The sequence below is a fragment of the Amycolatopsis antarctica genome (assembly GCF_002262875.1).
GTDB lineage: Bacteria > Actinomycetota > Actinomycetes > Mycobacteriales > Pseudonocardiaceae > Amycolatopsis > Amycolatopsis antarctica.
The window spans coordinates 57,672-102,654 of record NZ_NKYE01000022.1; the positions used below are offsets into that span (position 1 = coordinate 57,672).

Annotated in this window: 44 protein-coding genes and 1 tRNA gene (1 of these 45 running past the window's edge); 23 read left to right on the forward strand and 22 right to left on the reverse strand. The window is 71.3% G+C overall.

The features are described 5' to 3' along the window. A protein-coding gene (locus CFN78_RS26370) for a S1 family peptidase (protein WP_094865742.1) crosses the window boundary here: on the forward strand, window positions 1-397 show its end. 434 nt of this gene lie to the left of the window's left edge; 397 of the gene's 831 nt are visible here — the last part of the coding sequence; its start codon lies beyond the left edge, outside the window; it ends in the stop codon at window positions 395-397. 155 nt (window positions 398-552) lie between these two features. Beyond that, window positions 553-1,044 (forward strand): GNAT family N-acetyltransferase, encoded by a 492-nt coding sequence (locus tag CFN78_RS26375; protein WP_094865743.1) that lies wholly within the window; start codon window positions 553-555, stop codon window positions 1,042-1,044. On the opposite strand, the gene CFN78_RS26380 is transcribed toward CFN78_RS26375, so the two are convergent. Next, the gene (locus CFN78_RS26380) at window positions 1,013-2,197 is read right to left on the reverse strand and encodes an 8-amino-7-oxononanoate synthase (RefSeq protein ID WP_094865744.1); all 1,185 of its coding nucleotides are present in this window, start codon (window positions 2,195-2,197) and stop codon (window positions 1,013-1,015) included. The genes CFN78_RS26375 and CFN78_RS26380 overlap by 32 nt on opposite strands. Before the next feature lie 138 nt (window positions 2,198-2,335). Here CFN78_RS26380 and CFN78_RS26385 point away from each other — a divergent pair, with 138 nt between their 5' ends. After that, window positions 2,336-3,064: a PIG-L deacetylase family protein gene (locus CFN78_RS26385; RefSeq protein WP_094865745.1), complete on the forward strand. Its 729-nt coding sequence runs from the start codon at window positions 2,336-2,338 to the stop codon at window positions 3,062-3,064. Window positions 3,065-3,149: 85 nt separating this feature from the next. On the opposite strand, the gene CFN78_RS26390 is transcribed toward CFN78_RS26385, so the two are convergent. Further along, the gene (locus CFN78_RS26390; RefSeq protein WP_094865746.1) at window positions 3,150-4,631 is read right to left on the reverse strand and encodes a DEAD/DEAH box helicase; all 1,482 of its coding nucleotides are present in this window, start codon (window positions 4,629-4,631) and stop codon (window positions 3,150-3,152) included. A 1,183-nt stretch (window positions 4,632-5,814) separates the two neighbouring features. Between CFN78_RS26390 and CFN78_RS26395 the strand changes: the two genes are divergently transcribed. Then, window positions 5,815-6,111: a hypothetical protein gene (locus CFN78_RS26395; RefSeq protein ID WP_094865747.1), complete on the forward strand. Its 297-nt coding sequence runs from the start codon at window positions 5,815-5,817 to the stop codon at window positions 6,109-6,111. Between the two features lie 9 nt (window positions 6,112-6,120). Here CFN78_RS26395 and CFN78_RS26400 read toward each other — a convergent pair whose 3' ends face one another. After that, window positions 6,121-7,170 (reverse strand): serine protein kinase RIO, encoded by a 1,050-nt coding sequence (locus CFN78_RS26400; protein ID WP_094865748.1) that lies wholly within the window; start codon window positions 7,168-7,170, stop codon window positions 6,121-6,123. Between the two features lie 870 nt (window positions 7,171-8,040). Between CFN78_RS26400 and CFN78_RS26405 the strand changes: the two genes are divergently transcribed. Then, the gene (locus CFN78_RS26405; RefSeq protein ID WP_205660660.1) at window positions 8,041-8,433 is read left to right on the forward strand and encodes a VOC family protein; all 393 of its coding nucleotides are present in this window, start codon (window positions 8,041-8,043) and stop codon (window positions 8,431-8,433) included. A gap of 241 nt (window positions 8,434-8,674) precedes the next feature. Here the strand turns inward: CFN78_RS26405 and yaaA are convergent, their stop codons facing one another. Next, window positions 8,675-9,418: a peroxide stress protein YaaA gene (gene yaaA / locus CFN78_RS26410; RefSeq protein ID WP_094865749.1), complete on the reverse strand. Its 744-nt coding sequence runs from the start codon at window positions 9,416-9,418 to the stop codon at window positions 8,675-8,677. 64 nt (window positions 9,419-9,482) lie between these two features. On the opposite strand from yaaA, the gene CFN78_RS26415 reads away from it, so the two are divergent. The 3 genes from CFN78_RS26415 to CFN78_RS26425 all read left to right on the forward strand — a co-directional run bounded on the left by CFN78_RS26415 (window position 9,483) and on the right by CFN78_RS26425 (window position 13,351). After that, on the forward strand, window positions 9,483-10,451 hold the full coding sequence (locus CFN78_RS26415) for a GNAT family N-acetyltransferase (protein ID WP_094865750.1): 969 nt from the start codon (window positions 9,483-9,485) through the stop codon (window positions 10,449-10,451). Between the two features lie 70 nt (window positions 10,452-10,521). Further along, the gene (locus tag CFN78_RS26420) at window positions 10,522-11,469 is read left to right on the forward strand and encodes a phosphotransferase (protein WP_094865751.1); all 948 of its coding nucleotides are present in this window, start codon (window positions 10,522-10,524) and stop codon (window positions 11,467-11,469) included. A gap of 133 nt (window positions 11,470-11,602) precedes the next feature. After that, a complete protein-coding gene (locus tag CFN78_RS26425; RefSeq protein WP_094865752.1) occupies window positions 11,603-13,351 on the forward strand; it encodes a proline--tRNA ligase in 1,749 nt (582 codons plus the stop codon). A gap of 20 nt (window positions 13,352-13,371) precedes the next feature. On the opposite strand, the gene CFN78_RS26430 is transcribed toward CFN78_RS26425, so the two are convergent. Further along, the gene (locus tag CFN78_RS26430) at window positions 13,372-14,076 is read right to left on the reverse strand and encodes an HAD family hydrolase (RefSeq protein ID WP_240519704.1); all 705 of its coding nucleotides are present in this window, start codon (window positions 14,074-14,076) and stop codon (window positions 13,372-13,374) included. Between the two features lie 115 nt (window positions 14,077-14,191). Between CFN78_RS26430 and CFN78_RS26435 the strand changes: the two genes are divergently transcribed. Further along, window positions 14,192-15,220 carry a YhgE/Pip domain-containing protein gene (locus tag CFN78_RS26435; RefSeq protein WP_094865781.1) on the forward strand — a complete coding sequence of 343 codons (1,029 nt, stop codon included), beginning with the start codon at window positions 14,192-14,194 and terminating at the stop codon, window positions 15,218-15,220. A 303-nt stretch (window positions 15,221-15,523) separates the two neighbouring features. Continuing rightward, window positions 15,524-15,988 carry a PASTA domain-containing protein gene (locus CFN78_RS26440; RefSeq protein WP_240519705.1) on the forward strand — a complete coding sequence of 155 codons (465 nt, stop codon included), beginning with the start codon at window positions 15,524-15,526 and terminating at the stop codon, window positions 15,986-15,988. A gap of 9 nt (window positions 15,989-15,997) precedes the next feature. Here CFN78_RS26440 and CFN78_RS26445 read toward each other — a convergent pair whose 3' ends face one another. Genes CFN78_RS26445 through CFN78_RS26455 form a run of 3 tightly spaced genes read right to left on the reverse strand, consistent with a single transcriptional unit; the run spans window position 15,998 to window position 18,415 of the window. Beyond that, window positions 15,998-16,408 (reverse strand): YjbQ family protein, encoded by a 411-nt coding sequence (locus CFN78_RS26445; protein WP_094865754.1) that lies wholly within the window; start codon window positions 16,406-16,408, stop codon window positions 15,998-16,000. 34 nt (window positions 16,409-16,442) lie between these two features. Beyond that, window positions 16,443-17,087, reverse strand: a complete 645-nt coding sequence (locus CFN78_RS26450) for a LuxR C-terminal-related transcriptional regulator (protein ID WP_094865755.1) — start codon at window positions 17,085-17,087, stop codon at window positions 16,443-16,445. After that, window positions 17,075-18,415, reverse strand: coding sequence for a sensor histidine kinase (locus CFN78_RS26455; protein ID WP_240519706.1), 1,341 nt, complete (start codon window positions 18,413-18,415; stop codon window positions 17,075-17,077). Before CFN78_RS26455 ends, CFN78_RS26450 begins: the two co-directional genes overlap by 13 nt. A 216-nt stretch (window positions 18,416-18,631) precedes the next feature. Here CFN78_RS26455 and CFN78_RS26460 point away from each other — a divergent pair, with 216 nt between their 5' ends. Then, complete coding sequence (locus CFN78_RS26460) at window positions 18,632-19,240, forward strand: alpha/beta hydrolase family protein (protein WP_420807932.1); 609 nt, start codon at window positions 18,632-18,634, stop codon at window positions 19,238-19,240. Here the strand turns inward: CFN78_RS26460 and CFN78_RS26465 are convergent. From CFN78_RS26465 to CFN78_RS26475, 3 genes are read right to left on the reverse strand one after another with little or no spacing between them, the layout of a single operon-like run. Next, window positions 19,237-19,455: a hypothetical protein gene (locus CFN78_RS26465; protein WP_094865756.1), complete on the reverse strand. Its 219-nt coding sequence runs from the start codon at window positions 19,453-19,455 to the stop codon at window positions 19,237-19,239. The genes CFN78_RS26460 and CFN78_RS26465 overlap by 4 nt on opposite strands. Before the next feature lie 12 nt (window positions 19,456-19,467). Next, window positions 19,468-20,592, reverse strand: coding sequence for a fatty acid desaturase family protein (locus CFN78_RS26470; protein ID WP_094865757.1), 1,125 nt, complete (start codon window positions 20,590-20,592; stop codon window positions 19,468-19,470). Window positions 20,593-20,646: 54 nt separating this feature from the next. After that, window positions 20,647-21,762: a ferredoxin reductase gene (locus CFN78_RS26475; RefSeq protein ID WP_094865758.1), complete on the reverse strand. Its 1,116-nt coding sequence runs from the start codon at window positions 21,760-21,762 to the stop codon at window positions 20,647-20,649. Between the two features lie 190 nt (window positions 21,763-21,952). Between CFN78_RS26475 and CFN78_RS26480 the strand changes: the two genes are divergently transcribed. From CFN78_RS26480 to CFN78_RS26495, 4 genes are all read left to right on the forward strand, one after another. Then, complete coding sequence (locus CFN78_RS26480) at window positions 21,953-22,630, forward strand: TetR family transcriptional regulator (protein ID WP_094865759.1); 678 nt, start codon at window positions 21,953-21,955, stop codon at window positions 22,628-22,630. Between the two features lie 153 nt (window positions 22,631-22,783). After that, the gene (locus tag CFN78_RS26485) at window positions 22,784-23,923 is read left to right on the forward strand and encodes a Re/Si-specific NAD(P)(+) transhydrogenase subunit alpha (protein ID WP_240519707.1); all 1,140 of its coding nucleotides are present in this window, start codon (window positions 22,784-22,786) and stop codon (window positions 23,921-23,923) included. Then, complete coding sequence (locus tag CFN78_RS26490) at window positions 23,923-24,252, forward strand: NAD(P) transhydrogenase subunit alpha part 2 (protein WP_165777722.1); 330 nt, start codon at window positions 23,923-23,925, stop codon at window positions 24,250-24,252. The genes CFN78_RS26485 and CFN78_RS26490 overlap by 1 nt, the downstream gene beginning before the upstream one ends. After that, a complete protein-coding gene (locus tag CFN78_RS26495) occupies window positions 24,249-25,649 on the forward strand; it encodes an NAD(P)(+) transhydrogenase (Re/Si-specific) subunit beta (protein WP_094865760.1) in 1,401 nt (466 codons plus the stop codon). Before CFN78_RS26490 ends, CFN78_RS26495 begins: the two co-directional genes overlap by 4 nt. A gap of 18 nt (window positions 25,650-25,667) precedes the next feature. On the opposite strand, the gene CFN78_RS30175 is transcribed toward CFN78_RS26495, so the two are convergent. Further along, complete coding sequence (locus CFN78_RS30175) at window positions 25,668-26,345, reverse strand: Lsr2 dimerization domain-containing protein (RefSeq protein WP_094865787.1); 678 nt, start codon at window positions 26,343-26,345, stop codon at window positions 25,668-25,670. Between the two features lie 242 nt (window positions 26,346-26,587). Between CFN78_RS30175 and CFN78_RS26505 the strand changes: the two genes are divergently transcribed. After that, window positions 26,588-27,976 (forward strand): dihydrolipoyl dehydrogenase family protein, encoded by a 1,389-nt coding sequence (locus tag CFN78_RS26505; RefSeq protein ID WP_094865788.1) that lies wholly within the window; start codon window positions 26,588-26,590, stop codon window positions 27,974-27,976. A gap of 8 nt (window positions 27,977-27,984) precedes the next feature. On the opposite strand, the gene CFN78_RS26510 is transcribed toward CFN78_RS26505, so the two are convergent. Then, window positions 27,985-29,436 carry a hypothetical protein gene (locus CFN78_RS26510; RefSeq protein ID WP_338065554.1) on the reverse strand — a complete coding sequence of 484 codons (1,452 nt, stop codon included), beginning with the start codon at window positions 29,434-29,436 and terminating at the stop codon, window positions 27,985-27,987. A gap of 433 nt (window positions 29,437-29,869) precedes the next feature. Here CFN78_RS26510 and CFN78_RS26515 point away from each other — a divergent pair, with 433 nt between their 5' ends. Further along, the gene (locus tag CFN78_RS26515; RefSeq protein ID WP_094865789.1) at window positions 29,870-30,346 is read left to right on the forward strand and encodes a DUF3145 domain-containing protein; all 477 of its coding nucleotides are present in this window, start codon (window positions 29,870-29,872) and stop codon (window positions 30,344-30,346) included. A gap of 51 nt (window positions 30,347-30,397) precedes the next feature. Beyond that, on the forward strand, window positions 30,398-31,000 hold the full coding sequence (locus tag CFN78_RS26520; RefSeq protein ID WP_094865790.1) for a hypothetical protein: 603 nt from the start codon (window positions 30,398-30,400) through the stop codon (window positions 30,998-31,000). Window positions 31,001-31,054: 54 nt separating this feature from the next. Here the strand turns inward: CFN78_RS26520 and CFN78_RS26525 are convergent, their stop codons facing one another. The 7 genes from CFN78_RS26525 to CFN78_RS26555 all read right to left on the reverse strand — a co-directional run bounded on the left by CFN78_RS26525 (window position 31,055) and on the right by CFN78_RS26555 (window position 37,182). After that, window positions 31,055-32,302 (reverse strand): beta-ketoacyl-[acyl-carrier-protein] synthase family protein, encoded by a 1,248-nt coding sequence (locus CFN78_RS26525; protein WP_094865762.1) that lies wholly within the window; start codon window positions 32,300-32,302, stop codon window positions 31,055-31,057. A 61-nt stretch (window positions 32,303-32,363) separates the two neighbouring features. Next, window positions 32,364-32,609 carry an acyl carrier protein gene (locus CFN78_RS26530; protein WP_094865763.1) on the reverse strand — a complete coding sequence of 82 codons (246 nt, stop codon included), beginning with the start codon at window positions 32,607-32,609 and terminating at the stop codon, window positions 32,364-32,366. A 61-nt stretch (window positions 32,610-32,670) separates the two neighbouring features. After that, window positions 32,671-33,654, reverse strand: coding sequence for a beta-ketoacyl-ACP synthase III (locus CFN78_RS26535; protein ID WP_094865764.1), 984 nt, complete (start codon window positions 33,652-33,654; stop codon window positions 32,671-32,673). After that, on the reverse strand, window positions 33,651-34,595 hold the full coding sequence (locus tag CFN78_RS26540) for an ACP S-malonyltransferase (protein ID WP_094865765.1): 945 nt from the start codon (window positions 34,593-34,595) through the stop codon (window positions 33,651-33,653). The genes CFN78_RS26535 and CFN78_RS26540 overlap by 4 nt, the downstream gene beginning before the upstream one ends. A 142-nt stretch (window positions 34,596-34,737) precedes the next feature. Beyond that, the gene (locus CFN78_RS26545; RefSeq protein WP_094865766.1) at window positions 34,738-35,940 is read right to left on the reverse strand and encodes a PucR family transcriptional regulator; all 1,203 of its coding nucleotides are present in this window, start codon (window positions 35,938-35,940) and stop codon (window positions 34,738-34,740) included. A 75-nt stretch (window positions 35,941-36,015) separates the two neighbouring features. Further along, window positions 36,016-36,243: a type II toxin-antitoxin system antitoxin gene (locus CFN78_RS26550; RefSeq protein ID WP_094865767.1), complete on the reverse strand. Its 228-nt coding sequence runs from the start codon at window positions 36,241-36,243 to the stop codon at window positions 36,016-36,018. A gap of 12 nt (window positions 36,244-36,255) precedes the next feature. Continuing rightward, the gene (locus CFN78_RS26555; protein WP_094865768.1) at window positions 36,256-37,182 is read right to left on the reverse strand and encodes an SPFH domain-containing protein; all 927 of its coding nucleotides are present in this window, start codon (window positions 37,180-37,182) and stop codon (window positions 36,256-36,258) included. A gap of 339 nt (window positions 37,183-37,521) precedes the next feature. On the opposite strand from CFN78_RS26555, the gene CFN78_RS26560 reads away from it, so the two are divergent. Next, window positions 37,522-38,403, forward strand: a complete 882-nt coding sequence (locus CFN78_RS26560; protein WP_094865791.1) for a mechanosensitive ion channel family protein — start codon at window positions 37,522-37,524, stop codon at window positions 38,401-38,403. Window positions 38,404-38,542: 139 nt separating this feature from the next. Beyond that, window positions 38,543-39,178 (forward strand): nicotinamide mononucleotide transporter family protein, encoded by a 636-nt coding sequence (locus CFN78_RS26565; protein WP_094865769.1) that lies wholly within the window; start codon window positions 38,543-38,545, stop codon window positions 39,176-39,178. 13 nt (window positions 39,179-39,191) lie between these two features. Here CFN78_RS26565 and CFN78_RS26570 read toward each other — a convergent pair whose 3' ends face one another. Continuing rightward, a complete protein-coding gene (locus tag CFN78_RS26570) occupies window positions 39,192-40,403 on the reverse strand; it encodes an alpha-hydroxy acid oxidase (RefSeq protein WP_094865770.1) in 1,212 nt (403 codons plus the stop codon). A gap of 119 nt (window positions 40,404-40,522) precedes the next feature. Further along, entirely contained in the window at window positions 40,523-43,330 is a 2,808-nt protein-coding gene (gene aceE / locus CFN78_RS26575; RefSeq protein WP_094865771.1) for a pyruvate dehydrogenase (acetyl-transferring), homodimeric type, read from the reverse strand. A gap of 450 nt (window positions 43,331-43,780) precedes the next feature. Between aceE and CFN78_RS26580 the strand changes: the two genes are divergently transcribed. The 3 genes from CFN78_RS26580 (at window position 43,781) to CFN78_RS26590 (ending at window position 44,855) form a co-directional block, all read left to right on the forward strand. Further along, window positions 43,781-44,206 (forward strand): DUF3052 domain-containing protein, encoded by a 426-nt coding sequence (locus CFN78_RS26580; protein ID WP_094865772.1) that lies wholly within the window; start codon window positions 43,781-43,783, stop codon window positions 44,204-44,206. A 76-nt stretch (window positions 44,207-44,282) separates the two neighbouring features. Further along, entirely contained in the window at window positions 44,283-44,747 is a 465-nt protein-coding gene (locus tag CFN78_RS26585) for a peroxiredoxin (RefSeq protein ID WP_094865773.1), read from the forward strand. Window positions 44,748-44,780: 33 nt separating this feature from the next. Beyond that, window positions 44,781-44,855, forward strand: a tRNA-Val gene (locus CFN78_RS26590). The last annotated feature ends 128 nt before the right edge of the window (window positions 44,856-44,983 follow it).

Consider the following 44,983-nt stretch of genomic DNA (forward strand, 5'->3'; position numbering starts at 1 on the left):
CACCGACTCCCTGCGATACCGGCCCGCGGCCGTGGCCACCGCGGCAGACGCGGGCGCGTACGCCGAGGGCACGTCCGCGACCGTGCTCGGCTGGGGCCGGACGAGCGAGGGCGGTGCCCGCTCCACCATCCTGCGCGGGGCGCAGGTGCCCATCGCCGGGGACGCGACCTGCGGGCAGGCCTTCGGCAACTACGACAACCGGACCATGGTCTGCGCCGGGTACCCGGAGGGCGGTGTCGACGCCTGCCAGGGCGATTCGGGCGGCCCCCTGGTGGTCAACGGAACGCTGATCGGTGTCGTGTCCTTCGGTGAGGGATGCGCCCAGCCCGGTAAGCCCGGTGTCTACACCCGCGTGGCCACCTACGCCGAGGACATCGCCCGCGAGAGCCGTCGCTGAGCCGCGTCACGAAGGGTTCTTCCCGCAGCGAGCGCCGCCGATCGCCCGGGCCGGGGTGAATTCTCCGACGCCCGGACCCGCGAACAGCGGCACCGCAGGTCGTGCGCGGACCGGTGCGCCTGCCGTCGGCGGGAACACCGTGATAAGCAGTCGGGGTGAACACGAGGAACGATTCGCCCGAGGTCGCCGAGGCCGCCGGTGACGAACTGACCGCCGCTCCGCTGTACGAGATCCTCCGGTTGCGGGTGGACGTGTTCGTCGTCGAGCAGGAATGCCCGTACCCGGAGATCGACGGCCGCGATCTGTCCCCGGACACCCGGCACTTCTGGGTGCGTGGACGGGATGGCGTCGACGGTTATCTGCGGGTGCTCGCCGGCCAGGAAGGGGTGCGCCGCGTCGGCCGGGTGTGCACCTCGGGCGGAGCCAGGGGGAGTGGCCTCGGTGCGCACCTGATGCGGGCGGCGATGGCGCACATCGGCGACCGGGAGTCGGTGCTGGACTCGCAGGTGTACGCGACCGGCTTCTACGCGCGGTTCGGTTACCGGACCGAGGGCGAGGAGTACCTGGAGGACGGCATCCCGCACGTTGTCATGCGCCGTCCGGCGGGTTCGCCGGTCAGCGAGCCCGGTCCGGCGCCGTCTCGGTGATCACCCGGACCGCGGTGTCCACATCGGACTCGGTGAGGTCGGCGCGGGCGGTGAGCCGCAGCCGGGAGATGCCGTCCGGGACAGACGGGGGGCGGAAGCAGCCCACACGGACCCCGTGCTCGGCGCAGCGCGCGGCCCAGGACATGGCCTCGTCCGGGGAAGGCGCGTGCACCGACACCACCGCGGCCTCCGGGGTGCTCGTGGTGAACCCGGCTTCGCGCAGCCGGGCACCGAGGCCGGTGGCCGCGGCCAGCACCTGAGCCGGCAGACCCGGTTCGGCGCGCAGGGCGGTCAGCGCCGCGAGCGCGGCGGCCACACTGCCCGGCGCCAGAGCGGTGTCGAAGATGAAGCTGCGGGCCGTGTCCACGAGATGCCGGATGACGCGGCGCGGCCCGAGAACGGCACCGCCCTGCGCTCCCAGCGCCTTCGACAGGGTGATGGTCGTGACCACGTCCGGCGAGCCGGACAGGCCGGCCTCGTGCACCGCGCCGCGGCCGCCGTCGCCGAGCACGCCGAACCCGTGTGCGTCGTCGACGAGGAGGGCGGCGCCCTGCGCGCGGCAGGCGTGCCACAGTTCCGGCAGCGGAGCCAGGTCACCGTCCACCGAGAACACCGAGTCGGTCACCACCAGTGCCCGCTGTTTGCGCCTGGTGGACAGTGCGTGGGTGAAGGCCGCCGGGTCGCGGTGCGCGACGGCCGCGACGTCGGCGCGGGAGAGCCGGCAGCCCTCGATCAGGGAGGCGTGGATGTACTTGTCGGTGACGATGGCGCACTCGCTGCCGGACAGGGCCGTCACGGCACCCAGATTCGCGGCGAAACCGGAGGAGAACACCAGCGCGGCCTCGGTGCCGCAGAACCGGGCGAGTTCACGCTCCAGATCCGCGTGCAGTTCGGTCGATCCGGTCACCAGCCGGGAACCGGTCGAACCGGCACCCCAGCGCAGCGAGGCGGCCGCGGCGGCTCCGGCGACGCGCTTGTCCTTGGCCAGCCCCAGATAGTCGTTGCCCGCGAGATCGAGATCGCCCGGCTCGGCGGTCCGTGCGCGGAGCCTGCGGACCAGTCCGGCGCCGGCACGCTTCTCGGCTTCCTCGTCGAGCCAGTCGAAGACCCGCTCGGGCTGGACATCGGTGGAGATCGGTCCCGGTGCGCTCACCCCTGGAGTCTCGCACCGCCCGGACAGGCTGGCATCGTGCACCCTCGCCGGTCGCCCGCGGGATTCCCGTGCGGGGCCTATTCTCCGGTGCGGACGCCGTGTTCACCCCGAACGCGGCCGGGTGCGAGGCGGGGCGCGATGGAGAGCACGGAACTGGCCGAGATGCCGTCGGACTGGCAACGGGCGCTCGCCGTCGTCGCGCATCCCGACGATCTGGAGTACGGCGCGTCCGGCGCCGTGGCCCGCTGGACCGACGAGGGCCGCGAGGTGACGTACGTGCTCGCCACCAGCGGCGAGGCCGGTATCGACGGGATGGACCCCGAGCGGGCGGGGCCGCTGCGGGAACGCGAGCAGATCGCCGGCGCGGCCGTGGTCGGGGTGCGCCGGGTGGACTTCCTCGGCCACCGTGACGGCGTGCTGGAGTACGGACTTCCGCTGCGGCGCGACATCGCCAGGGCCGTGCGAAAGTACCGCCCGGAGCTGGTGGTGATGGCCAACCATCGCGAGCACTGGCCGGGTGGCGGGCTGAACATGGCCGACCACCGGCACGCCGGGCTCGCCACCCTCGACGCCGTGCGGGACGCGGGCAACCGCTGGGTCTTCCCGGAGCTGCTCGACGACGAGGGACTGGAACCGTGGCCCGGTGTGCGCTGGGTGGCGGTGGCGGCCTCACCGGAGGCCACCCACGCCGTCGACATCACCACGACGATGGATCGGGCCGTCGACTCGCTGCGCGCGCACGCCGCGTATCTGGCGGGACTGGACGACCCGGGTGACCCGGACGAGTTCCTGCGTCAGGCCGCCCGCGCCGAGGGTGAGCGCTTCGGCGGCGTGCATGCCTGCTCGTTCGAGCTCATTTCGCTGTAGCGAAAGGGAATCGGGCCGTTGACGCGGCGAGGGCCGGGTACCGGGCGCGTGGCCCGGCACCCGGCCCTCGCCGGTGCGGTATCGCTCAGTCGTTGTACTGGCGGCGTGCCGGGGCGCGCCCGCCGGTGCGGTGCGGTCGCCCGCCGCCGCGCGAGGACGACTCGTGCCGCGAGGACTCGTGCCGGGAACCGCCCTGCCTGCGTCCGGCACCGAAGCTCGGACGTCCGCCGCGGCCGCCCGCGGGCGGGCCGCCACGACGCCCGCCGGGGGCGCGGGTCGGGCGGCTCTGCCGCTCGATGACCGGCTCGCCGCTCGGCGTACGCGCGCCGGTGACACGGGTCAGTTCCGCGTCGCCCGGGCGGACCTGGGCCTGTTCCGGCTTGATGCCTGCGCGGTCGGTCATCCGGCGGACCATGCGGCGCTGGTCGTGGGTGACCAGCGTGACGACGGTGCCCGAGGCCCCGGCCCGCGCGGTGCGCCCGGCCCGGTGCAGGTAGTCCTTGTGGTCCGCGGCCGGGTCGACGTGCAGCACGAGGCTGATCCCGTCGACGTGGATGCCGCGGGCGGCGACGTCGGTGGCCACGAGGACACTGGTGTGTCCGTCCTTGAAGTCGGCGAGGACCCGGTTGCGCTGTCCCTGCGTCTTGCCGCCGTGCAAGGCGCCCGCGTGCACGCCGCTGGCGCGCAGCTTGTCGGCCAGGCGGTCGACGTGGTGCTTGGTGCGGACGAACATGATCGTGCGTCCCTCGCGGGCACCGATCTCGGTGATCACGTTCTGCTTGTCCGGGTGCGAAACCTGCAGGACGTAGTGGTCCATGGTGTCGATGCTGGCGGTGGCCGCGTCGACGGAGTGGGTCACCGGGTCGGTCAGGTAGGCGCGGACGAGACGGTCGACGTCGCCGTCGAGCGTCGCCGAGAACAGCAGGCGCTGGCCACGCGGCGGTGTCAGGTCGAGGATCTCCCTGACCTGCGGCATGAAGCCCATGTCGGCCATCTGGTCGGCCTCGTCCAGCGCCACGAAGTTCACGTCACCGAGCACGCAGGTGCCCTGGCGGACGTGGTCGGACAGCCGTCCGGGGGTGGCGATCAGCAGGTCGACGCCGCGGTGCAGTGCCTCGGCCTGGCGGCCGAAGGCCATGCCGCCGACGGCGGTACGGCACCACAGGCCCATCGACTTGGCCAGCGGGGTCAGCGCGTCGGCCACCTGCATGGCCAGTTCGCGCGTCGGGACGAGGACCAGCGCGCGGGGACGCTTCGAGCGGGCGCGTCCACCGTCGAGGCGGGCGAGCAGGGCGAGACCGAAGGCGAGGGTCTTGCCGGAACCGGTCTGCGCGCGGCCCAGCACGTCGCGGCCGGCGAGAGCGTCCGGCAGCGTGGCGGCCTGGATGGCGAACGGCGCGTGCAGACCCTGCTCGCGCAGCGTGCGCAGCAGCGGTTCGGGAAGGTTGAGTTCGGCGAAGGTCTTGCTGGGGGCGGTGCCGGCCGCCGTGTTCTCCTGGCCGTTCTGACGGTGCCGCGGCTTGCGGGAACGGGCGGAGGTGCTCTCGGAATCGAGCGTGACTGTCACAGATGCCTCTCGGACGTGGCACGTCGCAAGGAGGCCCGCTGGCCCGCGCGCAGGCAGGGCACATTTCGAAGCGGTGGGCGTTCACAGGGACGAACCCGGCATTCTGCGTCGGCGGGATCGCCGGACACGGAACGCCTCGGATTGATGGACCACCGCGAGCCGAGGTCGGCTTGACGTAGCAGCGGCGCGACGCCCGTTGCGGTGCGTCACCACCCTACCTGAGACGCGCCGGTAGGGTCGACTCGCCCCGACCGGGGTGGCGCAGGTGACCGCAGCGGTCGATTCGGTACTTCGCACACGGTCGCGGTCGTGTCCGGTGCGGGGACACCCGCACGTCTGGTTTCCGTGGACGGTGAGCCGTGGTGCCCGTCACCACGATTGTGCGCGCCGTTCTGGAGCGGGTGCTGGCGGGAGGCCGCCGTGGGGCCGGCGCACCGGTGCTGCACCTGGTAATCACCCATCTCGCGGACTGGGGGGCCACCCGTCTCGGCGCACTGCTCACGGCCGCCGTCGCGGGCTGCGCGGGATTGCCGGACCTGGGTGGCGAGGATCTCGACGAGCGCATCGTGGCCGACCTGGTGCGCGGCCGTCCGGCGCCGGCCGAGCTTTACGCCGGGCGGACCCTGCCGCCCGGCGCTGGCCGAGCGCGCGCGGTTGCGCGAGACGTACGGGCGGCGAAGGAGGTGCTGTCCCGTTATCCGCAGACCGATCTGGCCCTGCCCGGCCATCTGGGTGAGGTCCAGCTCACCCGCGCCGAGTTCGAGCAGCTCGTGCGGGGCGATCCGAAACGCGCGGTGGCCCTGCTGGACACGACAGTGCGCGACTGCGGTCCGCGATCCGCGCGCCGTGCACCTGGTCGGTGTGCCCAGCCGGGTGCCCCTGCTGGGCACACTGCTGCGGAGCTGGACCCCGGCACCGATCCGGCCGGACGACCAGCCGGAGGCCGTGGTGGCGCTGGGGGCACACGAACTGGCGGAGCCCGTGGGGCCCGGCCGGGCGCCGGAGACGTCCACTGTGGATTCCGGTGCCCGTGCCACACCCGTTGCGACACCGCGTCCACAATGGAGGTTCGAGGTCCCGAGGCCGTGTACAGCCTGTCCTATCTCGGCCTGCGGGCGCAGCTCGTCGACGCGCCCCGCGGCGTACTTCTCCGGCGAGGTAACCCGCCGCCTGGGGCTGCTACGTGCCCGCCTGTGTCGCGGTCACCCCCGCCACCGAGGAATTCGTCCACGGCAGACAGGAGGACCTGCTCCAGCTCGTTGACGACCGGGGTGCCTGGCTGGAGACATCCCTGCGGTTCTTCGGTGACACGGCACGGATCCAGGGCTGCCCGGACGAGAGGGTGGACCTCTCGCCGGGCGAGACCGGGATCATCTGCGAGGTGCTCGCCCTCGGTGCCGACACCCCGCTCGGCGGTCTTTCGATGACCTTCGAGGGGGAACGTCCCGACCGCAGGCTCTGGTGGCGCCTGCCCCGCTGAGGCGCGGGGTCACGGCAGTCCCGCGAGCTCGCGCAGCTCGGCCACCAGTTCCCCGGCGTCGGCGTCCGCGGGGTCGAGACCGCGGGCGAGGAACCAGTCGGCGATGTTGCGCACGTCCCGGGCGAGGAACTCGGTCCCGCGCGGATTCGCGACCACGTCGACCACCTGCGGCAGGTCGATCAGCACCACACGTCCACTGTGGACGAGCACGTTGTACGCCGAGAGGTCGCCATGTGCGAGCCCTTGCGCGGCAAGGGATTCCACTGCCCGGACGGTCTGCTGCCACAGGTCGCGCAGCTCCTCGGCGTCCGGCCGGAGCTGGGCGAGCCTGGGCGCGGCCGTGCCGTCGGCGTCGCCGAGGAACTCCATCAGCAGCTCGGTGCCCGCCCGTTGCACCGGGTACGGCACCGGCGCCCCCGCCGACCACAGCCGGCTCAGCGTCGCGAACTCCGCGACCGCCCACTGCTCGGCGATCAGGTTGCGGCCGAACGAGGTCCGGTTCCGCATCGCCCGCATCTCGCGTGACCGGCGCATACGCCTGCCCTCGAGATATCCGGCGTCGCGGTGGAACATCCGGTGCTCGTCGCTGCGGTAGCGCTTGGCGGCCAGTAGACAACCGTCACCCGACGCGCCACCGCCTGCCGTACCGGAGTCGGTGACCCGGGCGTGGTCACCGGGCTCCCTGCCGGTTTCCCCGCCGTCCCGCTCTCCGGGCTGCCCGGCGGGCAGCCCGCGGCGCAACAGGTGCACGTCGGCTTCCTTGCCGCTCTTGAGCACGCCGAGTTCGGTGTCCACGGCGGCGAGTTCGGTCACCACCCAGTACGGCAGTGGGCGGGGTCCCTGTTCTCCGTCCGCCCAGGTGGACCAGCGGTCGCCTCCGCCGGGGATCTCGCGTTCGGCGTAGGCGTCGTCGCGCAGGTTCGCGAGCCGGGCCTTCTCCTGCGCGGTCAGCCTGCCGGACCGTTCCGGCTCGGGTTCGTCGTCGAAGCGGGCCTTGCGTGGTGTGCGGCGTACCGGGGCGTCGGGTATGCGGTCGCCGTCGACATCGTGCTTGCGCACTGGTGGTTCTCCTCGAATGAAGGGCCACCGGCGCGCTGCGGCTACGCCGGCGGGAAGGGCGGGCGGGCGAAGGGAAAGCCCACGACATTCCTCGTCACGGGGCACCTCCTTCGTCTCGTCCGCTCCGGCCTCCACCGGGTCGCGTATCGGGTACCTTTCCGCACCCCGCCACCACCCGCAACCGAATAACGTCGCCCGCCCACCCCGTCGTGTCGCGCGCCCTGGCACCCCGTGTCGGGCGTCTGGGCACCCCGTGTCGTGCGCTCCAGCTCAGGAGGCGATCCGGGCCGACGTCCGCGCCCGTGGGCGAATGCAGGGATCGTGCCGCGCCCGGGGCCTGCTCGGCACCGCCGTGTTGGTGGACGTGCTCGCGGCCGGCGCGCCGTGACTGCTCGGCGCCGGCCCGTTCGGCTGGCTGCTCGCCGCCGGGTGGTAAGGCCGCGACCGGCCCCCGGTGTGGGCTGGGGGCGGCCCGGGACCCCACGGTGGAGTCGTGGGTGTTCGTCGTGGGCGAGTCCCCCGACTTCGCCCCCTGCAACCCCGCCTGTCCGGCTACCGCATGGGAATGGACGAGCAGGTGACCGCCGACGCCATCACGGTTCTGGAGGACCTGTCCGCAGAGACGGAGCGGCCCGGCGGGGTCCTCGGTGCCCGACCGGTTCGTCCGGCGAAGGTGTCCCGCGCTGGCCGACAAGGCGGGTCTTGGGTTGCATCCGCTGGTGGCGGCGTTCGATGAGTGCCATGAATTGTTCCCAGATCGTCATCCGCGTTGGCCGATTCGCCGGCTAAGGCAGGAGTCGGATGTAGACGGCCGTCACCGACGCCGGGGCATCTGGACAAAACGCCCCGGCCCTCTGGCACGATCAGACGATGGCGATGGGCGCTAAACAACTGAAGGTCGGACTCCGGGTCGGCGATATGGACCGCTCGTGCACGCTGTACCGGAAGGTCGGATTCAAGGAAATTCCTGAAGAACAACAGCCCGGCATGCGTTACCTGACCTACGGTCACACGTGGCTGATGCTCTCCGGCCGGTTCGATCACGGCTACCACCACGACGAGCGTGGAAACCTGACCCGGCAAGGCCCCCTCGGCTACGGCTTCGTTCTGGTCGTACCCACCACCGATATCGACGCGATGCGCGAGTTATGGCGACGCGAGGAGTTGCCCGTCACTCTGGAACCTGAAGACACGGGGTGGGCACGCATCTTCTACGGGTTGGATCCCGACGGATATGAAGTGATGTTCGAACAGTTCCACTAAAGCCTTGCGGGAGGGCCGTTTCCTGAGTGTATGGAGTCTGCTCACGCAAACGGGCTCGTCGCTGTTGAGTCAGGCGTGGCGACTGTTCTGACTCATATACCCAAAGCTGAGTCACCAAATAAGGTCCGCCAAAGACCCGACACGGGGTGCCCAAAGGCCCGACACGGGGTGCCCAAAGACCCGACACGGGGTGCCCAAAGGCCCGACACGGGGTGCTGGAGGGCGTGACACGGCGGGTGGATCAGGTGGGGGTGACGAGCTCCAGGGCGCGGTCGCCGGTGCGTTCGAGGGCGATGCCCGAGCGCGACGCGAGCCGGACCAGGCCCTCCACAGTGGACGGTTCGCGGGGGGCGCGAGCCAGTACCCCGGCCAGTTTTCCCTTGTACGCCTTGTTGAAGTGACTGACGGTCGTGCGTACACCCGCGGCGTTCACCGTCACGACGCGGACGGTCACCGCGTCCGGGACCCGCGCCAGTGCGGCGTAGGCACCCGAGCGCAGATCGACCACCAGGCCTTCGACCCCGTCCAGTACCGGTTCCAGTGCGGGCCGCCACAACGGGCGCAGGCCGCCGGTACCCGGCAGGACGCTGTCGCCGGAGAGCCGGTACGCGGGAATCGGGTCGTTCGCGCGGACCAGGCCGAACAGCGCCGAGGCGACGGCCAGCCGGCGGCCCGCCTTCGCGAGCTGCGGCGCACGGAACCCGGTCAGGTCCATCGCCTCGTAGAGCACGCCGGTGTACCGGAGCAGCGCGGGAGCGGTCGGCGCGGTCCACAGCTCGGCGTTGCGGGCCACCTCCTCGTGCTGACGTTCCGAAAGGCCCAGCGCGGCGAGGCTGGCCGTCACGTCCCGAGCCAGCTCCGTGAGCGCGTCGGCGACCTTGGCCCGTACCGGGTTCAGATCGGGGAAGGACAGGGCGTCCAGGTCGAGCGGACGGCCGCGGCCGCCACCGGCCTTGGTTTCGGAAGGGGGGAGCAGAACCAGCACACCCGCAGGGTATCCGGCGGGAAACGCCGGTGCGGACGGCGTTCGCGCGGCCTACCCTCCGGCCATGACACTCACCTGGGGACCGCTCCGGATCGACGAGGCGGGCCTGCTGACCGAGCTGCTCGGTGCCGTCGAGAAGTCGGAGCCCACCGGGGAGCACATGAGCGAGCAGGACGTGCGGGAGGACCTCACCCAGCCGGGAACCGACCTGCCCACGCAGACGCTCGCCGCCCGCGCGCAGGGACACCTGGTCGCCTACGCGATGGTGGCGGTGCGCGACGCCGCCGAGCCCGTGCACCTGCTGCGGGCCGAGGTGGTGGTCCACCCCGGCCACCGGGACGACGCGGTGCGCGAGCGGCTGCTGTCCTGGCTGGCCGGCGCCGCCAGGACGGCACACGAGGGCACCTTTCCCGGTGCGCCGCTGGAGATCCACGTGATGGCGCACGAGAACCGCCCGTGGACGGCGGAGGCGCTCGCGGCGGCGGGGTACGAACGGCGACGCACCTTCGTCGAGATGCGCGCCGCGCTCGACGCGAACCTGCCCGCCCCGGCCCCGCTGCCGGACGACCTGCGACTGGTCACCCATGAGCCCGCCCATGCCGAGGCGACGCTGGCCGCGCGAAACGAGGTCTTCGCCGGGCACTGGGGCAGTACCCACGTGACGGCGGAGGGCTGGCAGCACCGGGTCCTCGGCAGCGAGGCCTTCCGGCCGGACCTGTCGTTCCTGCTGCTGACACCGGGCCGGGAGCGGGTCGAGGCGTTCGTGCTGTCCGCCCACTTCGCGGCCGACACCGCGGCGACCGGTGTGCGCGAGCTGTACGTGAGCCACGTCGGCACCCGGGAGGGCCTGCGTGGCAGGGGCGTCGGTTCGGCCCTGCTCGGGCACACGCTCGCCGCCGCCAGGGACGCGGGTTTCCGGCGGTCCTCGCTGTCGGTGGACGTGGACAACGCCACGCGGGCGCTGGGCGTGTACGAGCGTTGCGGTTACGTGGTGGACTCCACCAGCCACGACTACGTGCTGTCCCTCGCGTAAGGTGATCGTCGGTAGCCGGGCGAACGGGCAGCGTGGCGACCGGGCCTGGTGACCAGCGTGATGGGGGCGGATGACACTCAGCGTGCGGCGCGCCGATCCGCGGCTCGGCTGGGACGATCTGCCCGCCGCGATCCGTGCCGAGGTGGAGGGCGGCCTGCGCTCGCCGGTGGTCCGCTCGCTGCGCCAGTCGCCGGAGTTCGAGGGTGCCGTCTGCGCCCGCCTGGAACTCGAGGACGGCAGGCGGGTCTACGCGAAGGCGCTGCCCTCGGACAGCCCCCGGCTGGGCAACTACCACGCCGAACGTGACGTCTCCCGTCGTCTTCCGTCGGCGGCGCCCGTACCCGGATTGCTGTCCACAGTGGACGGTGACTGGCTGGTGCTGGTGTTCTCCGACGTCGACGGCACCCGGCCGAAGCTGCGACCCGGATCGCCCGACCTGTCCGCCGTCTTCACCACGCTGGGCGCGCTGGCCCGCACGCTGACACCCTGCCCGCTGGACGGGGTACCGACCGCCGTCGACGATCTGGGTCCGTTGCTGCGCGGCTGGACCGAGCTGAGCGCCGACCCGCCCGCGGACCTCGACCCGTGGGCCCTGCGCAACCTCGACTCGCTGGTGGCCATGGAGACCTCCTGGTATCCGTGGGCGGCCGGCGACACGCTGCTGCACAACGATCTGCACCCGGGCAACCTGGTGGTGTCCGGCCCGGGCCGGGTGCTGGTCGTCAACTGGCGGTACCCGGCGCGCGGGGCGGCATGGCTGGACCTGGTCTCGCTGGTGCCGCACGTGCTCGCCGCCGGGCACGAACCCGCCGACGTCGACCGGCTGCTCCGGCGCAGGCCCGCCCTGCACGGCGTGCCGCTGTGGGCGGTGACGGCCTACATCGTCGCCCTCGCCGGGCACGCGGAGCGGTCGAGCCGCCTGCCCGAACCCCCGGCGACCTCCGGGGTGCGGGCCGCCCAGCGCGCGCTCGCGGCCGCGGGCAGGGCCTGGATCGCGCACCGCACGCACTGGCGCTAGGGCGCGGGGAAAGAACCCGAATGCGCTGCGTACCTGCCGTTGACTACCCTTTGCGCAGCCCGCGGCACGACTGCGCGCCCCGGCGGTTCCGCCCGTTCGCGGTGCCGTCCGCCGAACGACGAGGAGCCATGAAGTGATCACCAGGATGTCGTCGCTGTTCCTTCGCACGCTGCGCGAGGACCCGGCCGACGCCGAAGTTCCCAGCCACAAGCTGCTGGTCCGCGCGGGCTACGTCCGCCGGGTCGCCCCTGGCGGGTACTCCTGGTTGCCGCTCGGCCTTCGGGTGTTGCGCCGCATCGAGACCGTGGTGCGCGAGGAAATGGACGCGATCGGCGCGCAGGAGATTCAGTTCCCCGCGCTGTTGCCCAAGGAGCCGTACGAGACGACCGGCCGCTGGACCGACTACGGCGACAGCCTGTTCCGGCTCCAGGACCGCAAGGGCGTGGACTACGCGCTCGGGCCCACGCACGAGGAGTTCTTCGCGCTCGCCGTGAAGGGTGAGTACAGCTCGTACAAGGACTATCCCGTCGCGCTGTACCAGATCCAGACCAAGTACCGCGACGAGGCGCGGCCGAGGGCGGGGATCCTGCGCGGCCGCGAGTTCGTCATGAAGGACTCGTACTCCTTCGACCTGGACGACGAGGGCCTGGAGCGCTCCTACCAGGCGCACCGGGCCGCCTACATCCGGATCTTCGACCGGCTCGGCCTCGACTACGTCGTGGTCGCCGCGACCTCGGGCGCGATGGGCGGCTCGGCCTCGGAGGAGTTCCTCGCGGTGTCGCCGACAGGGGAGGACACCTACGTCCGCAGCACCGAGTCCGGTTTCGCCGCGAACGTCGAGGCCGTGGTCACCCCCGTCCCGCCCGCGCAGGCGATCGAGGGCAGGCCCGAGGCGCGGCCGCACCACACCCCGGACACGCCGACCATCGAGTCCCTCGTCGACTTCCTGAACGGCGCCGGGCTGGGCCGCACGTTCACCGCCGCCGACACACTGAAGAACGTGCTGGTGAAGACGCGGGCACCGGGGACGAAGGACTGGACGCTGCTCGGCATCGGCGTGCCGGGCGACCGCGAGGTCGACATGAAGCGCCTGGAGGCCGCGCTCGAACCGGACGAGGCCGCCCTGCTCGACGAGAAGGACTTCGCCACCAACCCGTTCCTCGTCAAGGGCTACATCGGCCCGAAGTCGCTGCGGGACAACGGGGTGCGTTACCTCGTCGACCCGAGGATCGTGCCCGGCACGGCGTGGGTGACCGGAGCGGACAAGGCCGACCACCACGTGGTCGACCTGCTGTGCGGCCGGGACTTCACCCCCGACGGCACGATCGAGGCGGCCGAGGTGTGGGAGGGTGACGCCTCCCCGGACGGTCAGGGGACGCTGATCGCCGCCCGCGGCATCGAGATCGGGCACATCTTCCAGCTCGGCCGCAAGTACGCGGACGCCTTCGAGCTGGACGCGCTCGGCGCCGACTCGAAGCCCATCCGGATCACCATGGGCTCGTACGGTGTCGGCGTCTCCCGCCTGGTCGCGGTGATCGCCGAGCAGCACCACGACGAGCTCGGTCTCTGCTGGCCGCGCACGGTCGCCCCGGCGGACGTGCACGTGGTGCTCGCGGGCAAGGACGAGTCCATCGCGGAAGGCGCCGAGAAGCTGGCGGCCGAACTGTCCGAGCGGGGCCTGCGGGTACTGCTGGACGACCGCAAGGCCAGTCCCGGCGTCAAGTTCGCCGACGCGGAACTGGTCGGCGTCCCGACGATTCTCGTCGTGGGCCGCGGCCTGGCGAAGGGGCTCGTGGAGGTCAAGGACCGCGCGAGCAACGAACGCGAGGAGGTCCCGGTGGACGAGGCCGTGCAGCGGCTGGTCGCGCTCGTCCGCGGCTGAGGCCGGCCTGCCGGCGGCGTTCAGCGCAGTACGGCGGCCAGCACGGCCGTGGTGTCGCGCAGGTCCGGCAGCGCCGTGTGCGCCCCCGAGGCGCGCAGCTCGTCCATGCCGAAACGGCCGGTGGCCACGCCGATACCGATCGCCCCGTGGGTGAGGGCCGCGTCGATGTCGTGCGGGGTGTCGCCGACGACGACGACGGACTCGGGCGGGTACTCGACGCCGTGCTTCGCCGCGGACCTGCGCACGGCGTGGTCGACCAGGTCGGGCCGGTGCGCGGACAGCGAACCGTAGCCGCCGAGCTCGAAGTCGAGGTGCCCGTGCAGGTCGAACGCCGAAAGCTTGTGCAGTGCCACCTCGGCCAGGTTGCCGGTGACGAGGGTCTGCACCACGCCGCCGGTGGCGGCGAGCGCGGCCAGCGCCTCGGCGGCGCCGGGTAGCGCGCGGCCGCGTTCGGGCAGGGCGTCGCGCTGGGCGGCGGAGACCGCCACCAGTTCCGACCACATCCGGCGGACGAGCTCCTCGTCCGCTTCGATGCCGTGTGCGGCAAGCACTTCCGTGGTGATGGCCCGTTCGGTACGGCCGGGGAACCAGGGGATCTCGCGCATCGTCTCTCCGGTCACGGTGGCGAGGGCGTGCGTGTACCACTCGGCTCCGATCCCGGGCAGGTCGATGAGGGTCAGGTCGATGTCCCAGAGCACCAGCCGGTGCGGGTTCCCGCCATTCACCTCGCCGACGGTACCCGGAGCCGTGTGGCAGCCCCGCTATTCAACGCGCGTTGACTTACTCGCTCGGCAGGTCTATCTTGGGCGCCGTATTCAACGTACGAAGAATTGAGTGACCATGCTGGAACGGCTTCATCGTCGGACCTGGACGTTCCCGGTCATCGCCTCCGTCGCCGGTGCCGTTCTCGCGGCCGTGCTCGGCTTCCTCACCTTCGGCGCACAGGCGACCGCGGCGCCCGAACAGGTCCCGGTGGCCGTCGCCGCCCCGGATACGGGCCCCTTGCGTGCGGCCGCCGAGCGCGTCGCCGCCCAGGGGGGAGGGCAGTTCGCCTGGCGGCTCGACACCTCGGACCGGGCGCGGAAACTGCTGGCGGACAAGGAGGTCTACGGCGTACTCGAACTGACCACCGGGCCCGGCGGGCCGCAGGCGACCGTGGTGCTCTCCGGCGCGATCAACCCCTCGGGAGCGCAGGCGGCCCAGCAGGCGCTCACCGGTGCGGGCCAGGCCCTCACCGCGGCACTGACCCAGGCGGTTCCCGGCACCGAAGCGGCTCCCGTCCGCATGGAGACCGTCCATCCGGCGAGCGTGGCGGGCCGGACCGCGCCGCTCGCGCTCAGCGCGCTGGCCTGGGTCGGCTGCCTCGCCGGCGGTGCCGTGCTGACCCTGCTCGCCGCGCGCCGCGAATGGCGGCCGGGCCCGGCCGTCCGGCTGCTCCAGATCCTCGGCACCAGTGTGCTGGTGACGGCCGTGCTCGCCGGTTTCCTGCGGCTGTGGGACGCGTCCCTGCCGCTCGACGGGCCGGTCCTCGGCTTCCTCGCACTGGTGACGCTGGCGTTCGCCGGTGTGCAGGCCGGGCTGCTGCGGCTGCTGGGGATACGGGCGATGGCGATTCTGGGGCCGCTCTATCTGGTCGCACCCGCCGTCGCGGGGCAGGTGCCCGAGCTGCTGAACCCCGCTTACCGCGACATTCTGTGGTCGTGGACGCCGTTCCGGTTCGGCACCGAAGGACTGCGCAGCCTCCTGCAGGGAACCCCCGGCGCGCCGGATGTGGTGACCGCGCTCTGGGTGCTCGGTGGAATGCTCGCGGCGGGCCTCGCCCTCGTGCTGTGGCCGCGTCCCCGGCGAACGGCAGAGTCGCAGGGCTGAACGAGGCCCTCGTCGGACTGGTTCTGTTCCTCGGCCGGCAGCGTCTCGGCGAGATCGCCGTAGTCGGTCGCCCGGGCCCGGGAGAGTGGGGGCGTCGACCGTGGCCGGAGAGTTGATGCCACGGCCGCCGAGCCACGACCGCCGAGCCACGGCCGCCGATCGCGCGTAGTCCGGAGGATGGTTCAGGCAGTTGTGCCAAACCGTTACCCCGGCAGGGGTAACCGCGCACCCCGTGGCCGCGACGGTACTCGCGTCGACACACATCGAAGGAACTCCACCGACGAGCGACGCCGAAGGAACCCCATGAAGAAGGCATTGCACTGGCTCGTCGCGAAACCCTCCCGCTGGGGGCCCGCGATCGGCGTCTTCGTCATCCTCGCGGTGATCGGCTCGGTGGGCGGGGCACCGAAGACCCCGGCACCGGCGGCAGCGCCACCGGTGCCGGTCACGGCGACCGCAACCGTCGACGCCGCCCCCGCCGCGGTAGCCCCCGCACCGGTCGCGTCACCCGTGCCCGTGCCCGTGGCCTCCGCCGTACCGGCCGCGCTGATCACGGTTCCCGACGTGTCCGGCATGAACCACCAGGCCGCGCAGGACACCATGCAGGCCGCCGGTCTCTACAACCTGCGCGAGGTCGACGGCGGCGGCCAAGGCCGCATGCTGATCAACGACCGCAACTGGGTGCAGACGGGACAGGACCCAGAACCCGGAGCGACCGTATCGGCGGACACCGTGATCACCCTGACCGCTGTGAAGCAGGGCGAGTAGCCGCCCCGGTCAGCCGCGCAGGTAGCTGAACCGCACCCGCCGGACGGGGTTGTCCACATTGGTGTCCACCAGGCACACCGACTGCCAGGTGCCCAGCGCCAGTATCCCGCCGAGCACCGGCACACTCGCGTACGGCGCGACCAGGGCGGGTACCACGTGGTCGCGTCCGTGACCGGGGGTGCCGTGCTGGTGCCGCCAGCGTCCGTCGCGGGGGAGCAGGTCGTCCAGCGCGGCGAGCAGGTCGTCGTCGCTGCCGGCACCGACCTCCAGCACGGCCAGTCCGGCGGTCGCGTGCGGCACCCAGACGTGTAGCAGGCCGTCCTCCGCGTCGGCCTCGCCGAGGAAGCGCTCCGCGTCCTTGGTCAGATCGTGCACCACCGCGGTCGTGCCGGTCCGGACCTCGATCTCCGTGGAGTACATGGCTTCCACGGTAACGGCGGCCCCTTCGCCCCGCTCAGGACCGCAGGTAGCGCAGGACCGCCAGCACCCGCCTGTTGTCGCCATCGGACCGGTGCAGACCCAGCTTGCCGAACATGCTGGTGACGTACTTCTCCACCGACCCGGGCGACAGGAACAGCGTGGCGGCGATCGCGGTGTTGGAACGGCCCTCCGCCATCAACTCCAGCACCTCACGCTCCCGGGGGGTCAACGTGGCCAGCTCGCCGGAACGCCGGGACGCGCCGAGCAGACCACTGACCACCTCGGGGTCGAGCACTGTCTCACCGTCGGCCACCCGGCGCAGCGCGGCCACGAAGTCCGAGACCTCGGCGACCCGGTCCTTGAGCAGATAGCCGACACCGCCTGCCTGATCGGCCAGCAACTCCGCCGCGTACCGGGTCTCGATGTACTGGGAGAACAGCAGGATCGCCGGCCGTGGCTCGCGGGTACGCAGGGCCAGCGCGGCACGCAGACCCTCGTCGGAGTGCGTCGGCGGCATCCGGATGTCCACCACCGACACGTCCGGCCGAAGCTCGGCGACGGCCGAGGTCAGCCGTTCCGCGTCCGGCACGGCGGCCACCACCTCGTGCCCGCGCAGGGTCAGCAGTTCCGCCAGGCCCTCCCGCAGCACGGCCGAGTCCTCGGCGATCACCACCCGCATCCGCCCCACCCCTTCGATCGCGCGAACCCTCGCGGCGCGGCGGCGGCCTCCTGCCGTCCGTCCGGGATCGCGATGGTCACCACCGTCGGGCCACCGGCCGGGCTGTGCACGTCCAGCCGGCCGTCCACCGTGCCCACTCTGCGCACCAGCCCGTCGAGCCCGCCACCGGGGACGAGGCGGGCCCCGCCATGGCCCTCGTCGGTCACGGTCAGCACCAGGTCACCACCGGCCTCCCGGACGAGGACGCGCACGGCGACCGCGCCCGCGTGTTTCGCCGCGTTGGCAAGCAGTTCCACCGCTGCGAAGTACAGGATCGTCTCCACCGCGGCGGCCGGTCGGTGCGCGGGCCGGACGTCCACCGTGACCCCGGCCGCCGACTGGGAGGCCACAGTGGACAGTGCTACGCCGAGCCCGGCGTCGAGCCCGGCCGGGCGGATTCCCCTTGCCAGGTCCCGAAGTTCGGTCAGCGTGCGGGTGGCGCCGCCGTGTGCGGCGGTGACCAGTGCCCGTACCTGGTCGAGGTCCACGTTCCCGGCGCCGAGGGCGTCCCTGGCGATCCCCAGCTTCATCGCGACGGCCACCAGATGTGCCTGCGCCCCGTCGTGCAGGTCGCGCTCGATGCGCCGCAGGCGTTCCGCCGCGTCGTCCACCGCCCCGGCACGACTGCGCTCCAGTTCCCGTACGCGCGCCGAGAGCGTCGCGGGGCCGAGCAGGCCGCGCACCGGCAGCCGGTCGACGAAGGCGATGCCGTGCAGCACCCACGGCACCGCCAGCAACGTCAGCAGGCCCGCTCCGGCCAGCGGCAGCGAGGCGAGCCAGGTGCCGGTGCGCAGGTCGAACACCGGCAGCACCGCCCCGTCGAGCAGGAACCACCACAGCGGGTAGGTCGCCGCCGCGGCGCCGAAGACCAGCGGGTAGACCGTCAGCGCCAGCCCGGCCAGCGACATCGGCACCCGCAGCAGCAGGTACGCGACCGCCCGCCAGCTCGCCGGCTCACCCAGCCGGTTCCCGGTCCACTTGCCGATTCCCGGTTCGAGCGGCCGCAGCACGGGTGGCGGTACGGCGATGCCGAGCAACGGGCCGGCGAGCGTGCGGTGGAGCCGTCCGGCCAGCCGCGCGCCGCGCAGGGTGCCCGCCAGCAGCGCGATGCCCGCCAGTACCGGGCTGAACAGCACACCGAGCGCGAACCCGGCGACGAGGGCGCACAGGCACAGCAGCGCCACCGGCACGCCCAGCAGGACCCAGGCGAACTCGGACGCCGTGCGCCGCCGGAACGGCTCGCGCACCGCCCGGCGCGCGTACCGGGTGATCGTCGCCTTCGGGTCCACGGCGCCAGTCTGCCGGGCCCGTCCCGGCCGCGGTATCCGGTCAACCCGGTACCGTCGCGGGCGCACGGCGCGCGTCACGCGGCCGTCGCCGACGATCGAAGGGGTACCGCCATCACCGCGCAGCCGTCCGCCTCGCGAACGATCTCCTACGGCGAGCACGCCAGCCAGTTCGTCCACGAGTGGCTGCCCGCGGGCCCTCCCCGGGCGGCGGTGGCGATGCTGCACGGCGGCTGGTGGCGGGCCGAGTACGACCTGCACCTGATGGACGCCATCTGCGCCGACCTCGCCGGGCGCGGGCTGCTGGTGTGGAACATCGAGTACCGGCGGATCGAGGGCGACGGCGGTGGCTGGCCGACCACTCTCGACGACGTGCTGTCCTGCGTGTCCACGATGCCGGTACCCGCGGGTGCGCCGACGACGGCGATCGGCCACTCCGCGGGCGGGCACCTGGCGCTGCTGGCAGGCGCGCACGGCGCGGTGGACGACGTGGTGGCTCTCGCCCCGATCACCGACCCGGCCCGGTGCTTCCGGGAAGGCATCGGCGGGACCGCGCCGGTGCTGTTCACCGGCGGCGAGCCCGACGATCGACCGGAGACCTACCGCGCGGCGACCCCGCCGGCGAAGCAGCCCGCGGGGCACCGGCTGGTGGTGCACGGAGACGCCGACTGCAGCGTGCCCGTGGTACACAGCCGGGACTACGTGGCCGCCGCCGAACCGCCCGCCGAGTACCTGGAGGTCTCCGGCGCCGATCACTTCGCCGTGATCGACCCGGCGCACCCGCTCTGGCAGCGGGTGGTGTCCTGGATGGACCGCGAGCGCGGTTAGAGCGTGTCCGGCTCGCCCCGGCGGATCGCCTCGTCCTCGCGGGCCCGCTGGCCGGCTTCGCGCATCTCGATCACGTCGGTGAGCCACTCGCCGGTCTCCCTGGCGATGTCGCGGACCGCGCCGGTGACGATGGTGGCGATGTTGCCGATGTGCGTGGCGGCCGACTCGGTGAGTTCCTGCACCGTGTCCTTGCCGCTCTCGAACTGACCGACCATGACTGCTCGTTCCTATGCCGCGGAGAGTTGCCTGTCCCGGTCCACGGTACGGGGCGCCTTCGGCTCACGGGGCGCGCCGTTCCACGGCAGGGCCAGCTTGATCAGCTTCTTCGCCACCTGGCCGAGCTGGCGGTGCAGCGGGCCGGTGTTGTAGGGCAGGCCGTACTTCTCGCAGATCGCCCGCACCTCACCGGCGATCTGCGGGTAGCGGCGAGCGGGGATGTCCGGGAACAGGTGGTGCTCGATCTGGTGCGAGAGATTGCCGGAGAGCACATGGAACAGCGTGCCGCCGGAGATGTTGGCGGAGCCGAGGATCTGCCGCAGGTACCACTGGCCGCGTGATTCGTTCTCCGTCTCCTCCTCGGTGAAGCTCTCCACGTCGGCGGGGAAGTGCCCGCAGAAGATGATGCTGAACGCCCACAGGTTCCGGGTGAGGTTGGCTGTGGCGTTGCCGAGGAAGGTCAACGGCGCGAGCGGTCCGGTGAGCAGCGGGAACAGGACGTAGTCCTTGCCGACCTGCCTGCCGGCCTTGCGGACCATCCTGGCGATGACGTCCTTGTTGTCCGACCACTTGCGCTCCCCGGTGACGATCCGGTCGAACTCCAGGTCGTGCAGCATGACGCCCCACTGGAAGACGAACGCCAGCGCGAGCGCGTAGGCCGGATTGCCGAGGTAGTACGGGTGCCACTTCTGCGCCGGGTCGATGCGCAGGATCCCGTAACCGATGTCGCGGTCCTTGTCCAGGATGTTGGTGTACGTGTGGTGCATGTAGTTGTGCGAGTGCCGCCAGTTCTCGCCCGGCGTCACGTTGTCCCACTCGAACTTGTTGGAGCTCAGCGCGGGGTCACGGGTCCAGTCGTACTGGCCGTGCATCACGTTGTGGCCGATCTCCATGTTGTCCAGGATCTTCGACAGGGAGAGCGCGCCGACCCCGGCGATCCAGGCGGGCGGGAAGAACCCGGCGAACAGCAGTCCGCGGCCGACGACCTCGAGTGCCCGCTGGGCCTTGATCACGTCCTGGATGTAGTCGACGTCCTCGGCGCCGAGGTCGGTGACCACGCGCTGGCGCAGTTCGTCGAGCTCGCGGCCGAACTCCTCGACCTGTCGCGGGGTGAGTCGGTCCTGCAGTCCGGTCATCGTCGGTACTCCTCGTCGATCGAAAGCGTGCTGGGAAGGTCGGCGTGGTGGCGGTCAGGCGTCGATGTCGACGTCGCCCACCGGCACGGAGATGCAGAGCTGGATCTCCACGCCCTCGTCCTCGGACAGCTCGCCCGAGCGCGCGTCACGCACGCGACCGCTCTTCTTGATCTTGGTGCAGGAGAAGCAGATCCCCATGCGGCAGCCGTGTTCCGGGCTCAGCCCGGCGTCCTCGGCCTGTTCCAGCAGCGGGTGACCGGTGTTGCCGATCTCCTTGCCGCTGCGGGAGAAGCGGACGGTGCCGGTGGCCTTGTCCGGGTCGATGTCGAGCGGCGGGGGACTGAACTCCTCGGTGTGCAGCCGTTCACCGACGCCCTCGTTCTCGAAGGCCTCGCGGACGGCGTTCATCAGCGGGGTGGGCCCGCACAGGTAGGTCTGCGCGGTGCGGAACCAGGGTGCCGCCCGATCCAGGTGCTCCGGGGTGAACAGGCCGTGCAGGTCCGCGCCGGTCCCGGTGTCGGTGTCCTCGGCGGTGTGCCCGATGACGACGCGCACGTTCGGCCGGGCGGCGGCCAGCGCGTCCAGTTCCGCGCGGTAGAGCACTTCGCGCCGGTCGTTGGCGTAGTGCAGGAAGGCGATGTCGCCGCTGTACCCCTCGTCGGTGAGCGTGCGCAGCATCGACAGCACGGGGGTGATCCCGCTGCCGCCGCTGACCAGCAGGATCCGTTCCGGCCGGGCGGCGGGCACGGTGAAGTCGCCGTCCGGCTGGGACAGGCCGAGCACGGTCCCGGGCATGGCGTGCTCGTGCAGGTGACGGGAGACCAGGCCGTCCGGGGCGGCCTTGATCGTGAGTTCGACCGAGCCGTTCGCGTACTGCGAGCAGGCGGGCGAGTAGCAGCGGGTGCGCCGCACGCCGTCGATGTCCACCGTGACCCGGACGTACTGGCCGGCGGTGAATCCGCGCCATGCCCGGCTGGGCCGGACAGTGAGGGTCACGGTGCCCTCCGTCTGCCGCCGGACGTCGGTGACGACGCCGCGGATCTCGTTGCGTACCAGCATCGGGTCGACCAGTTCGAGATAGCGGTCGACTCCGTGCGGGGTGAGCAGCGCCTCCGCGATCGAGGCGATCGTCCTGGCACCCTTGCGGGCGCGGGGCAGAAGCGTGGTCATGGCACCTCCGAGCCGCGATCGAGGTCGGTGGGAATCCCGGCGGCCGCACAGGGGAAACATCCCGGAAACAGTGAACAGATGTGCACTATCTAGTGCACGGTACCGCGATCCACCTGTCAACTGCCTGCTTCTGTGACGTGGACGACGGCGTACCCACGCATCGGACGGTGGACACACGTACTCTGTGGGGGTGCCGACGAAGCCAGCCGAGTCAACAGCCGCTGCGGCCGGTCCGGGTGTCCCGGAGCCGGCCACCAGGCAGGAACGCAAGCAGCGCACCCGCCGCGCGCTGCTCGACGCCGCGCTCGAACTGCTCGCCGACCGCGGTTTCGGCAGCCTGAGCCTGCGCGAGGTGACCAAGCTGGCCGGCATCGTGCCGACGGCGTTCTACCGGCACTTCACCTCGATGGAGGAACTCGGCATCACGCTCGTCGACGAGTCGATGCGCTCCCTGCGGGCGATGATGCGGGCCGCGCGCAGCGAACCGGCGGCCTCATCCGACGCGATCCGTGCCTCGGTGACCACCCTGCACGAGCACGTGCGCGCCCAGGAGGACCACTTCCGCTTCCTCACCCGCGAGCGCTACGGCGGCTCCGGGGCCGTCCAGCGGGCGATCGGCACCGAACTCCGGCTCTTCGGCAGCGAACTGGCCGTCGATCTGGCCCGCTTCGAGGGCTTCCGGGCGTGGTCCACCGAGGATCTGCACATGATGGCCGACCTCATCGTCACGGCCATGCTGGCGACGGTGCTGGAGTTGATCGAGTCCCGGCCGCGCGACGATGAGACCGACCGGCGCATCATGCGCACGGCCGAGAACCGGTTGCGCCTGCTCATGCTGGGCGTGCCGCACTGGCGCAGCCGCCGCTGACCGTTTCGCCCGGTTGCCCCGCTCCCGCCGTACGGCCGCTGCCATCCGCGTGATCGACGGCGCGCCGGGTCACACGGCCGTGGTAGACCTTAAGGTGATCTAGGTAACACTCGGGTCGATCGCGCCGGTCGCACGGTGGGGCGAGGAGGTCGCGTGGTGACGGAATCCCGGCAGGACGAACCCCGGCAGCAGGACGAGCCCAGGCCACTGAGTGTCGGGGTGGTCCGCGAGTCGGTACCGGGCGAGCGCCGGGTCGCGCTCGTTCCCGGCAGTATTCCCCGGCTGACCCGGCGCGGCCTGCGAGTCGTCGTCGAGTCCGGTGCGGGCGAGGACGCCCACCTGCCGGACGAGCTGTACGAGCGGGCCGGCGCGCACATCGGCGATGCCTGGTCCGCCGACGTCGTGCTCACCGTCGCGCCGCCCACCGAGGCGGAGACCGCCCGGCTGCGCCACGGGACCGTGCTCCTCGGCTTTCTCGCCCCACTGTCCAATGTGGATGGAGTGAAGGCGTTGGAGGCGGCCGGGGTGCTCGCGTTCGCAGTGGAGTCGGTGCCCCGGATCTCCCGTGCACAGGCCATGGACGCGCTGTCCTCGCAGAGCAGCGTCGCCGGGTACCGGGCGACGCTGCTGGCCGCCCAGCGGCTCACCCGGTTCTTCCCGATGCTCACCACGGCCGCGGGCACCGTCCCGCCGGCGAAGGTGCTGGTGCTCGGTGCGGGGGTCGCCGGGTTGCAGGCACTCGCCACGGCGAAACGGCTCGGTGCGCAGCCGACCGGCTACGACGTTCGTCCGGAGGTCGCCGAGCAGGTGCGGTCGGTCGGCGCACAATGGCTCGACCTCGGCATCGAGGCCGTCGGCGAGGGCGGGTACGCCCGGGAACTCGGTGCGGAGGAACGCGCCGAGCAGAAGCGCAGGCTCACCGAGTCGATCACCGGCTTCGACGTGGTGATCACCACGGCGCTGGTCCCCGGCCGCACCGCACCGGTACTGGTCACCGCCGAGGCCGTGCGCGGGATGCCGACCGGCGCCGTCGTGGTGGACCTGGCGGGCGAGTCCGGCGGGAACTGCGAGCTGACCGAGCCGGGACGGGAGGTCGTCGTCCACGAGGTGACGATCTGCTCACCGCTCAACCTGCCCGCCGACATGCCCGCGCACGCCAGTGAGCTCTACGCCCGGAACCTGACCGAACTGCTCGAACTGCTGACCGACGACGAGGGACGGCTCGCGATCGACGCGAACGACGAGATCGTGGCGGGCGCCCGCGTGACCGGCCAGTACAGGGAGGAGGCGTGATGCTGGTGCAGAGTCTGGCGATCCTGGTGCTCGCCGGTTTCGTGGGTTTCGCGGTCATCTCGAAGGTGCCGAACACACTGCACACCCCGCTGATGTCGGGCACCAACGCCATCCACGGCATCGTGCTGCTGGGTGGTCTGATCGTGCTCGGCCTCGGCGCCGAGGGCGTGCTGAACAAGATCCTGCTGGTGGTGGCCATCGCGTTCGGCACGATCAACGTCGTCGGCGGATTCCTGGTCACCGACCGGATGCTGGCGATGTTCAAGGAGCGCAAACCCGGCGACCGTCCCGGCGGCAAGGACGGCGGCACGGATGGCGGCCCGGCATGAACTGGCTGCAGAACGAGAGCACCATCGGCGTGCTTTACATCCTCGCGTTCGCCATGTTCATCTACGGGCTCATGGGGCTCACCGGCCCACGCACCGCGGTGCGCGGGAACTGGATCGCCGCGGCCGGCATGGGCCTGGCCGTACTCGCCACCCTGCTCACCCCCGGTATGGGCAACTGGCCGCTGATCGCGCTGGGTGTGGGGATCGGGGTGCTCGTCGGTGTCCCCGCGGCCCGCAAGGTCAAGATGACCGCGATGCCACAGATGGTGGCGTTGTTCAACGGCGTCGGCGGCGGGGCGGTGGCGCTGATCGCCTGGGTGGAGTTCCGTACCACCGAGGGCTACGCGGAGGAGCCTCGCTATGTCGCGCTGGCGTCGCTGTTCGCCGCCATCGTCGGCTCGATCTCCTTCTGGGGTTCCAACGTCGCGTTCGGCAAGCTCCAGGAACTGATCAGCGGACGGCCGATCACCCTCGGCCGGATCCAGCAGCCGGTGAACCTACTACTGCTGCTGATCGCGATCGCATGTGCCGCGGCCGTCGCCGCCGGAGTGCACTCCGAACCGCTGATGATCGTGCTGCTGCTGGCGGCCGCGGTACTGGGCGTGATGGTGGTGCTGCCGATCGGTGGCGCCGACATGCCCGTGGTCATTTCCCTGCTCAACGCGCTCACCGGGCTCTCCGCCGCCGCCATGGGCCTCGCACTGGACAACACGGCACTGATCGTCGCGGGAATGATCGTCGGAGCGTCCGGTTCGATTCTGACCAACCTGATGGCCAAGGCGATGAACCGTTCCATCCCGGCGATCGTGGCCGGGGGTTTCGGCGGCACGACGGCGGTGGCGTCCGGGCGATCGGCGGAGGATCGCCCGGTGCGCAGCACCAGCGCCGCCGACACGGCGATCCAGATGGCCTACGCGGCGAAGGTGGTGGTCGTACCGGGTTACGGGATGGCGGTCGCGCAGGCACAGCACGCCGTGCGGGAGATGGCGGAGCTGCTGGAGGGTAAGGGGATCGGCGTCGCCTACGCGATCCATCCGGTGGCAGGCCGGATGCCCGGCCACATGAACGTGCTGCTGGCCGAGGCCGACGTGCCCTATGCGCAGCTCAAGGAGATGGACGAGATCAACTCCGAGTTCGCGCAGACGGACGTGGCGCTGGTGATCGGCGCCAATGACGTGACCAACCCGGCCGCCGAGACCGATCCGGGCTCACCCATCTACGGCATGCCGATCCTGAAGGTGAACCACAGCCGCTCGGTGATCGTGCTCAAGCGCGGCATGAGCTCCGGGTTCGCGGGTATCGACAACGATCTGTTCTACGACGCGAAGACCAGCATGCTCTTCGGCGACGCGAAGTCGTCGGTCGGCGACATCGTCGAAGAGCTCAAGAACCTCTGAACGGCCCTGCCGGGGCGGTCACTTCGCGGAGAAGGTCACCGGCGGGGCGGCCCTCCGCTTCGCCGGTGACACCGTGGCGCGCGCCGTCCTCGGCGCGGCGGTGGTCCTGGCGGCGGCACTCTTGGTCTTGGCAGCGGTGGTCTTGGCAGCGGTGGTCTTCGCGGTCTTCACGGCTTTCGCCGGAGCCTTGGCGGCGACCTTGGTGCCCGTCTTGGCAGCCTTGGAGCCGGCGGCGGTCACCGGGGCCTTGGTCGCCTTGGCCTTCGACGCGGCTTTCGGTGCCGCCGTCGCGCCGGTCTTGGCCGTGGTGGCCTTCGCCGCGGGAACGGACTTCGCGGCCGTTCTCGCCTTCGCGGTCGCCTTCTGGGCGGCCTTCGCCGCCGTCCCGGCCGGAGTCTTCGCGGCGGTCTTGCGCGCGGCTCCCTTGGCGGCGGTCGTCTTCGTCCCCGGCGCGTCCGCCTTCGGCGCGGTCTTCCGGGAACGACGGGGCCGGGCGATGATCTTGCGTGGCCGCTTGCGGCCACCGGTACGGCGGCCGTGTTCCGCGTGCCGGTCCAGGATGCCGCGCAGGAGTTCCGCGTTCTCGGCGCTGAGGTCGATGTCGTAGGAGACGCCGTCGAGCGCGAACAGGACGGTTTCCCCGGCCTGCTCGCCGTTGAGATCGTCCAGCAGGTGGATAGCTTTGTTCTGTGCCACGAAAATCTCCAGGCGCTCGATGTTTCCCACGAATGACGACCGGCACGGCGACGTTCGTGGACACCACTGCGGTCGACTCATCCAGCTCACCGCAGACGATACCGGTCCGAGTCGCTTTTCCTTGCGTGAACCCAGGGTTCCGCTCCGCTCGCGGCGGCCGGTGCGACCGATCTCACGATCGCGTGGCCGCAACCGGATGAGGCCGGGTTGCGGTGGCTCCCGTCGTGGTGTGCGCTGAGTTCATGGCTGACGAGACGTACGACGTGGTGGTCATCGGTGGCGGACCGGTCGGGGAGAACGCCGCGAGCAGGGTCGTTCAGGGCGGGTTGACCGCCGTGCTGATCGAGAGCGAGCGATACGGCGGGGAATGCTCCTACTGGGCGTGCATGCCGAGCAAAGCCTTGCTGCGACCGGGAAATCTGCTCGCCGCCGCGAAGCGCGTCCCCGGGGTGCCGGTCGGTGACCGGATCGACCCCGCCGCGGTGTTCGCCCGCCGGGACTCGTTCACCTCGCACTGGGACGACAGCGGCCAGGTGGACTGGGCCGAGGGGGCGGGCATCACGACCCTGCGCGGGCACGGGCGGATCACCGGTGAACGTGAGGTCACCGTGGGCGACCGGATCGTGCGCGCCCGGCACGCGGTGGTGGTGTGCGCCGGCAGCGTGGCGAAGACACCGCCGATCGACGGCCTGGACGCGATCGAGGCGTGGACCTCGCGCGAGGCCACCTCGGCGAGTGAGGTGCCGGACCGGCTCGCCGTGCTGGGCGGGGGCGTGGTCGGGGTCGAGATGGCGCAGGCGTGGGCGGCGCTCGGCTCCACGGTGGACCTGATCATCACCGGTCCCCGGCCGCTGCCGATGTTCCCCGGCTTCGTCGGTGACGCTGTCGCGAAGGGACTCGCCGAGACCGGGGTCCGGCTGCATGCCGGCTCCGGGCTGGATTCCGTGTCGCAAGTGGACGGATTCGTCCGGTTGTCCCTTCTGGGTGGCGAAGAACTGGAGGTGGACAAGTTGCTGCTCGCCACCGGGCGCAGGCCGGCCACCGACGACCTCGGCCTCGCCTCGATCGGCCTGCGGGACGGCGATCCGCTGGACGTCGGCGACTCGGGCCTGGTGTCCGATGTGGAGGGTCGGTGGCTGTTCGCGGCCGGCGACGTGACCGGCCGCGCCCCGCTGACCCACCAGGGAAAGTACGAGGCGCGGGTGGTCGGCGACGTGATCGCGGCGCAGGCCCGCGGCGAGACGGTGGACGCCGGTCCGTGGACCCGGTACGCCGCGACGGCCGACGAGCACGCCGTACCGCAGGTCGTGTTCACCGATCCGGAGGTCGCCTCGGTCGGACTCACCGAACCCCGGTTCGGCGTGCACCGCAGCGTGGAGATCGATCTCGCCGTCGCGGGCGGTGCCCTGCATGCCGACGGGTACACGGGACGGGTGCGCATGGTGGTGGACGCCGAACGCGAAGTGCTGCTCGGCGTGACCTTCGTCGGTCAGGACGTCGCGGAGCTCCTGCACGCCGCCACGATCGCGATCACCGCCGAGGTGCCCCTGCGCAGGCTCTGGCACGCCGTGCCCGCCTACCCGACGATCAGTGAGATCTGGCTGCGGCTGCTGGAGGAGTACGGGCTGTAGCCCCGGCGTCAGTCCGCGACGGGTATGCGCAGGCCCGCCGCGGCGGCCCGGACCAGGTCCGGATCGTCCGGTGTGGACGGTCCGCCGATCAGGCAGGCCTGCACGAGACGGACCGAACCGTTGGCCGTCGAACTGGCGTACGCGGTCGTCTCGAACGCGGGCGGGGCCGAGGGCCAGCGGCCGGTGGCCGTGGCCAGGTCGGCGATGCTGCCGGTACCGGGGGTGTCCGCGGCGGCCTTGAACCGCTCGGCGGCGGCCGCGTCCTCGAAGGTCGCGACCGCCACCGACACGGCGATGCGCTTCCCGGCCACCTCGGTCTCGAAGCTGCCGCGCCGCAGCGTGCCGCAGTCGGTGGCTTCGAGGTCCGCCTGGAGGTCACCGGTGGCGTGCGGGGCGCAGGTCGGATCCGAGCCCATGGCGCGTTCGGTGAACGTGATCCCGTCGATCGGCGCGGAGGTGGGAGCGGCGGGCGCGGGTGGCGGAGCGCCGGTGGCCGCGGGCGCCTCGTCCGTGTCCTCGGCGCCGGTCGCCAGCACGATCGCCAGCACCAGCACGCCGAGCAGCAGCACGCCCGCCGCGATGGGCACCCAGCGCACGGTCACCGGGCGGCGCGGGACGGCCCGCACGGGCGCCGCGGCCGGTCGGGGAGCACCCGCCGGAGCGGGTGAGCCGAACACGTGCGCCCTGGCCGCCGGATAGCCGGCGGACGGGCTCGCGGTGGGCGCCTGCGGTACCGGAGCGGGCAGGGGCTCTTCCCGCGGGGGAGCGGGCTGCGCGGGGGCCGGGGGTGCCCCGGGATGTTCCGCGGGGACGGTCACGGTCGCGATGGCGAGCGGGTGCTCCGGCGCGGGCTCCGGGGGTGTGGCCCCGGCGAATCCCTCCGCGGCCAGTGCGGCAGCGCTCGGCGGGCGGGCGTCCGGCGCGAACAGGCGCAGGATCGCGCCCACCTCGTCGACCGTGCACGGCCGATCCGAGGAGGCGAGCGAGACGGTGGCCGCCAGCATGCTCGTCGGCGTCGGGTACAGCACTCGTGTGGTGCCGTTGAGTTCGGCGGGCGGGGCGTCGACGGTCTCCACGTACGGCCCGACCGCGATCACGGTGCCGGTGGCCAGCCCGCCGGGCAGCACCGGCCGCAGTGCGTCGAGCAGCCCGTCGGCACCGGCGACCGCCTCCACCGCGGGGTTCACCGCCTCACCGGTGCGCACCAGCGGCCAGCCGTCCGCCTTCCACTGGCCGGTCAGCGGGGCGTCGAGGCGCATCGCGGGATCGGGCAGGTCCACGGCGACGACCACGATCACCCCACGCGGCAGGACCACCAGGGCGTCGACGGACCGCTCGGTGCCCGGTACCCGGACACCGATCAGGGCCACCCCGCCGACCACCGTGTTCCCGCGTCCGAGAGAGGTCAGCGCGGCGCGGATGTCGTCGGAGACCCGAGCGGACTGAGCGGAAAGGCGCACCAGCCGCACCCCGCACCTCCCCACGTCGTACCCGGCGAACGCTGCACAACTTAGCGCGCGGGAGCGCGCCCGGCGTGGGTACCGCACCGGGTTCGGGCGATCCGTTCCGAGCGGGGTGGTCCGCCAGGGCCCGGTTCGCCGCGCCGCGACACGCCGAGGTGAGGCGACACGCAACGGGAAGAGTGGAGCCGGACGGCCGGAAATCGCAGGTGGAGTGACTTTTGTCGTGTTACGAGAGGTGATTCACGAGGTTCGTGTGGCCAAAAGGCAGTGTTGAGGTGCACACTTGCGGTGCGATAATGTGATATCGCACGTCAGGCCGCTTCGGTGGAGTGATCGCAGACAACCGCAGCTCGCGAGGTCGTAGGGGAAGACGCCCCTCGTCGAGTACCGGAGGTCAGCAGTGAGCACCACCCGTGGCAACACCCGTGGCGTGCTGTACGTCCACTCGTCGCCGTCTGCGGTCTGTCCGCACGTCGAGTGGGCGATTTCAGGCACGCTAGGCAGTCGAGTCGATCTACAGTGGACGGCACAACCGGCCGCTCCCGGCCAGCTCCGTGCGGAGTGCGACTGGAGCGCGTCCGCGGGCACGGCCGGCAAACTCGCCGGCGCGCTCAAGGCATGGCCGATGGTGCGCTTCGAGGTCGCCGAGGAACCCAGTCCCGGGGTCGACGGCGAGCGTTTCTGCTACGCGCCCGGACTGGGGCTGTGGCACGGCCGCACCAGCGCCAACGGTGACATCGTCGTGGGCGAGGACCAGCTCCGCACCATCGTGGCGAACAGCCGTGCAGGGGAGGTGCTGGCGCACCGGCTCGACGAACTGCTCGGGGCGAACTGGGACGAGGCCCTCGAACCGTTCCGGCACGCGGGCGACGGCGCGCCGGTCACCTGGCTGCACCAGGTGGGCTGAGGTACGGGCTGAGGTCGAGGTGCCGGATGGACGACGACTAGGCTCGTGCGCGTGCCCGCTTCGTCCACCACACCCGCCCGGCAACGCTGGCTGGTTCCCGTGCTGGTCGCGGTCGTCGCGCTCACCGTCGGCGGCGGCCTGCTGGTCCGCGAGCTGTATCGCCAGCCGCTGAACGCGCAGACCCGGAGCAACGTCATCGCGACCCCCTCCGCCACCCCGCTGCGGCTCGATCAGCAGCCCGGCGCCCGCACCGTGGACATGACGCCGGACGCGAGCGCGCATCCGGAGGACGAGGCCGTGCGGGCGTTGCTGCAGACGTACTTCGATGCCATCAACGACCGCAGTTACGAGCGCTGGAAGACGACGGTGTCCGCGGACCGGGCGCGCACCAAGACCGAGTCGGTCTGGCTGGACGAGTACGGCTCCACCCGCGACGGAAGCATCATCGTGTACCGCATCGAATCCGCACCGGACGAGAACCTGCAGGTACTCGTCGGCTTCACCAGCACCCAGGACTTGGTGGACGCCCCACCGGACCTGCAGGAGGAGTGCATCCGCTGGCGGCTCGCGCTGCCGGTGGTACGCGAGGGCGGGCAGTGGAAGGTCGACACCGTGCCCACTCGCAGCGTCCCGGAACAGATGGCCTGCGACTGAGCGATGCCGCGGACCGGCTGCCCGCCGATCCGCGGCACGGCTCGTGCCGACCGCTCAGGCGGCGGTGAACAGCAGCGCGGTGTTGTGCCCGCCGAAACCGAACGAGTTGCTGACCGCCGCGGTCAGCGCGACCTTGCGGGCCTCGCCGGACACCACGTCGAGGTCGACCCTCGGGTCGAGCGTGTCCAGGTTCCGGGTGGGCGGCACCAGGCCGTGATGGACCGCCAGGATCGTGGCGATCCCCTCGACCGCACCCGCTCCGCCGACGAGGTGGCCCATCGCGCCCTTCGGCGCGGTGACGGCCACGTGATCACCGACCGCCTTGCGGATCGCCGCGGCCTCACCGATGTCGCCGACGACGGTGGACGTGGCGTGCGCGTTGACGTGCCCGACGTCGGCCGCGGCGAGCCCGCCCATCTCCATGGCGTGCCGCATCGCGGTGATCTGCCCGATGCCCTCCGGGTGGTTGCCCGTGATGTGGTAAGCGTCGGAGGTGATGCCGTAACCGCTGAGCGTGGCGTAGATCCGCGCACCGCGGGCCCTCGCCCGGTCGGCACGCTCCAGTACGACCACGCCCGCGCCCTCACCCAGTACGAAGCCGTCCCGGTCGGCGTCGAACGGGCGCGAGGCCAGTTCCGGGGAGTCGTTGCGGGTGGACACCGTCCGGGCCTGGGCGAACCCGGCGATGGTGATGGGGTGGATGCACGCCTCCGCGCCACCGGCCACCACCACGTCCGCCCGGCCGTTCTGGATCATCTGGTAGCCGGAGGCGATGCCCTCGGCACCCGAAGCGCAGGCGGAGGCGGGCGAGTGGACGCCCGCCCGCGCCTTGAGCTCGATCCCCACGTGCGCGGCGGGACCGTTGGGCATGAGCATCGGCACGGTGAGCGGGGAGACCTTGCGGATGCCGTGCTCTTCGAGCAGGTCGTCCATGTTGAGCAGGGTGACCGGGCCACCCATGCCCGTCCCGATCGAGACGCCGAGCCGTTCGGGCTCGACATCCTGCGACTCGTCCGTCGGCTCGGAAAAGCCGGCGTCCGCCCACGCCTGGCGCGCGGCGAGGATCGCGATCTGCTCGCAGCGGTCCAGCCTGCGTGCCTGCACCCGGGGGATGACCTCGGTCGGTTCCTGCGCCAGCGTCGCGCCGATCTTCACCGGGAGGTCGAAGCGCTCCACCCAGTCGGCTTCGATCGTGCGGACGCCGCTCCGGCCGGCGAGCAGGCCGTCCCAGGTGGACGCGACGTCACCGCCGAGCGGAGTGGTGGCGCCGAGCCCGGTGATCACGACGTCGATGTTGCTCATTGGTCACTCCCCGCGTTCCGTGTTCCCGCTCTGGTTCCCGCTCTGCCGTGCCGGATGATGCCTACTTCGAGTGGGCCGCGACGTAGTCGACGGCGTCGCCGACGGTCTTGAGGTTGGCCAGCTCGTCGTCCGGGATCTTCACACCGAACTTGTCCTCGGCCTGCACGGCGATCTCCACCATGGACAGCGAGTCGATGTCCAGGTCGTCCACGAAGGACTTCTCGGCGCTCACGTCGTCCTGAGCGACACCGGCGACCTCTTCGACGATCTCGGCGAGTCCGGCCAGGATCTCCTGCTTGTCAGCCACGTGCTGTTCCTTTCCTTGTTCCTTGTCGCCGGATGAGCACAGTGCGCACCCGGAGGTCGAGCTACGGGCAGATCGCGACCTGTCCCGCGTACGAGAGGCCGGCACCGAAGCCGACCATGAGCAGCACGTCACCGGAGGAGACGGTGCCGTCCCGGCGCATGTGGTCCAGCGCGAGCGGGATCGACGCCGAGGAGGTGTTGCCGCTGTAACGGATGTCGTCGGCCACCACCATGTCCTCGCGCGCGCCCTTGGAACGCAGGCGCTTCGCGATCGCCTCGACGATGCGCAGGTTCGCCTGGTGCGGGATGAGTACGTCCACATCGGACGGTTCGAGCCCGGCGAGTGCCAGTGCCTTCAGCGCGATCGGGGCGATCTGCGTGGTCGCCCAGCGGAAGACCGCCTGGCCCTCCTGGTAGATGAACCGGTGCTCGCGCATGTAGATCGTGTCGACGAGGTCGCCCGCGCTGCCCCAGGCGACCGGCCCGATGCCGGGCTGCTCCGCCCCGCCGACCACCGCGGCACCCGCGCCGTCGGCGAAGATGATCGCGTTGGCCCGGTCGGCCGGGTCGACGACATCGGTGAGCTTCTCGGCGCCGATCACCAGCGCGGTCCGGGCCGAGCCCGCGCGCACCAGGTCGGACGCCACGCCGAGGCCGTAACAGAATCCGGCGCAGGCGGCGTTCAGGTCGAACGCCCCGGCGGCCTGGATGCCGATCCGGTCGGCCACCTGTGCGGCGGCGTTGGGGATCGGGGAGGGCATCGTGCAGTTCGGCACGATCACGGTGTCCACTTCGGACGGTGCGACGCCCGCGTCGGCCAGCGCCCTCGTCCCGGCTTCCACGGCCATGTCGACCAGTCGCTCGTCCTCGCGGGCGAAGCGCCGCTCGACGATGCCGACGCGGTCGCGGATCCACTGGTCGTTGGTGTCGAGGGTCTGGGCCAGGTCGTCGTTGGTCACCCTGCGCTCGGGCTGGTAGCTGCCGATGCCGAGCAGGCGGGTGGCGGCGGGACCCTGACCGAGACGGATGGATGCACGCCCGGTCACCGGGCGGTCTCCTGCCCGGCGTCGAGGGCGCTGCCGAGCTCGGCCGGGGTCTTGAGGGCGACGGTCGTGGTGACGGTGCCCTTGAGCTGACGCTTCACCAGACCGGTCAGCGTGCCCGCTGGGGGCAGTTCGACGGTGGCCGTGACGCCCAGCCCGACCAGTCCGTCCATGGTCAGATCCCAGCGCACCGGCCTGGTTACCTGGCCGACGAGCCGGTCGAGGTACTCCCGGCCGCTGGTCACCACGGTGCCGTCGGCGTTCGACAGCAGCGGGCGGACGGGGTCGGCGGGGGAGATGCCCGCCGCGTGCCCGCGCAACTCGTCCTCGGCCGGGGCCATGAAGCCGGTGTGGAAGGCGCCGGCGACCTTGAGGGCGCGGACCTTGGTGCCCTCCAGCGGCTCGGCGACGATCCTGGCGATGGCGTCGGCCGCGCCCGAGGCGACGATCTGCCCGGCCCCGTTGCGGTTCGCCGCGGCCAGGTCGTGGTCGGCGAGCCAGGCGACGACCCGGTCCGGCTCACCCAGCATCACGGCCGCCATGCTGCTCGGCTCGGCCTCGCACGCCTTCGCCATCGCGGCGCCGCGGACGGCGGCCAGTGCGACGGCCTCGGCGTCGGTGAGTACCCCGGCGATCGCCGCCGCGGCGAGCTCGCCGACCGAGTGACCCGCCACCGGTGCGTCCGCGGGCAGGGCCCGTTCCCGCCGGAGCTCGCCGTGGGCCAGCAGTGAGAGCGCCACGATCAGCGGCTGCGCTATCGCGGTGTCCTGAATCTCGTCGGCCTCTGCCTCGGTTCCGAGGCGCACCAGGTCGAGTCCGGCCCGGTCCGACCATTCCAGGACGCGCTCGCGCGCGCCGTCGAGTTCGAGCCAGGGGGTGAGCATGCCGGGAGCTTGGGAGCCCTGTCCGGGGGCGAGGAGGGCAATCACCTTTACAGGGAACACGGTCGAGGGTCCGTCCGGTGATGCCGTGGCTCACGAAGTACTCGCGCGTCAGTTGTAGGAACCCTACAAAGGTGGCGCCCGGATGAACGAATGTGCCGAGAGCGACTTGTCGGGTTCGGGTACCCGTCACATGTGGCGCCGGTCACCACAGACCGCGAGCGCGGGCCAGTCTGCCGACGGTCAGCCCGGTGCGCAGCACGTGGGCGTCGCGGGGGTCGGCGGCGTGCCGTCCGGTCAGTTCCGCGGCCCGGCGAAGCCGGTAGCGCACGGTGTTGGGGTGCACGAACAGCGCTCGCGCGCACACCTCGAGCACGCCCCCGCTCTCCAGGTAGGCCTCGACCGTCCGCAGCAGTGCCGGGCCCGCGTCCTCCAGCGGCCGGGCGATCTGCTCGACGAGCAGTCGTTCGGCCTCGGCGTCCCCGGTCAGCACCCGCTCCGGCAGCAGGTCGCCCGAGCGTGCGGGACGCGGAGCTCCCGGCCAGCCGACGACGGCGCGCAGCCCGGACATCGCGTCGCCCGCGCTGCGGTGCGCCTCGGCGAGCGTGGCCACGGTCGGCCCGGCCACGACCGGTCCCTCGCCGAACGCCACCGTCATCTTGCCGAGGGCCTCGCCGTCGCCGTCCGGGCCGGAGAGCACGACGACGAGCCGGGCGCCCTGGACGCTGAGCAGCACCGCCCTGCCGATCCGCGCGGCCCGGCTGCGCACCTCGAACACCACGGTCGGCGGGTCGTCCGAGGGCGGGTTGCCCACCAGCACCGTCGCGCTGGCCGCGGGATCCCAGCCGAGCGCGGAGGCCCGCGAGAGCACCGACTCCTCGGCGTCGCCGCGGACGATGCCGTCGACCACGAGAGCTTCCAGCCGGGCGTCCCAGGCGCCGCGTGCCTCGGCGGCGGCGGCGTAGGAGTTGGCCGCGGCGAAGGCGATCTCCCTGCCGTAGCGCAGGATCCCCTCGATCAGCTCCGAGCGTTCCCGTTCGTCGGCCGCCAAACCGGGCAGTTCGTCCTCGAAGACCTCGATCGCCAGCCGGACCAGCCCGACGGTCTGGCGCAGGCTGATCGACCGGGACAGTTCCTCCGGCGCGCCGCGGAACGCCTCGGTGCTGAGCTGCAGCGCCTCCTTCGAGTCGCGCAGCCAGCTCACGAACCCGGCCGCCCCGGCCTGGGTGATGAGCAGGACGCTGGCCCGCTGCTCGGCGGGCATCCGGCCGAACCAGGGCAGCCGCTCCTCCATCGCCGCCACGCTGGCCGCGGCGAGCCGTCCGGAGGCGCGTTCCAGTTCACGCAGGGTCCGCACGGACAGGCCGTGCCGTCTCGGCTCCGGCCCGCTGACGTTCGGCTCGCTCATCGTGCGCCCATTCTAGTCGCGGGCGTGCCGCCGGTCGCTGGTCGCCGGGAGCGGCCGACCGGCCACTCCCGGCGATCAGGCTTCCTCGCCCCCGGGGTCCTCGCGCTCCTCGGCGCGTGGTCTGCCGCGCGGCCGGATCCGGCCGACGTCACGGGGCAGTCTGCCCGAGTCGGCCAGCGCCTGCCGGAGCACAAACTCGATCTGCGCGTTGGTGCTGCGCAGTTCGTCGGCCGCCCACCGGGCCAGCGCGTCGTGCACCGCCGGATCCAGTCGCAGCAGGAGTTTCTTGCGTTCGCCCGGCACATCGGCCGCCGGTCAGTAGAGGCTGCCGGCGTTCACGACCGGCTGGGTGTCGCGATCACCGACGAGCACGACGAGCAGGTTGCTGACCATCGCCGCCTTGCGTTCCTCGTCGAGTTCCACGATGTCGTGCTCGGCGAGCCTGCCCAGCGCCATCTCCACCATGCCGACGGCACCCTCGACGATGCGCTGCCGGGCCGCGACCACGGCACCCGCCTGCTGGCGGCGGAGCATGGCCTGGGCGATCTCCGGGGCGTAGGCGAGATGGGTGATCCGCGATTCGATGACCGTGACTCCAGCGGACGCGACCCGGGCGCCCACTTCGGTCGAGAGCTTCTCGGTGATCTCCTCGGCGTTGTCGCGCAGGGAGAGCGCGTCCGCGCCGTGGGTGTCGTACGGGTAGCTGTTGGCGATGTGCCGGACGGCGGTCTCGGTCTGGATCGCGACGAACTCCACGAAGTCGTCCACCTCGAACAGTGCCTGCGCGGTGTCCTGCACCTGCCAGACGACGACGGCCGCGATCTCGATCGGGTTGCCGTCGGCGTCGTTCACCTTGGCCACGTCGGTCTCGTGGTTCCGGATCCGGGTGGAGACCCGCATCCGGGAGGCGATCGGGTTCACCCACTGCAGGCCGTCGGCACGCAGCGTGCCGGTGTAGCGGCCGAGGATCTGCACCACGCGGGCCTCGCCGGGGGCGACGGCGGTCAGGCCCGCCAGCAGCACGAGCCCGCCGAGGAAGAGGAGCACGCCGGCGACGAACAGCGCGACGCCGGCGGCGCCCCAGATGTTCGCACCGACGATGGCCAGCGCGGTGCCCGCGGCGACCACCAGCGTCAGCGTGCCGAGCATCGGGAAGCCGCGTACGGCGTGCACCACCCGTTCGCGGGTGTGCGGTGTCGGCATGTCCACCGCCGAGGTGGTGCCGGTGCGTGTCGTGGTCATCGCGCCCTCCAGTGAGTCGTTCCTGCGACGATGGCAGCAACGTATCATAGTGATATCACTTTTCGGCTCGAGGTCATCCCGGCCGGGCGGTGCACGTGGATGTGGTGGGCGCGATGGGCGAAAAAAACCCGAGGCCGCCCGGCGCGCTGCGTGTGGCGCTGCGCCGGACGGCCTCGTCTCCCCGGTCCCCACCGGTACGTCCACTATGGACTCTGTTGATCGTCCGGCGCCAGCGTTCTCACCCGTTCGTGGTCCCTGTTCGAGTTGTCGGCCCGCTGGGGGTGCCCGACAATTCCGGGCACACAACTCAATTCTGAGCTACGAACCGAGGAGGAAATGGTGGGCGAACAGCTCAAAGATGGGCTGGGTCAAGCGTGGAACCTGATCGCCACGTTCGTCCCGAAACTCATCGGATTCCTGATAATCCTGTTGATTGGCTGGCTGATCGCGAAAGGGGTGTCCAAGGGGCTGTCACTTGTCTTGGGGCGCTTGGGTTTCTCGAGGCTCATCGATAAGACCGGACTGTCCGGATTCCTCAAGCAGTCGCGCGTGGACGCGACCGAGATCATCAGCAAAATCGTTTATTACTTCATTCTGCTGATCGCGCTGCAACTTGCTTTCGGGGTTTTCGGCGAAAGCAATCCGGTCAGTCAGCTGCTCAATGACGTGATCGCGTTCCTGCCGCGCATCGTGGTCGGTATCGTGCTCGTCATCGTGGCCGCCGCCATTGCGAAAGCCGTTCGCGATCTGGTGGCGAGGGCCCTGTCCGCCAGGCCTGCCGGGCCGTTGCTCGGTACCGTCGCCTACTGGCTGATCATGGCCTTCGGCATCATCGCGGCGCTGAACCAGGTCAACATCGCCACCACCGTCACGACGCCGGTCCTGATCACCGTGCTCGCCACCATCGGCGGCGTGATCGTCGTCGGCTTCGGCGGCGGGCTGGTCAAACCCGCGCAGGAACGCTGGGGCGGCTGGCTGGACAACCTGCGCGGCCAGTTCGGCGGTGCGGGCCAGGGCGCCCACAGCGGCACGCTCGGCCACGGCGCCGCCCAGGCGACCGCCACCCAGGTGCAGCCGGGCCAGGCCGCTCCCGGCCGTCCGGCACAACCCGGTGCCGGAGGACAGGTGCACCCGGGCCAGCCGGGTCAGCCGGGTCAGCAGGGCGGGCCGAGGGCCGAGCCGCCGACGCCGCCCTCGGGCATCCCGCCGCTCGAGCGTTGATCGACCGGCATCCGCGATACTCCCGGCCCGGGGTCCGAACGGACTCCGGGCCGGGAGTGTGTTCCGCGCCTCACAATCGCTAGGGGAATCCCGAGGGCCGGGTGCATGTTGTCCGGTGGGGGATTGGAAGGAGCCTGCCGTGGAAATCCTGCTGGAACACGGAGTGACCGTCCTGGGGCAGTGGATTTCCTACGCCGAACTGCTCGGGCAACTCTGCGCGCTCGCGGTGGTCTTCCTCGCCCAGCGGCGGACCCTGTGGACCTGGCCGGTGCAGGTCGGGGCCACGGTGATGCTCTTCGCCGTCTACGCCTCCGCCCACCTCGGCGGGTTCGCCGGCAGGCAGGTCGCGATTTTCGCCATCTCCGTCTACGGCTGGTGGGCCTGGTCGCGCAAGCGGGACCCGGTCTACGGCATAGCCGTACGCAAGGCCGGCACCCGGGAACGGCTGGTCATGGCGGCCGCCTTCGTCACGGGCACCGTCGCGATGGCGCTGGCGCTCGACGCGCTGGGTGCCTCGTGGGCACCGTGGCCGGACGCGGCGATCTTCGTCGGCACCCTCGTCGCCTTCGCCGCCCAGGGCGCGGGGCTGGTCGAGTTCTGGCTGGTCTGGCTGGTCGTCGACGCCGTGGGCGTGCCGCTGCAGATCGCGTCCGGGCTCTACTTCTCGGCCGCCATCTACCTCGTCTTCGCCGCGCTGGTGGTGCACGGCTGGTGGAGCTGGAATCGGTCCGCGCGGCAGCAGGCCGGAGCACTCGCGCACGCCGGCGCGCGCTGAAGTCCCGTCCGTCTCAGCGCACGGTGGCGTGCGTGGGCCGGAGGTCGGCGATCCGGCGGACGCCCAGGAGCTGCATCGTGCGGACGATCTCGGCGCGCAGGATGTCGACGCAGCGCTGCACGCCCCGTTCGCCGCCCGCCATGAGCCCGTACAGGTACGCCCGGCCGATCAGGCAGTTGTGCGCGCCCATCGCGGTCGCCGCGACGATGTCGCCGCCGGAGAGGATGCCGGTGTCCAGCCATACCTCCGCGTCCCCGCCCACGGCGTCCAGCACCCGCGGCAGTAGCTCCAGCGGCGTCGGTGCGCGGTCGAGTTGCCTGCCGCCGTGGTTGGACAGCAGCACGGCGTCGGCCCCCGCGGCCACCACGCGGCGGGCGTCGTCGACGTTCTGGATGCCCTTCACCACCAGCGTGCCCGGCCAGGTCCGCCGGACCCAGTCGAGGTCCTCGTAGCCCAGCGTCGGATCGAACATCTTGTTGATCAGCTCGGCGACGGTCCCGTCGAAGGAACTCAGCGAGGCGAAGGTGAGCGGTTCGGTGGTGAGCAGGTTCATCCACCACGCCGGGTGCGTCGCCCCGTCGGCGAAGGTGCGTAGCGTCAGCGCGGGCGGGATGGTCAGCCCGTTGCGGACGTCGCGCAGCCGCGCCCCGGCGACCGGGGTGTCCACGGTGAGCATCAGCGTGTCGTAGCCCGCCGCGGCGGCGCGGCGCATCAGGTCCTCACCGGCACCGCGATCGCGCCAGACGTAGAGCTGGAACCATCTCCGCGCGTCCGGCGCTTCCTCGGCGACGTCCTCGATGGAGGTCGTGCCCATCGTGGACAGCGAGTACGGGATGCCTTCGCGCTGGGCCACCCGGGCCACCGCGCGCTCGCCCTCGTGATGCATCATCCGGGTGAACCCGGTCGGTGCGAACGAGAACGGCAGCTCGGAACGCCTGCCCAGTACCGTCGCCGATGTGTCCACATCGGACACTCCACGCAGGACGTTGGGGCTGAACTCCACCCGCCGGAACGCCTGCCGGGCGCGGAGCAGGCTGTCCTCCAGCTCGGCCGCGCCGTCGGTGTAGTCGAACACCGCCCGCGGGGTGCGCCTGCGCGCCACCGTGCGCAGGTCGGCGATCGTCTGCGCGGCCGCGAGCCTGCGGTCGGTGGGGTTGAGCACCACGGGGCGGGGACGCAGGATCTCGGCGAGCTCCGCGGGACGCGGCAGTCGGCGCTTGGTCACTGGCAGGACACCTTTCTCACCGGTTTCGGACGTCTTCCGCACGTCTTTGGCCGCTACGCGAGGGGCCGCGGGCACGACGGTCGATGTCGTGTCCGCGGCCCCGTGCGCTCGCGCGATCCTCAGGCGTTGCCCGCCTCCTGGGTCGAGGGGCCCGCCGCGGACACGTCGTCGATGCGGTACTGCTGCGCCGCCTCGACCACCTTCGCCTGGTCGACCTCGCCGCGCTTGGCGAGCGCGGTGAGCACGCCGACCACGATGGACTCGGCGTCCACCAGGAAGTGGCGGCGCGCTGCCGGGCGGGTGTCGGAGAAGCCGAACCCGTCGGTGCCCAGGGTGACCATGTCGGTGGGCATCCACGGACGGATCAGGTCCGGCACCGCGCGCATCCAGTCGGACACCGCGACCACCGGCCCGGCGACCTCCTGCAGCGCCTGCGTCACGTACGGCACGCGCGGGGTGTCGCCCGGGTAGAGCAGGTTGTCGTGGTCGATCTCCACGGCCTCGCGCCGCAGCTCCGTCCACGAGGTCGCCGACCACACGGCGGCCCGCACACCCCACTCCTCGGCCAGCATCCCCTGCGCCTTCAGCGCGTCCGGCATGGTGACGCCGGAGACGAGGATCTGCGCCTCCGGGCCCTCGCCCGCCGGTGCGTCGGCGTACTTGTACAGGCCCTTGAGCAGCCCGTCCACGTCGAGGCCCTCGGGCTCCGCGGGCTGCTGGTACGGCTCGTTGTAGATCGTCATGTAGTAGAAGACGTTCTCGCCGTTGCCGTCCGGGCCGGTCTCGCCGTACATCCGGCGCAGACCGTCCTTGACGATGTGCGCGATCTCGAACGACCACGCCGCGTCGTAGGCGACCACGGCCGGGTTGGTGGCCGCGAGCAGCAGGGAGTGCCCGTCGGCGTGCTGCAGGCCCTCACCGGTGAGGGTGGTGCGCCCCGCGGTGGCGCCGAGGACGAACCCGCGGGTCATCTGGTCGGCGGCGGCGTAGAGACCGTCGCCGGTGCGCTGGAACCCGAACATCGAGTAGAAGATGTAGATCGGGATCATCGGCTCGCCGTGGGTGGCGTACGAGGTGCCCGCCGCGGTGAACGAGGCCGTGGAGCCGGCCTCGTTGATGCCCTCGTGCAGGAGCTGCCCCTGCTCGGACTCCTTGTACGCCAGCATCAGGCTCGCGTCGACGGAGGTGTAACTCTGCCCGTTCGGGTTGTAGATCTTGGCCGTCGGGAACATCGAGTCGAGGCCGAAGGTGCGGGCCTCGTCCGGGATGATCGGGACGACCCGCTTGCCGATCTCCGGGTCCTTCGCCAGTTCCCGGATGAGCCGGACGAAGGCCATGGTGGTGGCCACTTCCTGCTTGCCGGAGCCCTTGCGGATCGAGTCGTAGATCTTGTCCCCGGGCAGCACCAGTGGCTTGGACTTGCCGCGCCGTTCCGGCAGGAAACCGCCGAGGGTCTTGCGCCGGCCGATCATGTACTCGATCTCCGCGGACTTGTCACCGGGGTGGAAGTACGGCGGCAGCTTCGGGTTCTCCTCGAGCTGCGCGTCGGTGATCGGGATGCGCTGCGCGTCGCGGAAGAGCTTCAGGTCGTCCAGCGTCAGCTTCTTCATCTGGTGGGTCGCGTTGCGGCCTTCGAAGGACGGCCCGAGGCCGTAGCCCTTGATCGTGTGCGCCAGGATCACCGTCGGCTGGCCGTGGTGCTCCAGCGCCGCGTTGTACGCCGCGTACACCTTGCGGTAGTCGTGACCGCCGCGCTTGAGGTTCCAGATCTCGGCGTCGGTGAGGTCCTTGACCAGCTCCTTCGTCCGGGGATCCCGGCCGAAGAAGTGCTCGCGGACGTAGGCGCCGTCGTTGGCCTTGTACGTCTGGTAGTCGCCGTCGGGCGTGGTGTTCATGACGTTCACCAGCGCGCCGTCGCGGTCGGCGTGCAGCAGCGAGTCCCACTCGCGGCCCCAGATGACCTTGATGACGTTCCAGCCGGCGCCGCGGAAGAACGACTCCAGCTCCTGAATGATCTTGCCGTTGCCGCGTACCGGCCCGTCGAGCCGCTGCAGGTTGCAGTTGATCACGAAGGTCAGGTTGTCCAGGCCCTCGCCCGACGCGACGTGCACCAGACCGCGGGACTCGGCTTCGTCCATCTCCCCGTCGCCGAGGAACGCCCAGACGTGCTGGTCGTCGGTGTTCTTGATGCCGCGGTCGCGCAGGTAGCGGTTGAACCGCGCCTGGTAGATCGCGTTCATCGGGCCGATGCCCATGGAGACGGTCGGGTTCTCCCAGAAGTCCGGCATCAGCCGCGGGTGCGGATAGGAAGGCAGCCCGCCGCCGGGACCGGCGTGCGAGTACTCCTGCCGGAAGCCGTCGAGCTGGTTCTCGGTGAGCCTGCCCTCCAGGTAGGCGCGGGCGTAGATGCCGGGGGAGGCGTGACCCTGGATGAAGATCTGATCGCCGCCGCCGGAGTGGTCCTTGCCACGGAAGAAGTGGTTGAAGCCCACTTCGTAGAGCGCGGCGGAGGACCCGTAGGTGGAGATGTGCCCGCCGACGCCGACGCCGGGACGCTGCGCGCGGTGCACCATGATCGCCGCGTTCCAGCGGATGTAGGCGCGGTAGCGCCGCTCGATCTCCTCGTCACCGGGGAACCACGGTTCGTTCTCGGTGGGGATCGTGTTCACGTAGTCGGTGGTGCTCAGCGGCGGCAGGCCGACGTTGCGCTCGCGGGCGCGTTCCAGCATGCGCAGCATCAGGTAGCGGGCGCGCTGCTGGCCACCGCGGGCTAGGGCCTCGTCGAAGGAATCGAGCCACTCGGACGTCTCGTCCGGGTCGATGTCCGGCAGATGCGCGGCCAGGCCGTCACGGATGACGCGCACACGTGCGGGCGACCTGCCCGCGGACGTCTCGGTGCTCGCGGCCTCGTTGCTCTGGGGGGCCAAGGGTTCTCCTCGCCAAGATGGTGGTAGCAGTGTTGCCTTGTACGCAGCCGCCGAGGGCCGCCGTCCGGCGCCGTGTTCCGGCGTCGTCCGGTTGCCATGCTCGTCGCGGATCCGAGTCCCGTCACCACTACTCGGCGGTAACCTTCTTCGGTCCGCTGCGGCACCGCTGCGCTGCGGATTGTCCCCTCGGGGACCTGCCCTCCAGCCTAGGGGAGAGTCTCCGCGCGGGCGCACCCGCGCGGGCGGAACGAGCACCGGATACCGGTCGCGCGGAGGTCCCCGGTACGCCTACGCTGCGGTACGAGTTTGGCGAAGATCCGGTGTGGACGGTTGCGCGGTGCGCCTCACCAGTGTTCGCTAACCCCAATCGAATACATTTGTGTGGCGGCCGGCACCGTGAGCACCCGCCGGACGCACCGTCATACCGTCGTCAGCAGGAGGAGCGAAGTCGTGGTCGCCGCGGGAGACGCTGATCAGAACAGCGTCGCCGAAAGGCTTGGTATCAAGCCGGACATGGTAGTTCAGGAGATCGGTTGGGATTCGGACGTCGATGACGACGCCCGGGCCGCGATCGAAGAACATATCGGCGGCGAACTCCTCGACGAGGACGCCCAGGAGGTCATCGACGTCGTGCTGCTCTGGTGGCGCGAGGACGACGGTGACCTCGGCGACGCGCTGATGGACGCCAGGGGGCCGCTCGACGAGAACGGCGTCATCTGGGTCCTCACACCCAAGACCGGCCAGCCGGGACACGTCGAGCCGAGCGAGATCTCGGAGACGGTGCCCGCGATCGGCATGTCGCAGACGTCCAACGTCAGCGTCGGCCCGGGATGGGCGGGCACCCGCCTGGTACCGAGGTCGACGTCACGCAAGTGACACCGGCACCCCACGTTAGGGTTGGTTCGCCCGCGCACGGTTCGCCGCGGGCGAACCCGCGGGAGAGGAAGCTTCAATGTCGGTCGAGGTCGGTTCGCAGGCTCCGGACTTTGCGCTGAACGACTACAACAAGCAGGAAGTGCGGTTGTCCTCGTTCCAGGGTGACAAGCCTGTGCTGCTGGTCTTCTACCCGTTCGCGTTCAGCGGCATCTGCCAGGGTGAGCTCTGCCAGATCCGGGACGAGTTCGCGGACTACGACGGCAAGGGCGTGCAGGTGCTCGGCGTCTCGGTGGACACCCCGTTCTCGCTCAAGGCGTGGGCCGAGCAGCAGGGCTACCAGTTCCCGCTGCTGTCCGACTTCTGGCCGCACGGCGAGGTCGCCAAGGCCTACGGCGTGTTCAACGAGGGTGCCGGCCTGGCCAACCGCGGCACGTTCCTGATCGACACCACCGGGGTCGTCCGCTACGCCGAGGTGAACCAGCCCGGCGAGGCGCGCGACCAGGCGGCGTGGAAGAAGGCCGTGGCCGAACTGGCCGCATGATCCACCGGTGACGCCCCGCGGGGCGTCATTACCGGGCGCATAGCTCAGCGGGAGAGCACTCGGTTTACACCCGAGCGGTCGCAGGTTCGAATCCTGCTGCGCCCACCATTGTGATGTCTCAGGACATCGGCGACAGTCGGACCGACGAAGTGTCGGTTCGGCTGTTGTTATGTGTGGGGTCGGCGGGTGGGCCCTTTGGGGGCTCCGGTGGGTTGGTAGTCGCGTCTGGGGTTGAT

What these genes read in the sequence shown, in the direction of transcription:
- CFN78_RS26495 (WP_094865760.1), top strand. Translation starts at nt 24,249, where the DNA reads ATGAACTGGCTGCAGAACGAGAGCACCATCGGCGTGCTTTACATCCTC.
- CFN78_RS26475 (WP_094865758.1), bottom strand. Translation starts at nt 21,762, where the DNA reads ATGACCACGCTTCTGCCCCGCGCCCGCAAGGGTGCCAGGACGATCGCC.
- CFN78_RS26555 (WP_094865768.1), bottom strand. Translation starts at nt 37,182, where the DNA reads ATGACCACGACACGCACCGGCACCACCTCGGCGGTGGACATGCCGACA.
- CFN78_RS26440 (WP_240519705.1), top strand. Translation starts at nt 15,524, where the DNA reads ATGAAGAAGGCATTGCACTGGCTCGTCGCGAAACCCTCCCGCTGGGGG.
- CFN78_RS26525 (WP_094865762.1), bottom strand. Translation starts at nt 32,302, where the DNA reads ATGAGCAACATCGACGTCGTGATCACCGGGCTCGGCGCCACCACTCCG.
- CFN78_RS26460 (WP_420807932.1), top strand. Translation starts at nt 18,632, where the DNA reads ATGCTGCACGGCGGCTGGTGGCGGGCCGAGTACGACCTGCACCTGATG.
- CFN78_RS26505 (WP_094865788.1), top strand. Translation starts at nt 26,588, where the DNA reads ATGGCTGACGAGACGTACGACGTGGTGGTCATCGGTGGCGGACCGGTC.
- CFN78_RS26585 (WP_094865773.1), top strand. Translation starts at nt 44,283, where the DNA reads ATGTCGGTCGAGGTCGGTTCGCAGGCTCCGGACTTTGCGCTGAACGAC.
- CFN78_RS26385 (WP_094865745.1), top strand. Translation starts at nt 2,336, where the DNA reads ATGGAGAGCACGGAACTGGCCGAGATGCCGTCGGACTGGCAACGGGCG.
- CFN78_RS26405 (WP_205660660.1), top strand. Translation starts at nt 8,041, where the DNA reads ATGGCGATGGGCGCTAAACAACTGAAGGTCGGACTCCGGGTCGGCGAT.
- CFN78_RS26450 (WP_094865755.1), bottom strand. Translation starts at nt 17,087, where the DNA reads ATGCGGGTGGTGATCGCCGAGGACTCGGCCGTGCTGCGGGAGGGCCTG.
- CFN78_RS26465 (WP_094865756.1), bottom strand. Translation starts at nt 19,455, where the DNA reads ATGGTCGGTCAGTTCGAGAGCGGCAAGGACACGGTGCAGGAACTCACC.
- CFN78_RS26490 (WP_165777722.1), top strand. Translation starts at nt 23,923, where the DNA reads ATGCTGGTGCAGAGTCTGGCGATCCTGGTGCTCGCCGGTTTCGTGGGT.
- CFN78_RS26415 (WP_094865750.1), top strand. Translation starts at nt 9,483, where the DNA reads ATGACACTCACCTGGGGACCGCTCCGGATCGACGAGGCGGGCCTGCTG.
- CFN78_RS26545 (WP_094865766.1), bottom strand. Translation starts at nt 35,940, where the DNA reads ATGAGCGAGCCGAACGTCAGCGGGCCGGAGCCGAGACGGCACGGCCTG.
- CFN78_RS26420 (WP_094865751.1), top strand. Translation starts at nt 10,522, where the DNA reads ATGACACTCAGCGTGCGGCGCGCCGATCCGCGGCTCGGCTGGGACGAT.
- CFN78_RS26435 (WP_094865781.1), top strand. Translation starts at nt 14,192, where the DNA reads ATGCTGGAACGGCTTCATCGTCGGACCTGGACGTTCCCGGTCATCGCC.
- CFN78_RS26470 (WP_094865757.1), bottom strand. Translation starts at nt 20,592, where the DNA reads ATGACCGGACTGCAGGACCGACTCACCCCGCGACAGGTCGAGGAGTTC.
- CFN78_RS26445 (WP_094865754.1), bottom strand. Translation starts at nt 16,408, where the DNA reads ATGTACTCCACGGAGATCGAGGTCCGGACCGGCACGACCGCGGTGGTG.